This window comes from Paraburkholderia sp. J7 (assembly GCF_905220155.1).
Taxonomy (GTDB): Bacteria; Pseudomonadota; Gammaproteobacteria; order Burkholderiales; family Burkholderiaceae; genus Paraburkholderia.
The window spans coordinates 113,836-170,539 of record NZ_CAJMYZ010000012.1 but is presented as its reverse complement, the minus strand read 5'-3'; the positions used below and the strand labels follow the sequence as shown (position 1 = coordinate 170,539).

General features: G+C 64.7%; 52 protein-coding genes (2 of these 52 running past the window's edge). 34 read left to right on the top strand and 18 right to left on the bottom strand.

Annotated features, from left to right (window positions below; translation table 11 throughout):
* The 5 genes from U5A58_RS20755 to U5A58_RS20735 all read right to left on the bottom strand — a co-directional run.
* A protein-coding gene (locus U5A58_RS20755; RefSeq protein ID WP_321962841.1) for a sugar ABC transporter substrate-binding protein crosses the window boundary here: on the bottom strand, positions 1-1,025 show its 5' portion. 34 nt of this gene lie to the left of the window's left edge; the window shows 1,025 of its 1,059 coding nt (coding positions 1-1,025); the start codon lies at positions 1,023-1,025; its stop codon lies beyond the left edge, outside the window.
* Between the two features lie 131 nt (positions 1,026-1,156).
* Positions 1,157-2,125 (bottom strand): AraC family transcriptional regulator, encoded by a 969-nt coding sequence (locus U5A58_RS20750; protein WP_321948983.1) that lies wholly within the window; start codon positions 2,123-2,125, stop codon positions 1,157-1,159.
* Between the two features lie 528 nt (positions 2,126-2,653).
* Complete coding sequence (locus U5A58_RS20745; protein WP_321948982.1) at positions 2,654-3,082, bottom strand: YybH family protein; 429 nt, start codon at positions 3,080-3,082, stop codon at positions 2,654-2,656.
* 116 nt (positions 3,083-3,198) lie between these two features.
* Positions 3,199-3,744 (bottom strand): hypothetical protein, encoded by a 546-nt coding sequence (locus U5A58_RS20740; RefSeq protein WP_321962840.1) that lies wholly within the window; start codon positions 3,742-3,744, stop codon positions 3,199-3,201.
* A gap of 49 nt (positions 3,745-3,793) precedes the next feature.
* On the bottom strand, positions 3,794-4,630 hold the full coding sequence (locus U5A58_RS20735) for an MFS transporter (protein ID WP_321962839.1): 837 nt from the start codon (positions 4,628-4,630) through the stop codon (positions 3,794-3,796).
* Positions 4,631-4,717: 87 nt separating this feature from the next.
* On the opposite strand from U5A58_RS20735, the gene U5A58_RS20730 reads away from it, so the two are divergent.
* On the top strand, positions 4,718-5,653 hold the full coding sequence (locus U5A58_RS20730; RefSeq protein ID WP_321962838.1) for a LysR family transcriptional regulator: 936 nt from the start codon (positions 4,718-4,720) through the stop codon (positions 5,651-5,653).
* 22 nt (positions 5,654-5,675) lie between these two features.
* Here the strand turns inward: U5A58_RS20730 and U5A58_RS20725 are convergent, their stop codons facing one another.
* On the bottom strand, positions 5,676-6,671 hold the full coding sequence (locus U5A58_RS20725) for a Gfo/Idh/MocA family oxidoreductase (protein WP_321962837.1): 996 nt from the start codon (positions 6,669-6,671) through the stop codon (positions 5,676-5,678).
* A 285-nt stretch (positions 6,672-6,956) separates the two neighbouring features.
* On the opposite strand from U5A58_RS20725, the gene U5A58_RS20720 reads away from it, so the two are divergent.
* Positions 6,957-8,606, top strand: coding sequence for an alkaline phosphatase family protein (locus U5A58_RS20720; protein ID WP_321962836.1), 1,650 nt, complete (start codon positions 6,957-6,959; stop codon positions 8,604-8,606).
* A gap of 71 nt (positions 8,607-8,677) precedes the next feature.
* Here the strand turns inward: U5A58_RS20720 and U5A58_RS20715 are convergent, their stop codons facing one another.
* Together U5A58_RS20715 and U5A58_RS20710 are read right to left on the bottom strand one after the other, a co-directional pair.
* Positions 8,678-9,433 (bottom strand): helix-turn-helix domain-containing protein, encoded by a 756-nt coding sequence (locus tag U5A58_RS20715; protein WP_415766074.1) that lies wholly within the window; start codon positions 9,431-9,433, stop codon positions 8,678-8,680.
* A gap of 184 nt (positions 9,434-9,617) precedes the next feature.
* On the bottom strand, positions 9,618-11,147 hold the full coding sequence (locus tag U5A58_RS20710; RefSeq protein ID WP_321962835.1) for a methyl-accepting chemotaxis protein: 1,530 nt from the start codon (positions 11,145-11,147) through the stop codon (positions 9,618-9,620).
* 515 nt (positions 11,148-11,662) lie between these two features.
* Between U5A58_RS20710 and U5A58_RS20705 the strand changes: the two genes are divergently transcribed.
* Entirely contained in the window at positions 11,663-14,599 is a 2,937-nt protein-coding gene (locus U5A58_RS20705; RefSeq protein ID WP_321962834.1) for a PAS domain S-box protein, read from the top strand.
* 17 nt (positions 14,600-14,616) lie between these two features.
* On the opposite strand, the gene U5A58_RS20700 is transcribed toward U5A58_RS20705, so the two are convergent.
* From U5A58_RS20700 to U5A58_RS20690, 3 genes are all read right to left on the bottom strand, one after another.
* A complete protein-coding gene (locus U5A58_RS20700; RefSeq protein ID WP_321914939.1) occupies positions 14,617-15,768 on the bottom strand; it encodes a branched-chain amino acid ABC transporter substrate-binding protein in 1,152 nt (383 codons plus the stop codon).
* 74 nt (positions 15,769-15,842) lie between these two features.
* Positions 15,843-17,075 (bottom strand): FAD-binding oxidoreductase, encoded by a 1,233-nt coding sequence (locus U5A58_RS20695; protein WP_321962833.1) that lies wholly within the window; start codon positions 17,073-17,075, stop codon positions 15,843-15,845.
* A complete protein-coding gene (locus tag U5A58_RS20690; RefSeq protein WP_321962917.1) occupies positions 17,075-18,406 on the bottom strand; it encodes an amino acid permease in 1,332 nt (443 codons plus the stop codon). Before U5A58_RS20690 ends, U5A58_RS20695 begins: the two co-directional genes overlap by 1 nt.
* Before the next feature lie 366 nt (positions 18,407-18,772).
* Between U5A58_RS20690 and U5A58_RS20685 the strand changes: the two genes are divergently transcribed.
* The 9 genes from U5A58_RS20685 (at position 18,773) to U5A58_RS20645 (ending at position 28,581) form a co-directional block, all read left to right on the top strand.
* Positions 18,773-20,200 (top strand): PLP-dependent aminotransferase family protein, encoded by a 1,428-nt coding sequence (locus tag U5A58_RS20685; RefSeq protein WP_321939117.1) that lies wholly within the window; start codon positions 18,773-18,775, stop codon positions 20,198-20,200.
* A gap of 337 nt (positions 20,201-20,537) precedes the next feature.
* Positions 20,538-21,071: a hypothetical protein gene (locus U5A58_RS20680; RefSeq protein WP_321962832.1), complete on the top strand. Its 534-nt coding sequence runs from the start codon at positions 20,538-20,540 to the stop codon at positions 21,069-21,071.
* Between the two features lie 164 nt (positions 21,072-21,235).
* The gene (locus U5A58_RS20675) at positions 21,236-22,702 is read left to right on the top strand and encodes an MFS transporter (RefSeq protein WP_321962916.1); all 1,467 of its coding nucleotides are present in this window, start codon (positions 21,236-21,238) and stop codon (positions 22,700-22,702) included.
* 86 nt (positions 22,703-22,788) lie between these two features.
* Positions 22,789-23,838 (top strand): LysR family transcriptional regulator, encoded by a 1,050-nt coding sequence (locus U5A58_RS20670; RefSeq protein ID WP_321962831.1) that lies wholly within the window; start codon positions 22,789-22,791, stop codon positions 23,836-23,838.
* 100 nt (positions 23,839-23,938) lie between these two features.
* Complete coding sequence (locus U5A58_RS20665; protein WP_321962830.1) at positions 23,939-24,595, top strand: DUF4286 family protein; 657 nt, start codon at positions 23,939-23,941, stop codon at positions 24,593-24,595.
* 49 nt (positions 24,596-24,644) lie between these two features.
* Positions 24,645-25,952 (top strand): MFS transporter, encoded by a 1,308-nt coding sequence (locus U5A58_RS20660; RefSeq protein WP_321962829.1) that lies wholly within the window; start codon positions 24,645-24,647, stop codon positions 25,950-25,952.
* A gap of 70 nt (positions 25,953-26,022) precedes the next feature.
* Entirely contained in the window at positions 26,023-26,724 is a 702-nt protein-coding gene (locus U5A58_RS20655; protein ID WP_321962828.1) for a DUF2848 domain-containing protein, read from the top strand.
* Positions 26,725-26,786: 62 nt separating this feature from the next.
* A complete protein-coding gene (locus tag U5A58_RS20650) occupies positions 26,787-28,169 on the top strand; it encodes an amidase (protein WP_321962827.1) in 1,383 nt (460 codons plus the stop codon).
* A 73-nt stretch (positions 28,170-28,242) separates the two neighbouring features.
* Positions 28,243-28,581, top strand: a complete 339-nt coding sequence (locus U5A58_RS20645; protein WP_321962915.1) for a DUF2322 family protein — start codon at positions 28,243-28,245, stop codon at positions 28,579-28,581.
* Between the two features lie 49 nt (positions 28,582-28,630).
* Here the strand turns inward: U5A58_RS20645 and U5A58_RS20640 are convergent, their stop codons facing one another.
* Genes U5A58_RS20640 through U5A58_RS20630 form a run of 3 tightly spaced genes read right to left on the bottom strand, consistent with a single transcriptional unit; the run spans position 28,631 to position 32,237 of the window.
* The gene (locus U5A58_RS20640) at positions 28,631-30,070 is read right to left on the bottom strand and encodes an MFS transporter (RefSeq protein WP_321962826.1); all 1,440 of its coding nucleotides are present in this window, start codon (positions 30,068-30,070) and stop codon (positions 28,631-28,633) included.
* Positions 30,071-30,130: 60 nt separating this feature from the next.
* Entirely contained in the window at positions 30,131-31,282 is a 1,152-nt protein-coding gene (locus tag U5A58_RS20635) for a CaiB/BaiF CoA-transferase family protein (protein WP_321962825.1), read from the bottom strand.
* Positions 31,283-31,298: 16 nt separating this feature from the next.
* Positions 31,299-32,237 (bottom strand): hydroxymethylglutaryl-CoA lyase, encoded by a 939-nt coding sequence (locus U5A58_RS20630; RefSeq protein WP_321962824.1) that lies wholly within the window; start codon positions 32,235-32,237, stop codon positions 31,299-31,301.
* A gap of 127 nt (positions 32,238-32,364) precedes the next feature.
* Between U5A58_RS20630 and U5A58_RS20625 the strand changes: the two genes are divergently transcribed.
* Positions 32,365-33,294 carry a LysR family transcriptional regulator gene (locus U5A58_RS20625; protein WP_321962823.1) on the top strand — a complete coding sequence of 310 codons (930 nt, stop codon included), beginning with the start codon at positions 32,365-32,367 and terminating at the stop codon, positions 33,292-33,294.
* A 9-nt stretch (positions 33,295-33,303) separates the two neighbouring features.
* Here U5A58_RS20625 and U5A58_RS20620 read toward each other — a convergent pair whose 3' ends face one another.
* Positions 33,304-34,251, bottom strand: coding sequence for a LysR substrate-binding domain-containing protein (locus U5A58_RS20620; protein WP_321962822.1), 948 nt, complete (start codon positions 34,249-34,251; stop codon positions 33,304-33,306).
* 179 nt (positions 34,252-34,430) lie between these two features.
* Between U5A58_RS20620 and U5A58_RS20615 the strand changes: the two genes are divergently transcribed.
* From U5A58_RS20615 to U5A58_RS20570, 10 genes are all read left to right on the top strand, one after another.
* Complete coding sequence (locus U5A58_RS20615; protein WP_321962821.1) at positions 34,431-35,486, top strand: ABC transporter substrate-binding protein; 1,056 nt, start codon at positions 34,431-34,433, stop codon at positions 35,484-35,486.
* 55 nt (positions 35,487-35,541) lie between these two features.
* Positions 35,542-36,612 (top strand): ABC transporter ATP-binding protein, encoded by a 1,071-nt coding sequence (locus U5A58_RS20610; RefSeq protein WP_321914957.1) that lies wholly within the window; start codon positions 35,542-35,544, stop codon positions 36,610-36,612.
* The gene (locus U5A58_RS20605) at positions 36,599-37,471 is read left to right on the top strand and encodes an ABC transporter permease (RefSeq protein ID WP_321914959.1); all 873 of its coding nucleotides are present in this window, start codon (positions 36,599-36,601) and stop codon (positions 37,469-37,471) included. The genes U5A58_RS20610 and U5A58_RS20605 overlap by 14 nt, the downstream gene beginning before the upstream one ends.
* Before the next feature lie 12 nt (positions 37,472-37,483).
* Complete coding sequence (locus U5A58_RS20600) at positions 37,484-38,281, top strand: ABC transporter permease (RefSeq protein ID WP_321914960.1); 798 nt, start codon at positions 37,484-37,486, stop codon at positions 38,279-38,281.
* On the top strand, positions 38,278-39,420 hold the full coding sequence (locus U5A58_RS20595) for an FAD-dependent oxidoreductase (RefSeq protein WP_321962820.1): 1,143 nt from the start codon (positions 38,278-38,280) through the stop codon (positions 39,418-39,420). Before U5A58_RS20600 ends, U5A58_RS20595 begins: the two co-directional genes overlap by 4 nt.
* A 7-nt stretch (positions 39,421-39,427) precedes the next feature.
* A complete protein-coding gene (locus U5A58_RS20590) occupies positions 39,428-39,802 on the top strand; it encodes a (2Fe-2S)-binding protein (protein ID WP_321962819.1) in 375 nt (124 codons plus the stop codon).
* On the top strand, positions 39,792-41,222 hold the full coding sequence (locus U5A58_RS20585) for an NAD(P)/FAD-dependent oxidoreductase (RefSeq protein ID WP_321962818.1): 1,431 nt from the start codon (positions 39,792-39,794) through the stop codon (positions 41,220-41,222). Before U5A58_RS20590 ends, U5A58_RS20585 begins: the two co-directional genes overlap by 11 nt.
* Positions 41,215-42,396 carry an FAD-binding oxidoreductase gene (locus tag U5A58_RS20580; protein WP_321962817.1) on the top strand — a complete coding sequence of 394 codons (1,182 nt, stop codon included), beginning with the start codon at positions 41,215-41,217 and terminating at the stop codon, positions 42,394-42,396. Before U5A58_RS20585 ends, U5A58_RS20580 begins: the two co-directional genes overlap by 8 nt.
* Positions 42,397-42,442: 46 nt before the next feature.
* Positions 42,443-42,796 carry a RidA family protein gene (locus tag U5A58_RS20575; RefSeq protein WP_321962816.1) on the top strand — a complete coding sequence of 118 codons (354 nt, stop codon included), beginning with the start codon at positions 42,443-42,445 and terminating at the stop codon, positions 42,794-42,796.
* A gap of 156 nt (positions 42,797-42,952) precedes the next feature.
* Positions 42,953-43,618: a DUF2278 family protein gene (locus U5A58_RS20570; RefSeq protein ID WP_321962815.1), complete on the top strand. Its 666-nt coding sequence runs from the start codon at positions 42,953-42,955 to the stop codon at positions 43,616-43,618.
* Between the two features lie 67 nt (positions 43,619-43,685).
* Here the strand turns inward: U5A58_RS20570 and U5A58_RS20565 are convergent, their stop codons facing one another.
* Positions 43,686-45,878, bottom strand: a complete 2,193-nt coding sequence (locus U5A58_RS20565; RefSeq protein ID WP_321939141.1) for a TonB-dependent receptor — start codon at positions 45,876-45,878, stop codon at positions 43,686-43,688.
* A 341-nt stretch (positions 45,879-46,219) separates the two neighbouring features.
* Here U5A58_RS20565 and U5A58_RS20560 point away from each other — a divergent pair, with 341 nt between their 5' ends.
* Positions 46,220-46,525, top strand: coding sequence for a hypothetical protein (locus U5A58_RS20560; RefSeq protein ID WP_321962814.1), 306 nt, complete (start codon positions 46,220-46,222; stop codon positions 46,523-46,525).
* A 209-nt stretch (positions 46,526-46,734) separates the two neighbouring features.
* On the top strand, positions 46,735-47,850 hold the full coding sequence (locus U5A58_RS20555) for a linear amide C-N hydrolase (protein ID WP_321962813.1): 1,116 nt from the start codon (positions 46,735-46,737) through the stop codon (positions 47,848-47,850).
* 21 nt (positions 47,851-47,871) lie between these two features.
* Here U5A58_RS20555 and U5A58_RS20550 read toward each other — a convergent pair whose 3' ends face one another.
* A complete protein-coding gene (locus tag U5A58_RS20550; RefSeq protein WP_233888430.1) occupies positions 47,872-48,297 on the bottom strand; it encodes a VOC family protein in 426 nt (141 codons plus the stop codon).
* 102 nt (positions 48,298-48,399) lie between these two features.
* Between U5A58_RS20550 and U5A58_RS20545 the strand changes: the two genes are divergently transcribed.
* From U5A58_RS20545 to U5A58_RS20505, 9 genes are all read left to right on the top strand, one after another.
* Complete coding sequence (locus tag U5A58_RS20545; protein ID WP_321914970.1) at positions 48,400-49,290, top strand: LysR family transcriptional regulator; 891 nt, start codon at positions 48,400-48,402, stop codon at positions 49,288-49,290.
* A 111-nt stretch (positions 49,291-49,401) separates the two neighbouring features.
* Positions 49,402-50,529: an alanine racemase gene (alr, locus tag U5A58_RS20540; RefSeq protein ID WP_321962812.1), complete on the top strand. Its 1,128-nt coding sequence runs from the start codon at positions 49,402-49,404 to the stop codon at positions 50,527-50,529.
* A 143-nt stretch (positions 50,530-50,672) separates the two neighbouring features.
* The gene (locus tag U5A58_RS20535; protein WP_321962811.1) at positions 50,673-51,743 is read left to right on the top strand and encodes a fatty acid desaturase family protein; all 1,071 of its coding nucleotides are present in this window, start codon (positions 50,673-50,675) and stop codon (positions 51,741-51,743) included.
* A 45-nt stretch (positions 51,744-51,788) separates the two neighbouring features.
* Positions 51,789-52,097, top strand: a complete 309-nt coding sequence (locus U5A58_RS20530; RefSeq protein ID WP_321914973.1) for a non-heme iron oxygenase ferredoxin subunit — start codon at positions 51,789-51,791, stop codon at positions 52,095-52,097.
* Positions 52,098-52,394: 297 nt separating this feature from the next.
* Complete coding sequence (locus tag U5A58_RS20525; protein WP_415774268.1) at positions 52,395-53,510, top strand: SpoIIE family protein phosphatase; 1,116 nt, start codon at positions 52,395-52,397, stop codon at positions 53,508-53,510.
* Between the two features lie 14 nt (positions 53,511-53,524).
* On the top strand, positions 53,525-54,088 hold the full coding sequence (locus U5A58_RS20520) for a SiaB family protein kinase (protein WP_321962809.1): 564 nt from the start codon (positions 53,525-53,527) through the stop codon (positions 54,086-54,088).
* An 18-nt stretch (positions 54,089-54,106) separates the two neighbouring features.
* Entirely contained in the window at positions 54,107-54,493 is a 387-nt protein-coding gene (locus tag U5A58_RS20515; protein ID WP_321914977.1) for a DUF1987 domain-containing protein, read from the top strand.
* Positions 54,494-54,515: 22 nt separating this feature from the next.
* Positions 54,516-55,256, top strand: a complete 741-nt coding sequence (locus U5A58_RS20510; protein ID WP_321962808.1) for a GGDEF domain-containing protein — start codon at positions 54,516-54,518, stop codon at positions 55,254-55,256.
* A 163-nt stretch (positions 55,257-55,419) separates the two neighbouring features.
* Positions 55,420-56,547: a patatin-like phospholipase family protein gene (locus tag U5A58_RS20505; protein ID WP_321962807.1), complete on the top strand. Its 1,128-nt coding sequence runs from the start codon at positions 55,420-55,422 to the stop codon at positions 56,545-56,547.
* Positions 56,548-56,638: 91 nt separating this feature from the next.
* Here U5A58_RS20505 and U5A58_RS20500 read toward each other — a convergent pair whose 3' ends face one another.
* Positions 56,639-56,704, bottom strand: the 3' portion of a protein-coding gene (locus U5A58_RS20500) for an NAD(P)/FAD-dependent oxidoreductase (protein WP_321962806.1). It continues 1,191 nt past the right edge of the window; 66 of the gene's 1,257 nt are visible here — the last part of the coding sequence; its start codon lies beyond the right edge, outside the window; its stop codon occupies positions 56,639-56,641.

Below are 56,704 nucleotides of genomic sequence, written 5' to 3'. Positions count from 1 at the left end.
GCGTATCGGCCCGTGCACAGGTCCTTCGCGTTCGCGAAGCCCTTGTCCACCACTTCGGCCTTGATGTTCTGCTGCGTGATGACGGCCGGCTTGAAGAGTTGCGAGGGCGTCTTGAAGAGCGTCGTCTCGCCCTTCACGGGCTTGCCGTCGAGGAAGCCCACGGCCACCTTCGCCGCCGCGCCCGCCACAATCTCGCTCGGCTTGAGGATCGTGTTGTACTGGTCGCCCGCGATGATGAGCTGCAGGCCCGCGGTCGTCGCGTCGTTACCCGTCACCGGCGGAACCGGGTTCACGCCCGCCGCCTTGAAGGCCGCAATGGTGCCGCCGGCCGTGCCGTCGTTGGCGGCCACGACGCCGACGATCTGCGGCCCGAAGCGCGTGATCTGCCCGCTCACCCACTGCTGCGCCTTCGGCGGCGCCCACTCGGGCGTGTCGAACTCGGAGAGCGTCTTGTAGCCGCTGCCCTGCAGCCCTTCGTGAATGCCCTTCTTGATGAGCCCGGCGGCGGCGTCGGTCGGCGAGCCGTTCACTTCGAGCACGCCGCCCTTGCCCCCGGCCACGCCCGACGCCTTCAGGTGCTCGACGAGCGACAGTGCGATGGACTTGCCGATTTCCTCGTTGTCGAACGAGACGTAGTAGTCGGCGGGCGTGGAAGGCACGGGCCGGTCATACGCAATGACCTTGATGCCCTGGCTCTGCGCCATATGCACGAGCGAAGCCGCCGCCGTGGAATCGACCGGGTCGAGCACGATGACCTTCGCGCCCTGCGCGATCACCGAATTGAACTGTTGCTGCTGCTGTGAGGCATCGGCGTTCGCATTCTGGTAGAGCACCTTGCAGTCGGGGCAGAGCTTGCCCATTTCGGCCTTGAAGCCGGGGAAGTCGTGCTGCTCGTAGCGCGTGGAGGCCTGGTCGGGCATCAGGAACGCGACCGTGCCGCTCGGCGCGGCATGCGCCGACGTGATGCCCGCGAGGGCGAGACTGAGTGCGGCGGCGCCGATCAGTTGGGTGTGAATTCGGGTCATTGCGTGTCTCCGCTTTTTGGTTGAATGCCTGGTGGTTGCCGGTGCTGCGGTGCTGCCTTGTGAAAGTGCGAGTTCTTCCTCCGCAATACCCGCTACGAGCACTGCGTTTGAATCCGTTCGGGAACGATCCGCTAGCCGATCGCCGGCACGCCGTACACGGCTTCGCTCTTGCTGGCCGCGCTCGCGGCATTGAGCCGTTGATACGACCGCCAGCGCGAAGGCGACATTTCCTTGAGCAGCAGGAACTGGCGGTTGAAATTCGAGAGGTTGTTGAAGCCCACCTGATAGCAGATGTCCGTGATATTCAGTTCACCTGACATCAGCAACTGGCACGCCAGATTAATGCGCAGCTGGTTCACGTAGCGCACGAACGACACGCCCGTATGACGGCGGAAGTAGCGCGAGAACGCGCTCACGCTCTGCCCGGCCAGTTCCGCCAGCTCCGTTTCGCGCAGTTCCTGCGAGAGATTCTTGCCGATGAAGGCCAGCACGTGGTTGATCCGCGTGCCTGCATAGCGGGCGGGATCGGCGCGGTACGCCTCGCTCGCGAGCGCCGCAGGTTCGTCGCTTTGTACGAGCAGGTCGAGCAAGTCGATAAAGAGCGTGACGCGGCGCATGCCTTGCGCACCCAGCATCTCGCGCAGGATCGGCTCGGCCGCCGCGCCCGTTTCCGGCGTGAACAGGAGCCCCCAGCGCGACGCATCGAGCAGCGGCTCCACGCGCCTGAATTCGGGAAACGCCTCGATCGCGCGCGCGATGAAATCCGCATCGAACTGGAGAACGAGGCAGCGTTCGTCCACCGGTTCGTCGTGCGGCACACTGCTCACCCAGTTGTGCGGCAGGTTCGGGCCGATCATCACGAGATTGCCGGGCGCGAAGCTGCCAATGAAATCGCCCACGAAATACTTGCCCGTGGTCGCGGTGATGAGGTGGATTTCGTACTCGGGATGGAAGTGCCAGCGCACCGTCCGATAGGGATAGCCGTGCGACCAGACCTTGAACGACTCGTCGCGCGGTACGGCGACCAGTTCGAGGTCAGGCTGGGAATGTGTGGCGCGTGGCGCACCTGCGCGCGCCGTGGCTGCCCCAAGGGTTTGCATCTCGACTCCTCCTGCACGGATCTTTTCTTGTTCTGCGACGGCTGCTCGCGCCTACGCTGCACCTGACTCAACTGCCGCGCCGCCATGACTGAAAAGTACCAGGTGCGGCACGTATCCACCACTGAAAATCAGACCGCAGACTGATACTTTCTTGCATTCGGGTTAGTCCTGGGCGCATTCCTGCGTGCCAGAAGTCAACTTTTGTGCATAGCAACAGTTTTCGTGAGCGAGCCCCGAGACACCTGGATCGCCGGGGAAACGGCAAATGTTGCCGACGACCGCTCAGCCACGCAGCCAAATAACGGTCAAAGCGGCCGCTGCCGGCCACCGACACGGCCAGCCGCGAAGCGTAGGCAGGGAAAGTCCCGATGCGAAATCGTTCTATGACATCGGAAACGGAAATTGACGGAACTAGCTCGATCGCTCGAGCGCGATGAGATGTTCGTTGCGCGGGCAACAGGTGCCATGGAAAGCGCAACGGTAACAGCATGAAGGGCCTGGATGGCCCTTCATGTTTCGTTGCAGCGACTAACGTTTGAAAATGACCTTCGTCGTGGCAGGATCGATCGGCGACGAAGAATGCTGGTGGAAGATCTTCCACCCCTCGCCCGTTTGTTTGAGCGTTGCGGTAATACGATTGTCCATCGAGCGTAATTCCTCGCCGTCCACCGTCACCGCTTTGTACGTCACGAAGGCGTGCAGCACAGCAAGGTCCTGTGACATGGCAGTCTGCGCTTCGCTGAATTCGACCACCACGCGCTCGGCGCCCAGCGATCCGAACCAGCCCTCCACCATGTTGCGCCAGGACGCAATGCCCTCGTACGTCCAGGCGCCCCACATGTCGAAAGCCAATATGTCCGGGGCGTATAGCGCAACGAATGCATCGACGTCTTTCGCATATACCGCGGCTTGATAGTCGTGCAAGACCTGCAGGATCGGATCGGCGGCTTTGTCCACTGTGTTGTCTCCCGAATCAGGTTGCGTTGGCGGATGAACGGCTGCTTATTAAAGCAACGTCTCTCGGCCCCTGTCCAGTGAAATTGCCTCGAATTTCCTTTCAGGTGAACGAAGGTTTAGCGGGCGCTCCTCCGAAACAATGCGTCGCTCGCGGCACGATCGCTATGCGCGGCAACCTTGCGCTGCGCACGCAGCAACAGATAGAAAGCGGCGCCGTGCGTAATCGCCAATAGCGGCACATAGATCACGGGAATCGCGTACGTCGCGCCCAGTTCTCCCGCATGCACGGGAACGCCGGCCTGGATAGCGTGGTAGTAGGCGAGAACCAGGTCCACCGCGCCCACGAGATTGAACGCCACGACGAAGAACCAGAAAACCGGACGTTTTCTTGCTGTGAGCAGCGCCAGCATGGCCAGCACGCCGGTGGCGAGGTCGCCATAGGCCGTAGGCACGGCGAAACTTGCGGGCAAGTCGGGACTCACGACGCCCGGCAGCACGAAAACCAGCCCGAAGAAGCGGAAGCTGTGCAGCGTGGCGATGGCGCGTTGCGCGTCGAAGGGGTCCATCGCCTTGAGCCTGGGCCAGATGTACACGGTGAAACAAAGAAGCCACGCGACATACCCGAGAACGAGATGCACACGGAAGATCGATTCCGGCGACATGTTGCCTCCTGCAAGGTGTTTTCCAACGTGTGGATGGAATGAAATGAGTTCACCCGGCGCGACGCCGGAACAACTGGCGCAGCGACAACGCGTGCAGCAAGATCGAACTGGGCACGACGAACGCGGGCGTCAGCACATAGGGATAGACGCCTGCGTTGAGGCTCGGCATATCCGGAGCGATCAACTGGAATCGGCCTGGCGCCGTGATCATCCCCAACGTCACCGCGACGGCGAAATCGGCGAGCCCGAAAACGTTCCAGGCGATGGCGGCCTTGCGCCCCTGCGCCGTGCCGCTCGCCACTGCGATGGCCGCGGGAACGGCGAACAGGCCGGTCAGCAAATCGCCCGTTCCCGCGGGCAACGCGTCGACGCCGGCCATCGCGCCGTGCAGCCACGCCGCGATCGCCCAGCTGCCGAACACGCGGTAGAACTGCAGCGCGATGAGCCAGGCGGCGGGCATCGCGTCGAGCACAAGCCCCACCCGCCTCGACAGCAGCAATAGCGGCGCGCCAGCGATCACCGGAAGGAAAATCGCCAACGGCAGCCACGGCAACGGCGGCGGTGAGGCGCTCAACCGAAATACGCCATGGATCGCCGCGCTCCAGACGACTGCAAACCAAAGCGCATGCGTACCGAGCATCGCCAGCCAGGTCGCGCGGCGCTGACGAAGCGTCAGGTCCGTACGTTCAAGGCCGAGCCACAAGCCGACCGCCATGAACAGCTGCGCGACAAGCTGGTGCGCCGTGGTTTGAAAGCCGCTACCGGGGATCACGGGCAACCAGTAAATCACCGCAATCCACAGGAGCGTGAACGGTGCGATCCAGCGCAGGCTGCGCCAGGCCGGGCGCGGTGGAGTCATGCCAACGGGAAAGGCGGGTGTGCTCATCAACGGTTCTCCAGATGAAGAGGGAGCTTCACGTTAGGTGTACCATCGTTTCCCGCGAGCGACTATTCATCACAATGTTGATGCGCCATGAAGCAGAACTTCACAGTCAGGCAGGGCGCGCTCGATGGCGTGGAGGCGTTCCTGAGCGTTGCCCGGCATCGCAGTTTTCGCAAGGCGGCGGCAGACCTCGGGGTGACGCCTTCGGCCATCAGCCAGGCGGTGCGTGTACTCGAAGAGCGCATTGGCGCGGCGCTTTTCGTGCGCACCACCCGCAGCGTCGGCCTGACCGAAGCCGGTGAACGGTTTCTTTCGCGCGCCAAGCCCGCCTTCGAGGAACTGGTCGCCGCAAGCGAAGTGGCGCGCGAACTCGGCCAGCGCCCCACGGGTTTATTGCGGCTTTCCGTGCCGCGCGCGGTCGTCCCGCTTCTGCTGGAACCCCTGCTCGCTTCGTTCTGCCAGGCTTATCCCGAGGTCGAGGTGGAAATCGCCGTGAGCAAGGAAGTGGTGGATCTCGCGGCGGAGGGCTTCGACGCCGGCATCCGGCTAGGCCAGCTCGTTGCCGCCGACATGGTGGCCGTGCCGCTCACGCCGCCGTTTCGCCTCGTTGTCGTCGGCAGCCCTACCTATTTTTCCGGAAGAAAAAGGCCTCGCCACACGGACGATCTGCGTCAGCACGCCTGCTTGCGCTGGCGCCGCTCCACCGGCGCGCTGGCCTCATGGTCGTTCGACGACAACGGCCACTCCCTGGAAATCGCTGTCTCCGGACCGCTGATCGCCAGCGATTTTCCGACCATGATGGGCGCGGCGCTGGAAGGCATAGGCCTCGCCCAGCTACCCGAGCCGATGGTTTCCGATGCAGTGAAAGCGGGAAAACTCGTGCGCGTGCTCGACGCCTACGCGCCAATGCTGCCGGGCGTGTTCCTCTGTTATCCCAGCCGCAGGCAGATCATGCCGAAGCTGCGCGCATTCATCGACCATGTAAAGAGCCGCAAGACGGGCGCGGGTCAAACCAAGGGCCGTTGAACCCGCCCGCGGCGCTTCAACATCAAGCCATGTTCTCCCATGCGCCCGACCGGGCCGAGCGGAACACCGCGTCGATCACGCGCATGTTCGCGCGCGCGTCTTCCAGTGGAATGGCCTGGGGCGTTCCACTCAAAATCGCCTCGGCGAAAACCGCCGCTGCCACGCCGTATTGATCGCACACCGGTAGCTCCAGCCAGCGATCCGCTTCCCCTTGCTTGCTCAGCAGCAGACGCGTGGGACGGTCATTCGGCGCATTGAACGGAATCTCGACTTCTATTCGCCCCGTGGTGCCATGAAACTGCATGCGCTGGTACGGGTAAACCTGAGTGGAGTAAAAGAAACTCGCTTGCACGCCGTCGAAATCCATCAGCACGGAGCCAAGGCGGTCCACCTCGAACGACGGGTCGCGCTCCATGAGCGCGACCACGCGTTTGGGCTCACGCCCGAGAATGAGGCGCGACGTCGTGATGGGATAACAACCGATATCCAGCAAGCCGCCGCCGCCCAGTTCGCTCTGGTTGCGAATGTCATGTGCGTTGGTGTTGTAGTAAGTAAAGCCGCCGGTCACCGCGCGCAATTCGCCAATTGCGCCTTCTTCGATCAACGCGCGCACCTTGAGCCACTGCGGATGCGTGCGCACCATGAAGGCTTCCTGGATATACCGGCCGCTCTTGTCGCGTGCGGCGATCAAACGTTCGGCTTGCTGCGCATCGAGTCCGATCGGCTTTTCGCATAACACGTGTTTGCCCGCCTCGACCGCCTTGATCGTCCACTCCACATGAAGGTGATTGGGCAACGGGATATACACCGCATCGATTTCAGGATCTGCCAGCAGCGCCTCGTAACTGTCGTATGCATGCGCGAGACCGTATTTCGCGGCGGCGGCCTGAGCCTTCTGAATTGAACGCGAAGCAATCGCTTTTACACGGCACTTCGGCGCGTGGTGGATGGGCACGACAACCTTGTCGTTGATCTTCGACGTACCCATGATGCCCCAGACGATTTCATCCTTTGCCATGACGTTCCCTTTGAATATGATTGTGTGATGCCTGCAATGGACTGAATACAACTCACTATCAAGAAAACCGCAAACCCGAACTGCAGCGTGCTCGACTGCGTGAGTTTACACCCGCGATAACCCTCTCCATTGCGCTCACCATCGGCGCGCGTAACAACTGACTACAACTGACGGCAAGTTGAAAGCGCAACGTCACGAGAGATTCGCCTTGCACCTCCACATTGCTCGGGCTGTGCACAGGTCCCTCGCAGTTCCCCACAACGCAATAGAAAAACGAGGTGAAATATGGAGAATACGACCCGGTGGTCGCGCTTAGGCGCAGTCGTTGGAGCGGGCGCCGTGGCGCTCGCAGGCATGCAATCAACGGCTTATGCAGGCGACATGAAGGACGTGAAACACGTCCTCCTCATCAGTTTCGACGGCCTGCACGAACAGGACGTGGCGCGTTGCATCGGCAGCAATGCCTGCCCCAACCTCGCGCTGCTCGCGAAGTCGGGCGTGACCTACACGAATGCGCACACGCCGCATCTGTCCGACTCGTTCCCGGGTCTCACGGCGCTGGTGACGGGCGGCTCGCCGAAGAGCGCGGGCCTCTTCTATGACGTGTCATATGACCGTACGCTCTACGCCCCGCTCGACTCGCAATGCAAGGGCGCGCAAGGCTGGAATGTCGTGTTCGACGAAACGACCGGCATCGACGGGGAAAACGGCGGCGCGCTGGTCCACCTCGACGGCGGCGGCGCGTTCAATCCGCAAGCCATTCCGTACGCGAAGGTCAACGGTGTTTGCACGCCCGTGTACCCGCACAACTACATCAAGACGAACACGGTTTTCGAAGTCATCAAGCAGAATATCCACGGCTCGCGCACCGCGTGGGCCGACAAGCATGCGTGGGGCTACGATTGGGTGAACGGTCCTTCGGGCAAGGGCGTGGACGATCTGGCGCGCACCGAGATCAATTCGATCGACCCGAAAACGGGCACGAATTATCTGGACACCTACACACATACCGAAGTCTTCGACAACTTCCACGTGCAGGCGCTGATCAACGAAATCGACGGCCTCGATTCGACGGGCAAGACGAGCGCGCCGGTGCCCACGATGTTCGGCACGAACTTCCAGACGCTCAGCGTCGCGCAGAAGTCGACTGTCGCAAACCACGGCGGGTATCTCGACGCCGACTTCACGCCAGGCCCGCAGGTCGCGGCCGCCATCACGTATCTGGACAACTCGCTTGGCCGCGTCGTGCAGGAGTTGAAGCAGCGCAACCTCTACGCGACTACGCTCATCATCGTGACGGCCAAGCACGGGCAGTCGCCGACCGATCACTCGAAGCTCGTGAAGAACGGCGACACGCTCACGAAGCTGCTCGAGGCCAACAACTATCTGGACTCGACCGGCAACTTCGGCCAGAACAATACGAAGTCGGGCAACCTGAACGACGGCACGGGCCTTTCGGGCACCGGCATGGTGCAGACCGACGACGTGGGCCTGATCTGGCTGCGCGATCAGAGCCAGAAGGACGCCGTGGTGAAGACACTGCAGGCCAACCTGAGCTGTAACGCGCCGGGCATTTGCGCCGACGGCCCGCAAGCGTACATCCTCACGGGCGACCGCCTTGCCGACTGGTTCGGCAATCCGTCGAACGGCCGCACGCCGGACATCATCGTGCAGCCGAATCCGGGCGTGATCTACACGTCGAGCACGGCGAAGGATGAGGAGCACGGCGGCAACGCGCCCGACGACAGCCATCTGGGTCTCGTGGTGTCGTTCCCCGGCATTCATCACGCCGGTCGCACGGACGACCACTACGTCTTCACGACCCAGGTCGCGCCGACGATCCTGAGCGCGCTCGACGTGGACCCGCATCTGCTGCACGCGGTTCAACTCGAGGGCACGCACCGCCTGCCGGGGCTGGGGCTTGACGAGAAGTAAGAAGAAGCAGTAAGGAGCGGCTGACTGCGGCGGTCATCGGAGTCTCGATGGCTGCCGCGTCAGCGGCCCGCTCAAACCGTTTGCAGCCCTTCGATATCGCAGATGCGGATCAGCTTGCCTTGCGCGTCGATGAGGCCACGCTTCTGGAAGCGCGACAAAATCCGGCTCACGGTTTCGAGCGTGATGCCGAGGTAGCTGCCCATGTCTTCGCGCGACATGCGCAGGCGGAACTCCGCCTGCGAATACCCGCGCTGCCAGTTGCGCGACGAGACGTCGAGCAGGAAAGCGGCCACGCGTTCTTCGGCGGTGAGCGAGCCCAGCACCATCATCTGCGAGGCTTCCTGATTGAACTGGTCGCCCATGAGCCGATGCAGCCGGTCCTGCATCGTGCCGCTTTCGCGGCACAAGGTCTTGAGCGCGGCGTAAGGAAGCGTGCAAATCGAACTGTCTTCGAGCGCGACCGCGCTGAAGGCATGCACGTCGGTGGCGATGCCGTCCAGACCCAGCGCGTCGCCCGCGAGACGCAGCCCCGTGATCTGCTCGCGACCGTCGCGGTTGACAATGAGCGTTTTGAGGGAGCCGGAACGCACGGCGTACAGGCTGTCGAAGCGATCGCCCGAGCGATAGAGCGCCTCACCGCGGCGCACCTTGCGCGCTCCGCAGATCAGGGCTTCGAGCCTCGGCAGGTCTTCGGCCGGCAGGCCTTGCGGCATGCAAAGATGGCGCATGGCGCACCCCGAGCAGCGCGCACTGGGCTGCGTTCCAGCTTGAGGAGCACGACTGCTTTGGCGCACGACGATAGCGGATCCTGCGACGGGTGACAGCATCGAACCACTCCTTCTTTAACATTTTTTAAGAGTTCGACGCATTGTCACACCATGCATGTGCGTCAATGTGGTGGCAAAATGCCGCGCACCAGAACCGCGGGCCTTTGAGCCTTGTCAGGCAACGGTTTCACGCGATATTGAGCAAGCGCAAGCGACCGAAAAGCAACACCTGCGGAACCCCGAATCACGTCCGGAAAATCGACACCGCCTGCGAAAGCCGGTGGGCTTGTCCTGAGAGCGAATCGGCGGCAGCAGCGGCTTCTTCCACGAGCGCGGCGTTCTGCTGCGTCACCTCGTCCATCTGCGTCACGGCGCGGCTGATCTGTTCGATGCCAAGGCGCTGCTCGGACGAGGCCTCGGAAATGCCCGCGATGATCCCGGTGACGTTCTCCACCGAGCGCACGATGCTGTCCATCGTCGCGCCAGCCGCGCGCACGCGCTCCGCCCCCTCGCGAACCTGCCCGACCGATGCGTCGATCAACACCTTGATTTCGCGCGCCGCGCTCGCGCTGCGCTGCGCAAGCGATCGTACTTCAGAGGCGACCACGGCGAAGCCGCGTCCCTCCTCGCCGGCGCGCGCCGCTTCCACGGCGGCGTTGAGCGCGAGAATGTTCGTCTGGAATGCAATGCCCTCGATCACGCCCGTGATCTCGACCATCTTCTCCGAAGAGGTCTGAATGGCCGACATCGTATTCACCACCGCCGCCACCGCTGCGCCGCCATCGGCCGCCGCCGTGCTGGCCGTGGAAACGAGCTGCCGGGCCTGGTTGGCGTTGGCCTCGTTGTTCTGCACCGTCGAGGTGAGCTGCTCCATGCTGGCCGCGGTTTGCTGCAGCGAGGCGGCCTGCTCTTCGGTGCGCGAAGAGAGGTCCGTATTGCCCGCGGCAATCTCGCCCGCGCCCGTGGTCACGGACTCCGCGCCCGCGCGGATCTCGCTGATCATCGTGACGAGGCTCGTTTGCATGCGCGCAATCGACGCCAGCAGGCTGCGTTCGTCGCCAGGCCGCAACGCGACGTTGCCGGTCAGGTCGCCCGTCGCGATACGGTGCGTGACAGCCACCGCGTAGTGTGGCTCGCCCCCGAGCGTGCCCACGAGATTGCGGATGATCTGCCACGACAGCACGCCGATACCCGCCACGGCCGCGATGATGAGCGCAATCAGCACGCGCCCGGTGCGCCAGAACGTGGCGTCGATATCGTCGAGAAAGAAGCCCGTTCCGATCCACCAGCCCCACGGCGCGAACTCGACGATGCCGTTCATCTTCGCCGTGAGCTGTCCCGTCGTGGGGTGTTTGGCCATCGTCATCATCACGGGAATGTGCTCGCGCGCGAGCATTTCGCGGTAGAGATCCGTGTCGGGGCGTCCGTCCGGCGCCTTGCCCACGTTGACCTTGCCGATCGAAGCCAGATTGCGGTGAACCAGCGTGGTGCCGTCGGGCAAACGCGCCCAGAAGTAGCTTCGGTCGGAATAGTTGAGCTGGTTGAGCGCCTGCCGCGTGGCCGCCTGCGCTTCTTCGCGGGTCAGTTTCCCGGCGACTTCCTGGTCGTGATAGAAGGTGGCGAGATGCTCCGCCATTTGCAGCAGATTCGTGATCTTGCCGCGCGTTTCGTCGAGCATTTCCCGCTTGAGGCTGACGAGCCCATAGCCGCCAATGGCGATCAACCCGATCAGCGCCGTGATGACCAGAAGAAGGAGTCGTGTGGAAATTCGCATGAAACGTTCGTACGCCTTATCAGTTTTATGTGCTGCGCGCGTCGTCGCTCGCGGCCAGCCCTGTCTCCGGGGCTAACGTGAACGTGCCATGACGCGTCGCCGATGCATCGCTGGCGCGATGCGAGCGCCAGTCTGTCTCTCTCCCCACCGATAACGGCGCAATGCGCGCCGTCTTGAGGGATGGAGCGCAATTTTTGTGTGACAAGCTTGCGCTGTCAAGCCTTGTTGCCTGACAAATTTCGCCAATCCGACAATTAGCTTTCACTTGACGCCGACTGGCTTGCGCATCGTGCCGTTTTCAGGCAAACGCAATGCCCGCCGCGCTTTGCGGCAAGCCATGGCTTGCGCGGCACTCAAAGGGCCACAACAAAACTCGCATGCATTCAGCGGATTTCCTGTACGGGAATACGCGATGCTCACTTGTGAACACAACGGCTCTGCCTGTGCTCGCACCTTGCACCAATGATGCGAATGCAGGCGCGGCAAACGAAGCGGACGACTACGGTGGAGGCAGCATGCAAGACAACGGCGCACCCGCGCTCAAGGTCGAGGAAGCGCTGATCACCGAGGCGCTGGTGAACCGCCCGAACCGCCTGCCCGACTTCCAGGGCGAGAGCCGCGCACTGGCTGCGCTCGCGCAGGAAATGGCGAGCAATCCATCAGGTGTACTGCAGATGCTTGCGGGACTCGCCCTCGCGCTTTGCCGCGCCGGGTCGGCTGGCGTGAGCGTGCCCGAGCGCGACGGCACCACCGCGCGGTTTCGCTGGCGCGCGCTGGCCGGCGAGTTGGCCGCGGACATGGACCGGATGCTCCCCGGCGACGACTGCCCCTGCGGCGTGACGCAGGGGCGCAACACCATGCTCCTGTTCGACCAGCCCGCGCGCTGCTTTGCCTCCTACCGCGCGATCGATCCGCCCATACGCGAAGCGCTGCACGTGCCGTGGCGCGTCAACGGCGCGGTGGTCGGCACGGTCTGGGCCGTCACACATAGTCAGGACAGACATTTCGACGCCGAGGACGCGCGCCTTCTGCAAAGCCTCGCCTCCTGCGCGAGCGCGGCGCACCAGTTGACCTGCGCGCTGACCGACGCGCAGGACGCGGGCCACAATCTCGCGCAGCAGGTCGCCGAACGTACCCGCACGCTGCAGAACATCAACACGAAGCTCCACCACGAAGCCGCGCAGCGCAAGCAGGTCGAAGACGCGCTGCGCGAGAGCGAAACACGCCTGCAGGCCGCCATTTCCATCGAAACCGTGGGGGTGCTGTTCTTCGACCTCGACGGCACCATGGCCGATGCCAACGGCGCATTCGAGCAAATGAGCGGCTACAGCCGCGAGGACTTGCGCGCCGCGACGCACTGGGACCGGCTCGTGCCGCTCGAATTTCTCGGTGTGACGACGCGTGCGATCACCGACCTCGCCACCACGGGACGCACACAGCCCTACGAGCGGCAGTTGATCCGCAAGGACGGCACGCGCTGGTGGGGCCTTTTCGCGCCCACCCGGCTTTCAGGCACGGGCATGGCCTCGAAGTGCGCCGAATTCGCGCTGGACATTACGGAACGCAAGCGCGTGGAAACCGAATGCGTGGACAGCGAGGAGCGCTTTCGCGCATTGGTGGAAGGCTATGCGCAGGCCGTTTGGGAAGCCGATGCGCACGGCCAGGCCGCTTCGGTTTCGCCGGGCTGGTCGGACTATACCGGCCAGTCCGGCAAAGAATGGCTCGGCGAAGGCTGGGCGAACGCCGTACATCCCGACGACCGCGCCTACGCGCTGCGCCAATGGAAGGACGCAATTGCGGCGCAACGCGTGGTGAACGCCGAATTCCGCCTGCACGTCGCCACGGGCGGCTGGAGATGGACGAACGTGCGCGCCGCGCCCATCTGGAATGCGGACGGCACCGTGCGCAAATGGGTGGGGATGAATATCGACGTGGACGATCGCCGCGTCGCCCAGGAAGCGCTGCGTGAAAGCGAGGCGCGCTTTCGCGCGCTAGCGGATGCGTCACCCGCGTTGATCTGGCAAATCGACCCGCAAGGCAACACGGTTTATGTGAACCAGCGCTATCTCGTGGCGATCGGCCTCACGCCTCTCCAGTTGCTTGAAACCGGCTGGCACACCACCATCCATCCGCGCGACCTGCCCGGCTTCCTGACGCGTGTACAGACCGCGCAGCATGATCATCGCGCGTTCCAGAGCCGCTTGCGCGTGAAGCTCAAGGACGCTGGCTGGCACTGGTTCGAAACCTGCTGTGCGCCATGGTTTTCCGCGAGCGGCGAGTTTCGCGGTCACGTCTGTGTTTCCATCGACGTGACCGAAGCGGTGAACGCCGAAGACGCGCTCAAGGAAGCCGACCGCCGCAAGGACGAATTCCTCGCGACACTCGCGCACGAGCTGCGCAATCCGCTCGCGCCCATTGCCAATGCGCTGCATCTTGTCCGGGGCAACCGGTTTCCGGCGGAGTCCGCCCCGGTACTCGACATGCTCGATCGACAGGTGCATCACATGGTGCGGCTGATCGACGATCTGATGGAAGTATCGCGCATCACGCGCGGCAAGATCGGCCTCGTGAAGGCGCCGGTCGCGCTCGCGGAAATCATCGACAACGCCATTGAAACAAGCCGTCCCGCCATCGATCAGGCACGCCACGCACTGAGCGTCACGCTGCCCGACACGCCGCTCGTTCTCGACGCCGATCGCGTGCGTCTCACGCAGGTCTTCGCGAACATGCTCAACAACGCGGCGCGCTACACGGACACGGGCGGCCAGATCCGGCTCTTTGCTGCGCGCGAAGGCGACAACGCAGTCGTCAAGCTAAGCGATACGGGCATTGGCATGTCTGCTGGGCAGATTGATCAGGTATTCGAAATGTTTGCGCAGGGCAGCCGCCCGGCGGAGCGCAACCAGGGCGGGCTGGGCATTGGTCTCACCATGGTGCGGCATCTGGTGCGCATGCACGGCGGCACGGTCGAGGCTGCGAGCGCGGGCCCCGGCAAAGGCAGCACGTTCACAGTGCGCCTGCCGCTCTCGCAGCAAACGAGCGCCGAGGCACAAGAAGCCCCCGCAGCCGTGCCGCGCGCCGCGAAGCCGCTCGCGGGCAAGCGCATTCTCGTGGTCGACGACAATCGCGACGCCGCCGATTCGCTCGCCATGGTGATTTCGGGCGAAGGCGCGCAGGTGCGCGTCGTGTACGACGGCGCCGCTGCACTTGGCGCGCTGGAGCAGTCGGTGCCGCATGCAATCGTGCTCGACATCGGCATGCCCGGCATGGACGGCTATGAAATCGCGCGGCAGATTCGTCAAAGCCCGCGCTATGCGGGCCTGCAGATCATCGCGCTAACGGGCTGGGGCCAGCACGCCGACCGGCTGCGCTCGCGCATGAGCGGCATCGACTCGCATCTCACGAAGCCTGTCGATTTCCACACGCTGATCGAGCTGCTGGTGGCGCGCTGAAGACCCCACCGCGCACGTTACACCCCGTTATTCCCCCCAAGCGTCCTCAAGCTCTTCCACTGCCCCTGCTGCACCTCGAAAAGCGTATAAGGCGGCTTGATGAGGTCGCCGTGCGGATCGAACGCAATATTGCCCGTCACGCCCACCACCGTTACCTTCGGGAAGCTCGCGACGATCTTCGCGCGGTCGAGCGAGTCGGCATCGCGAATCGCCTTGATCATGGCGAGCGCGGCGTCGTAGGCGAACGGCGCATACAGTTCGACGTCCTGATTGAATCGCGCCTTGTAGCGCTTCGCAAAAGCCTGTGCGGAAGGCAGCTTGTCGAGCGCCGGCCCCGGTTCGAGGTCCTGTGTGCCCTCGCCCGCCGGGCCCGCGATCTGCAGGAAGGCATTGCTCTTCAATGCGCCCGCACCGAACAGCCGCGCCGGCATGCCGAGCGTGCGCATCTGCTTGGCAAGCATCGCGCCTTGTTCATCGAGGCCGCCAAAGAAGATCACGTCGACGTTCTTCTGCTTGAGCGACGTGAGAATGGCGCGGAAGTCCACGGCTTTGTCGTTGGTGAACTCGCGGTCGACGATATTGCCGTTCGCCTCCTTCGCGCCCTTCTCGAACGCGTCGGCGAGCCCCTGGCCGAAGGCCGTGCGGTCGTCGATGATGCCGATACGCTTCGCCTTCAACTGCTCCACCGCGAACTTGCCCGCGATCACGCCGCCTATGCCGTCGTTGCCCATGGTGCGAAACACGTTCGCGTAGCCCTGCTGGGTCAGCGCCGGGTTGGTGGAGCCCGGCGTGATCATGGCGACGTTCGCGTTGTGATAAACGGCTGAAGCGGGAATGCTGCAGCCCGAGTTGTAGTGGCCGATCACGCCGACCACGCCGTCGTCCACGAGCTTTTGCGCCACCTGCACGGCCACGTGCGGGTCGGCCTGGTCGTCCTGCACGTCGAGCACGTACTTCACCGGTTTGCCCGCAATCACGGGGTGTTTGGCGTTCTCCTCGTCGATAGCGAGCTGCGCGCCGTACTGCAAGTCCTTGCCAACGCGCGCGACCGGGCCCGTGAGCGGACCCGCGAAACCGATCTTCACCACCTCGGGGTCGGCCGCCTGCGCGGGGCCGTGCAAGCCCATCAGCCCGAGGGCCATCGTTAGTACGAGAGTGCGGCGGTTCATGATGCTCATCCTCACAGGGAGATTGTTGCGGTGGGTGCTACCTGGTTATGGCTGGAAAGTACCTGTAAACACGGTTAAAAGCGGCGCGGACTATAAGGCGTGAGATCGAGGGGAGGCGCGCGTTGCGCAACGAGATCGGCAACCACGCTGCCCGTCACGCCGCCGAGCGTCACGCCCAGATGCTGATGCCCGAACGCGTAGATCACGCGCGGCGAGCGGCTCGACGCGCCCACCACGGGCAGCGCGTCGGGCAGGCTCGGCCTGAAGCCAAGCCAGTCGCTGTCCGGCTCCGGCAATCCGGGCAGCGCCTCCTGCGCGGAGCGCGTCAAAAGCCGCAGCAGGTCCGCGTTCTTGCCCGCGCCGTTGGCCGCCAGCTCGACCGTGCCCGCTGCGCGAATGCCGCCGTCCATCGGCGTCATGTAGAAGCCGCGTTCGGCCCAGCCGCACGGCCGCGAAATTCGGTTAGCAGTGCCAGGAAAGCGCACGTGATAGCCGCGCTCCACACCTAGCGGCAGCGCGTCGCCGCATTGGCGCGCGAGACGCCCTGAAAACGCGCCGGCGCACACAATGGCGTGTTCGGCGTCATGCGTCTCGCCCGCCGAATCGATCAGCTTCACCGCGTTTGCCGCAGGCGCCAGCGTCTCGACCGCCACGCGCCGATGCACGAGCCCGCGCAGCGACAACATCGCATGCAAGGCCTGAAGAAAGCCGCGCGGATCGCTCAAGAACCAGCTGCCCTTGAAGAGCGTGCCTTGAGCGAAGAGCGGCGCGAGGCCCGGCTCCAGTTGCGCGATTTCGCTGCGCGCGAGCGTGTCGAACGCCACGCCTAGCGAGCGCCGCAGTTCTAGCGCCGGCTGCGCCGCCTCGAACGACGCCGCGCTCGAATACAGGTAGAGGCATTCGCGTTCGCGCACGAAGGCCGCGAGCGTGTCGACGGCAAGCATTTCGCGGTAGCCGTCGAAAGCGCGCGAGAGCAGTTGCGCGAGCGCGCTCACGCTGCCTGCATAGCGGCGCGGCGTGGCGCTCAGCAGAAAGCGTGCGAGCCACGGCGTGAGCGTTGGCACGTCGCCCCAGCGAATGCGCAGCGGGCTCGTAGACGAAAACAGAAAGCGCGGGATGTTGCGGAACACGTCAGGGTTATTCACGGGAATGCACGCATAGTTCGCGAACGTGCCCGCGTTGCCATATGAGGCGCCCTCGCCCGGCCCCTGCGCGTCGTACAGCGTCACGCTGTGCCCGTCGCGCATGAGCCAGTAAGCGCACGACAGCCCCACGAACCCCGCGCCGATGACAGCCACTTGCGCCATTACTTCTTCCAGTTGGTTGCGGGCTCACGGAAATCTTCCACGTGAGTCCTCTTGCGCGTCAGCATGTAAGCCGCCGAGACCACCGCCACGCTCGCGAGGCTCGCCATGAGCTGGCCCGAGAGCGCGTGGTCGAAGCCCATCGCGCAGAGCACGCCGGCAATGGCCGCCACCACGGCCCACGAAAGCCACGGAAAGAGCCACATCTTGAACGTGAGCCGTTCGGGCTCGGTTGCCTCGAGGCGCCGGCGAATCACGATCTGCGAGACGGCGATGGAGAGATACACGAACAGCATCACCGCGCCCGATGCGCTGACGAGGTACAGGAACACGCCCTGCGGCGAAACGATCGCCGCCACGATGGCCACGTAGCCGACAACGCTGCTCGCGAGCACGGCCAGACGCGGCACGCGGCTCTTCGAGAGCGTGAGCAGCGCGCGCGGCGCGTCGCGGCGTTCGGCAAGCCGGAACACGATGCGTGAGGACACATAGAGCCCGGAGTTCAGCGCCGAGAGCACCGCCACCAGAACGATTGCATTCATGATGTCCGCAGCGCCCGGAATATGCATGGTTTCGAGCGCGGCCACGAACGGCGAGTAACCCACCTTGATGCTCGCCCACGGCACGATGCACGCAATCACGAAAAGCGAGCCGACATAGAAGGTGATCACGCGCAGGATGACCGAGCGGGTCATCGAGGCGACGTTGCGGCCCGGGTCGTCGGATTCGGCCGCGGCAATGGTCGCGATCTCCGCGCCGCCCACAGCGAAGATCACGGTCGGCACGCCCGCGAAGATCGACATCGCGCCGAACGGCATGAAGCCGTGGTCGCCGCTCAGGTTGTTCACGGTCTGGTGCCACGAACTGAACCCGAACAGATAGCTCGCGCCCACCACGATGAATACGATGATGGCCGCGACCTTGATCGACGCGAACCAGTACTCGAATTCTCCATACGATTTCACCGAGAGCAGGTTCACGACCGTCATGAACGAGAGCAGCACGAGCCCGATCACCCAGACCGGGGCGGGAATCCAGCGCTGCAGGATGCCCGCGCCCGCCACTGCCTCCACGGCCACCACGATCACCCAGAAATACCAGTAGAGCCAGCCGTTCGTGAAACCGGCCCAGTCGCCAAGACCAATGCGCGTGAACTCCGTGAACGAGCCCACGCCCGGATGCGCGAGCGCCATTTCGCCGAGCATGCGCATGACGAACAGCACGACGATGCCCGCCAGCAGGTAGCTCAGGCAGGCAGCGGGCCCCATCGCGTTGATGGTGGCGCTGCTGCCGACGAACAGCCCCGCGCCGATGATGCCGCCGAGCGAAATCATCGTGACGTGCCGCTTGCGCAGCGAATGGCCGAGGGGTGTGGATGTTGCGCCTGAAGCGGGTGTGGATTGCCGGGATGCCACGAGACTGTTCTCCTGTAATACAGTGCGTGTTGCGCCGAGCTGCTGGCCGAACAAAACCTTGGATCCATACTCACACAATAATTTTTTGTGTGCAATTAAAAAGACTTTGTGTGGAGACCAGGAATTTCCCTGGCGAATGGCCTCACGCCTCAGGGAACTCGCAGCTAAACGCTTGCCATATCTTGTGTTTTTGGGTTAAAGATGCAGCAGGGGCGCGGGTGATGTGCCTCAGTGCAGCGCGGTGATGTGGCAGACGATCGAGTTTTGTATGGAGCTACTACTTGCATGAAAGCCGACGATTACCAGACAAAAACGGATGAGAATATCCAGACAAAAGGTCGTCAAGCCACGTATCTGGAGGTCTCCCGCAATCTCGAGGAGCAGGTGCGCAGCGGTCAGTACCCGCCTGGCAGCCGCTTGCCGCCGCAGCGCGATCTGGCCGTGGAACTGGGCATCAACGTTTCCACTGTTTCGCGCGCCTACAAGGAGTTGCAGGCGCGCGGGCTGATCGTCGCGAGCAAGCGGCGCGGCTCGATCGTCACCGGCGGCGCCATGCCGGCCGTTGGCGCCGCGGCGCAGCGAAGCGCGGAGGCGAACGGCGCCGAAGCGAGCGGCGTGGTCGATCTCACCGTCAACCGCCCGGCGACCGGCGAATTCCTCACGCAACTCGCCCGCACGATGGCGCAGATCTCGCGCGACCCGCGCTTTGCGGAAACTCAGGAATATCAGCCGCCCCAGGGCGCGGAATGGGCGCGCGCGGCGGGCGCGCAATGGATCGCCGCGCCGGGCTTCACGCCCTCTCCCGATAATCTCGTCGTCACGAGCGGCGCGCAGCACGGCCTCTACGCGGTCTTGAGCAGCCTGATGGGACACGAAGGCGTGATCCTCTCCGACAAGCTGACCTATTACGGCCTGAAAGCGCTCGCACCCGTATTCCAGTTCGAACTGGTCGGTATCCCAAGCGATGCCGAAGGCCTCCTGCCCGATCAGCTCGAAGACGCCTGCCGCCGCATGCCCGTGAAGGCGATCTTCACCGTGCCTAACCTGCAGAACCCGAGCGTGGTGACGATGAGCCTCGAGCGTCGCCTCGCGCTCGTGGAGATCGCGCGCCGGCACCATGTGGCGATCATCGAGGACGATGTGTACGGGCCGTTGCTGCGCAAGCGCCTGCCGACCATCGCGAGCCTGTGCCCGGAACTGACCTTCCATGTGGCCTCTACGTCGAAGGTGCTCGCACCCGGGCTGCGCATCGGCTATCTGCACACGCCGCCGCATGGCGCGGCGCTCGCTGCCGAGGCCGTGCGCACGACCGCCTGGATGCCCGCGCCGCTCACCACGCTCATCACGACGCGCTGGATCGAGGACGGTACCGCGCACCTCATACTCGAAGCGCAGCGTGCGGAGCTGCAGGCACGGCAGGCGCTCGCGCTCGAAATCTTGCCGCGCGACCTGCTCAATAGCGACCCGGCGTGCATGTTCGTCTGGTTGCGCGTGCCGGCCCCGTGGCGCTCCGACGACTTCGCCGCCAACGCGCTGGCGCGCGGCGTGAACACCATGCCCGCCTCGGCGTTCGCCGTCGACCGCTCGACGCTCGAGCACGGCGTACGTATCAACCTCGCGTGTGCAACCTCGCGGGAGCAACTCGCGCGCGCGCTGAAGGTCCTCGCGCGCACGCTGCAGGACCGGCCGCGCGCGCTCTTCGGCACGATCTAACCCGCACTCGTAGTTCCCCCAATGCGCTAGCGCCGGTGGGCTCGCCTCTGGCGTGAGCCCGTCGACTATCCGCACGACCATCCGCAATTTCTGCCGCTGCGGGTGGTCTTGCTGCCGCCTGAATCGGTCGTATCGTCTGCGATGTTAGGCAACGACATTGCACGCCATCTGCCAGCTGGTGGACTTCACATCCATCTGCGGGGCGTTCGCGCACATTCGGCTGGCATGAAGCCAATCAGGTACTAGAATGCATGGGTGCAGTCGATGCAATGGCGGTCTGCTGAGCAGGAACGTTCGGCAGTTTTGATGTTTCGAGTTCGTCATTGGAGGCATGCTCATGACGTGCCTGAACGAAAAGATTGTCGGTGCAGCCTTTTTTATGCTGAGCGGTTATGCGTTCGCTCAGAGCACTGGCTTGAACGCTCCCGAAACCATGACGGTCGCCAATATCCCGTCCATGCCTATGGAAGTGATTCCAGCGCTGCCACCGGAACCCCAGGCGTACCTGCACCGGTACGAAATGGAATATCAGGCGAATCAGCCAAAGCCGTTTTACGCACAAGTCGAAAGTTTTTATAGCGCGCCGCTGGTACCGGAAAAATACCATTACGATTTCGTGAAGTCCGCGCCCGGAAGCAGTGACGGTGTGCAGCAAGCTGCGCGGCGTTCCGATTATCTGCAGATGGGCCCTTCTACGGCGCCCCAGATCTCGATTCTTCAGGTGCCGGACGGCACGCTGAACATCGGTGCGCAACCTCAACGCAGGCTCTCGCTGACCATGGACGAGTGGGTATTTTCCGCCACCGCGCGTGTCGCCATTCTTCATTCGCATAGCACGGGCGCAACGGTTACGGTTCGCCGCGGTTTCTGAACGCGCGTATTGAAATGATCCGGCGAATTGGGAAAGTCGCTTAAAACGGCGTAATCATCCCAACGCCGGATGAATCGTTAATCGCATCAATAATAGGCTCAACGTGCACATTTCAGGAACGGCGCATGCTGCAAGGCATCGCGTGCCGAACCTCGCCTTGCCCGATGAATCCTCCAGATACAACCGGGACGACCGATAAACCCGCCATCATCGAAACCACGTTGCCCGCACGCCTCGACCGCTTGCCGTGGGGGCGCTTTCACGTGCTCATCGTCGTGGCGCTGGGCGTCACCTGGCTGCTCGACGGTCTCGAAGTCACGCTGGCCGGAGCCGTAGCGAGTGCGCTAAAAACGAGCCCGGTGCTGCATCTGGACAACGCGCAGGTGGGACTCGCGGGCAGCGCGTATATCGCGGGCGCGGTGTGCGGCGCGCTCGGCTTCGGCTGGCTCACGGACCGGCTGGGGCGCCGCAAACTCTTCTTCATCACGCTCGCGGTGTATCTGCTCGCCACCGCCGCGACTGCGTTCTCGTGGAGCTTCGCGAGCTTCGTGGCTTTTCGCGCGATCACGGGCGCGGGCATCGGCGGCGAGTATGCGGCCATCAATTCTACGATTCAGGAATTCACGCCCGCGCGCGTACGCGGCTGGACCGACCTCAGCATCAATGGCACGTTCTGGGTCGGCGCGGGCATTGGCGCGGCGGGCTCGCTCGTGCTGCTCGACCCGCACCTGCTGCCCGCCGACTGGGGCTGGCGCGTGTGCTTCTTCATTGGCGCGGTGCTCGCGCTCATCATCTTGCCCATGCGCCGCTGGATTCCCGAAAGCCCGCGCTGGCTCCTCACGCATGGCGAGCACGACGAAGCAAAGCGGATCGTGAAGAACATCGAAACGCGCTTTCGCGACGCGGGCCATACGCTGAAAGATCCACCCAACGCCCCGCTGCGTTTGCATGCGCGCAGTCACACGCCGCTACGCGCGGTGTTCCACGCCATCTTCGTGCGGCACCGCCGTCGCGCGCTGGTGGCTCTTTCGCTCATGACGGCCCAGGCCTTCTTCTACAACGCCATTTTCTTTACTTACGCGCTCGTGCTCACGGAGTTCTATCACGTGCCGGGCGGCGACGTGGGCCTCTATCTGCTGCCGTTCGCGCTCGGCAACTTCCTTGGGCCGCTCGTGCTGGGGCGTTTGTTCGACGTGATCGGACGGCGCACGATGATCGCCGCGACCTATGCGCTCTCGGGCGTGCTGCTCACAGTGAGCGGGTGGCTCTTCGAGCAGGGCATGCTCACGGCGACGATGCAAACCGTCGCGTGGATGGTGATTTTCTTTTTCGCCTCGGCCGCCGCCAGTTCCGCCTATCTCACCGTGAGCGAATCGTTTCCGCTGGAGATTCGGGCGCTTGCGATCGCCGTGTTCTATGCGTTCGGCACGGCGCTGGGCGGCATCATCGGCCCGGCATTCTTCGGACGACTGATCGATACGCATCAGCGCAGCGAAGTGTTCACGGGCTATGTGGTGGGATCGGCACTCATGCTAGGCGCGGCGCTCGTCGCTGCGATCTGGGGCGTGGACGCGGAGCGCAAATCGCTCGAGCATGTGGCCGCGCCGCTTTCGGCGGTGGGAGAGGAGTGAGTCGATCAACCGTTGGCACCGATTCGGTCGGCAACGGAAATACGGCGCGCTATCATGCGTCCTCGCCGTCCGCCCTCCTTCGAATCATGAACATCCGGTTTCTCGAAACATTCATCTGGCTAGCGCGCCTGCAGAATTTCCGCCTCACCGCGGAGAAGCTTCACACCACGCAGGCCGCCGTGTCGAGCCGTATCGCGGCACTCGAGGAGAGCTTCGAGGTGCGCCTGTTCGACCGCAATTCGCGCTCTGCCACGCTCACGCCCGCGGGCCGCAAGATGCTCGCGTACGCCGAGCGCATCGTGAATCTCGGCGAGGAGATGCGCCGCGAAGTCGAGGACGCGAGCGGCGGCGGCGGCCTCATTCGCATCGGCGTGGTCGAGTCGATCGTGCATAGCTGGTTTCCCGCGGTGATGGCGCGCGTGCGCGAGCGCTTCCCGCATCTGGAGATCGAGGTCACGAGCGACACCACGATTCACCTCACACAATTGCTGCGCGCCGACGCCGTCGATCTGATCCTGCAAACGCACGCGCTGGGCGACCGCGAATTCGCCGACGTGCCGCTGTGCGAATTCCCCATGCGCTGGGTGGCCAGCCCCACACTCGGGCTTTCGGGCCAACGCGTCGATCTTGCGCGGCTCGCCGAATTTCCCATCCTCAGCTTCTCGCGCAATTCGGGACCGCATATCGCGCTCGAACGCGAGTTTGCGCGCGCGGTGGAGCGCCCGGTGCGCATCAACTGCATCAGTTCGGTGGCGGCCATGATCCGGCTCGTGGCCGACGGGTTCGGCGTGGCGGTGCTGCCGCCCGCCATCATCCAGCGCGAGCTGCGCGAAGGCGCGCTCGAAGTGCTCGACGTGGAAAGCGGCTTCGTGCCGCTGCCGCTCGTGGCGAGCTACCGTCTGCAAAGCCAGCCGCTGCCCGCGCGTATCGCCGAACTCGCGGCCGAACAGGCGCAAGCGTTCGTGCTCGCTTTGGGGCCGGAGCTGGACGGCGCAACGCCGGCTGTATCCGCCAGCACCGCGCTCCGCCCGAAAGCCCCGCCCCGCGCGGCAGGGGTTGCGAAACTCGCGGCGAAAACCGCGCGCCAGCGCCCGGCAAAACCGGCCCGCGCCGCCAGCGACAAAAACAAGCGATAAAAAAACCTGTTCACTGCGTATTTTTTTTCTTGTTGGACCGAAGCGGCCCGTGCTCGCCAAACTGCGTCTATCCGATACAACGTATGCGCAGGAAGAACCGATGAGCACGACACAGAACGCCCAGCCCGGCCAGCTTTGCATCTGGACCGACACCGACCCGCACGCCGAAGCCGACTTCAACGCCTGGTACGACCGCGAGCACATGCAAGAACGCGTGGGCATTCGCGGCTTTCGCCATGCGCGCCGCTTCCTCGCCAACGACGGCCACGCGCGCCGCTATCTCGCGCTCTACGTGACGGAATCGCTCGATGTGTTCCGCAGCGACGCCTACCGTCAGGCCTTCACCGTGCAAACCGACTGGTCGCTACGCAACTTCGCGCGCATGAACGATACGCAGCGCCGCGTGGGCGAGCTTGCATTCGAAGCGGGTGAAGGCGAAGGCGCGCACGTCGCGATCTTCGTGGCCGCGCCGCAAGCGCTCGCTGCCGCAACCTGGCGCGATGCGGCCGACGCCGCCACGCACGCGCCCGGCGTTCACGCGGTGCGCGTGTTCCGCACCGAGGGCACGCTTTCCTCGCCGCTTGCGACCGGCGGCGCTGCGGGCACGGCGCGCGCCGTGCAAGAAGACGCGGTCGTGTTCGTGGAAGGCAGCTCGAACGCTGCAGCGCGCGCCGCCGCCGAACAACTCGCACAAGCCGCAGGCGTAGCACATGAGACGGTGCGCAGCTTCGACATGCTCTGGCGCCTCGCGGCGTAACACAGCAGTGCCCCCAAGCGCTTCACGCCCAACGACTATGGAGCCCCCGATGAACTCTCTCGCTCAAGCCCCGGCGATCGGCCGCACCCGCACCGGACGCGGCCGTCTTGCGAGCGCCAGCATGATCGGCACGTCGCTCGAATGGTATGACTTCACCGTCTACAACACGCTTGCCGCGCTGGTCTTCAATCATCTGTTCTTCCCTTCGGTCGACCCGCTCGCGGGCACGCTGCTCGCGTTCTCGACCTATGCCGTGGGCTACGTGTCGCGGCCGCTCGGCGGCTTCATCTTCGGCAATCTCGGCGACCGCATGGGCCGGCGCGCCGTGCTCATGCTCACGCTCGTGCTCATGGGCATCACCACGGCGCTGATGGGCGTGCTGCCCACCTACGCCACGGCCGGCATCCTGAGCCCCATGCTGCTCGTCGCGCTGCGCTTCGTGCAGGGCATCGCGCTAGGCGGCGAATGGGCGGGCGCGGTGCTGCTCGCGGTTGAGCACGGCGACCAGAAAAAGCGCGGCCTGAACGCTTCGTGGGCACAAGTCGGGCCCTCGTTCGGCACGCTGCTCGGCACGGGCTTCATCGCCGTCATGACGATTTCCGTGTCGTCCGATGCGTTCCTCTCGTGGGGCTGGCGCGTGCCGTTCCTCGCGAGCCTGCTGCTCGTGCTGTTCGGCATCTGGGTGCGCAGCAGCGTCGGCGAAACGCCGCAATTCGAAAAGCTGAACGAAGCGCACGCCACCGCAGAAGTGCCCGTGCTCGAAGTGTTCTCGCAGCACTGGCGGCGCCTTATCGTGGCGGGCGGCGCGCGTATCGGCTCCGACGTGCTGTACGCGCTGCTCGTCGTGTTCACGCTCACCTATGTGACCACGGTGCTCAACCTCTCGCGCTCCCTCGCACTCACCGCTGTGCTCGCGGGCACCGCCTGCAACGCCCTTGCCGTGCCGTTCTTCGGCGCGCTCTCCGACCGTTTCGGGCGGCGTCCCGTGTACCTCGGCGGCGTGATCGCGGCCATGGTCTGGGCATTCGGCTTCTTCATGCTGATGAACACCTCGCAGCCCGCGCTGATCGTGCTCGCCGTGATGATCGGCCTCGTGATTCACGCGGTGATGTACGGCCCGCAAGCCGCCTTCGTCACCGAGCAGTTCCCGACCCGCGTGCGTTATGCCGGCTCTTCGCTCGCCTATACGCTCGCCGGGATTCTCGGCGGCGGCTTCGCACCGCTCATCATCGTCGCGCTGTTTCGCACCTGGCACAGCACGGCAGCCGTCTCGCTCTATGTGAGCGGCGCGCTTATCGTCACCGGCATCGCACTGATTGCCGCACGCGAAACCGCGCATCGCCCGCTGCAGGACTGACCTCCGCTTTTCCTCCCGGCGCGCGCAGCCAGTGCGCCGGGTGCGCCCTCCCCCTTTTCGACCTGCCATCATGACCACGCTTTCCTTCACCGTCCTTCCGGCCGGCGGCGCAGCCACGCCGCTTTCACTCGATATCGACACGCTCGTGATCGCCGGCTGGGCCGGCCGCGACGCTCATGCGATCCAGCATCACATCGACGAACTCGCCGCGCTCGGCGTCGCGCCGCCTTCGAGCACGCCGCTCTTCTACCGCGTGGGTGCGGAGCAACTGAACCAGGCCGCAACCGTGGACGTGCTCGGCACCCACACGAGCGGCGAGATCGAGTGCGTGCTCGTGGCGAGCCCGCTCGGCACGCTCGTGACGATCGGCTCCGATCACACCGACCGCAAAGCGGAGGCCTACAGCGTTGCGGTGTCGAAGCAGGTGTGCCCGAAGCCGCTGGGCCGCGAGGCGTGGCGCTACGAAGACGTGGCAGGCCACTGGGATCGCCTGACGATGCGCGCCACACTCGTTGCCGCGACCGGCGAAACGCGCGCCTATCAGAGCGGCGCCGTGGACGGCCTGCTGCCGCCCGCCGACCTGTGGCGCCGTTACACGGAAACGGGTGCATTGCCGCCCGGCAGCGCGATGTATAGCGGCACGCTCGCCGTGAACGGCGAGATGGCGGCGATGGAGTCGGGCGACGCGTTCGAGCTGGAACTGCACGACCCGGTGCTCGAACGCAGCCTGCGCGCGCGTTACGCGGTTCGCGCGCTGCCGGTTGTGGCATAAGCGGTCGCCTGAGCGTTGGTCTGAGCACTCATCCTTTTCCTCGTACACGCGCAACGAAACCCATGTCATTCATTCCTGCCACGCCCCTCTCCCAACTCGCCGCCGATCTCGATGCGGCACGCACGACGAGCCGCGCGCTCGTGGAAACCGCGCTGGAGCGTATCGCTGTTGAAGGCGGCAACGGCGGCCACGCGTTCATCGCCCTCGACGCCGAACGCACGCGGCGCGAGGCCGACGCCCAGGACGCGCTGCGTCGCGCGGGCGTGCGGCTCTCGCCGCTCGCGGGCCTGCCGGTCTCCATCAAGGACCTGTTCGACGTGGCCGGCGAGCCCACGCGCGCGGGTTCGCGCGTGCTCGACGACGCCCCGCCCGCCGCCTTCGACGCACCCGCCGTGGCGCGCCTGCGCCGCGCCGGGGCCGTGCCGCTCGGTCGCACCAACATGAGCGAATTCGCGTTCTCGGGGCTCGGCCTCAACCCGTGGCGCGGCACGCCGCGCTCGCCGTGGCGTGACGGCGACGGGGCACGCGTGGCGGGCGGCTCGTCGTCGGGCGCGGCGGCCTCGGTGGCGGGTGGCATGGCCGCGGCCGGACTTGGCAGCGACACGGGCGGCTCGTTGCGCATTCCCGCCGCGTTCTGCGGCCTCACCGGCTTCAAGCCCACGGCCCGGCGCGTGCCGACGGCCGGCGTGTTCCCGCTTTCGACCACGCTCGACTCGATCGGCGCCATCGCCCCGAGCGTGGCGTGCTGCGCGCTGGTGGACCGTGTGCTCGCGGGCCTGGCAACGGACGCAAACGCCGCGGACGTACGCACCGCCGAGTCCAAGGGCCTGCGCCTTGCGGTCCTTGCGAACTACGTGACCGAAGGCATGGACGCCCATGTGGCGCGCACGTGGGAAGCCACGCTCACGCGCCTCTCGCGTGCGGGCATGCAGATCACGCCGCTGACCCTGCCGCTGCTGGAGACGCTGCCCGCCATCAACCGCTTCGGCTTCTCGCCGATCGAGGCCTTTGCCACGCACCGCAGCCGTCTGCCTGCACACGCGCAGCGCTACGACCCGCGCGTGCTCGCGCGCATCCGTCTGGGTGAAACGGCGAGCGCCGCCGACTACCTCGACCTGCTTGCCGCGCGCGCCGCCGCAATCGCACAGGCGCGCGCCGCGCTCGCGGGTTTCGACGCCTTCCTCATGCCGACCGTGCCCATCGTGCCGCCGACAATCGCGGCGCTCGAAGCCGACCCGGCGCACTTCGCGGCCACGAACGCGCTCGTGCTGCGCAATCCTTCGTTGGTGAACTTCCTCGATGGCTGCGCCGTGTCGCTGCCGTGCGCGCCGCGCGGCGAGGCGCCCGTGGGCTTGAGCGTGGCGGGACTCGCCGAAAGCGACGCGCACGTGCTGAGCGTGGCCGCCGCGATCGAAAGCGTGCTGCGGAGCGTGAACGGGGCCTGATGCGTCTCACTCCGATCGGCTAAGATACGGCTCCGCATACGCCATCTATCGAACCAACGGAGTGTTTTCAGTGATTCAGGCAATTCAACCGGGCGCCGTCTTCAAGGACAATCTCGCACTGCTGCCGGGCATCGACGGCATCGAGCGCATCGATCTCGTGGACGCTCAGGGCGTTGTCGCCGCGAGCATCGAGAACAAGCCCGGCAAGCAGGGCTCGCTCGCGGTCTACCACTACCTGCGCGAAGCCTTCGGCTCGCTCGACGCCAACGCCGCCGAGCATGGCCTCGCCGTGTTCGCAGAGCACACCGCCGACGCGCGCAACCGTCCGGGCGCGCACCCGAACGTCGATCGTCTGCTGGAAATCGCAGCGGGCGGCCCGGCGCTGCGCATCGACGTGATCGCCGCAGCCTGAGCGTTGCCTTAAGAGGCGTGCCGGCCGGCACGCCTCGTCCCCTTCTGCCTCACGCCGAAAGCTCTTCGAGCCGCACGCCATTCGTGCGCGGCCCAAATCCGCCGATGGAAATCATCACCGCGACCATGCACACGGTGATGCCGGCGAACACACCGCTCACGCCAAAATCGCGCAACAACGCGGCGATGATGAAACCCGACATCATGGCGCCCACGCGGCTTGCGGAATAAACGATGCCATTGGCGCTGCAACGCACGGCAGTGGGAAAAAGCTCGGCCTGATAGGCGTGATAGCACACGGAAATGGTTTGCCCTGCGAGACTGATCAGGACACCGAGCGAAATGAGCGCAAGCGGCCCGCGTGCCTGCGCGAACAGCAACCCGAACACGACCACCGCGAAAGCCGAGCCGACGATGAGCCACTTGCGCTCGATGCGATCGGCCACGAGCATCGCGAGCAACGGCCCGCACGGCAGCGCAATGGCGATCACGACCGCATACAGCAGGCTCTTCGTGACGGTCACGCCTTGCCCGATCAGGAGCGTGGGCACCCAGTTGGCGAATCCGTAGTAGCCCACCGCCTGGCACAGATTGAACGCGATCAGCATGATGAGGCGCGCGCGGTACGGCGGTTTCCACAGCTCCGCAAGCGAAGTGCGCCGATGCGCGGGCAGCACGAGCGTGGGAGAAGGCTCGGGCAACGCTTGGCCGCTCTCGCGCACGGCGCGCTGCTCCATCTGCGCGATCACGCGTTCGGCCGCCTCCGTTTGACCGTGCGTGACGAGCCAGCGCGGGCTTTCCGGCACGGCGCGGCGCACGAACCACACAATCGCCGCACCGAGCGAACCGGCAAGCACGACCCAGCGCCAGCCATCCAGACCGAACGGCGCCAGCGGCACGAGCCACCACGAAAGCAGCGCTGAAATGGGCGCGGCTGAGAACATGATCGCCTGATTCAAGGCCATCGCACGCCCGCGCATTTGCTGCGGGACCATCTCCGTGACGTAGCTGTCGATGGTGACGATCTCGATGCCCACGCCGATACCCGTGATGAAGCGCCACAGGATCAGCCCCTGCGACGTATGCTGGAATGCCATCGCCACCGAGCCCGCCGAATACCACAGCAGCGAGAACGTGAAGACGCTTCGTCGTCCGAATTTATCGGGCAGCCAGCCAAAGCAGAACGTGCCGATGAAAAGACCCGCAAACGTCGCGGCCACGAACGCGCCTATGCCGTTGAAGCCGAAAAACGCGTGCGTGGTGGTTTGCAGCATGCCGCTTTTGGCCATGCCCGGTGCGATATAGCCCGTGAAGATAAGATCGTAGACCTCGAAGAAGCCTCCCAGCGATATCAGCATCACCAGCATCCAGAGCTGGCGCGTGGCGGGCAGGCGGTCAAGCCTGGCGGAAAGCGCGGCCGCCGCGCGGTTGCCCACGGGTGGGGCCGTGACGGCGTCGAGCGGATCGTCCGCCCCGAGGGTTCGTTGCATGCTTGTCTCCGTGACGACGCCTCGCTGGGCGTCTTTCTTGTGAATGCCGGGCCTGCTTGCTCAGGTCGCCGCGCGTGACTTCAGTCCTGCCAGCACCTCCTCGGTATGCTCGCCCACCTTCGCGAGCGGTTGACGCACGCCGGGACGGCGGCCGCCCATCATGAGCGGCAGCAGTACGACTTCGGTCGTGCCGCCGTCGTCGGTCTGCATTGGCACGAGTCCGCCGCTCGCCTTGAGGTGCGGATCGTCGAGCAACTGGTCGGGGCGCACGATCGGCGCGTAGGGAATGCCTGCCGCTTCGAGGCGCGGCATGAGTTCGGCGACCTGCTGCGTGGCCAACACGGCGCCCAGGCGTTCGAGCAGTTCAGGCCGCACGGCTACGCGCAGTGCGTTGTTCGCGAAGCGAGGTTCTTCAGCAAGCTGCGGGCAGCCGATCACGTCGCACAGCGTCACGAACTGCTTGTCGCTCACCGCGCCGATGAAAAGCTGTTCGCCCTCAGCGAGCGTGAACACGTCGTACACGCTCCAGGCCGACACGCGCGACGGCATGGGCGGCGGCGCTTCGTGCGTCATGGCGTATTGCTGCATGTGCTGCGCGCTCAGGAACACACAGTTCTCGAACAGCGCGCTTTGCACCTCCTGGCCACGCCCGGTGGCGTCGCGCTCGCGCAGCGCGGCCAGCACGCCAATCGCGCCGAACATGCCGCCCATGATGTCGTTAACCGACGTGCCCGCGCGCAGCGGCCGCCCCGCAGGGCCGGTCATATAGGAGAGGCCGCCCATCATCTGCACGACTTCGTCCAGCGCGAGACGCTTTTCATAGGGGCCCGGCAAAAAGCCCTTGTGCGAGACATAGATGAGGCGCGGGTAGCGCTGCGAGAGCGTTGCGTAATCCAGGCCGAGCTTTTCCATAAGGCCGGGCCGGAAGTTTTCGAGCATCACGTCGCACTCGCCGATCAACTCCACGGCCGCCGAGCGCCCCGCTTCGGTGTTGATGTCGAGCACCACGCTCTTCTTGTTGCGGTTGAACGAGCGGAAAAAGCCGATGCCGAGGCCCGGCAGGTTGCGCGTCTTGTCGCCGCCTGGCGGTTCGATCTTGATGACTTCGGCGCCGAGGTCCGCGAGGATCATCCCGCAAGTCGGGCCCATGACCATGTGCGTGAATTCGACCACACGCACGCCTTCGAGCGGCAACCGGGTTTGCGTATTCATAAGGATGTCAAACTAATCAGATGTGATGCGCGATTGCGCCAAAGGTCTTCGGCAGACCGGCGCGCCAGAGCGTGCCGTGCAGCGTTTCGCCCTCCAGCCAGGCGGCCACGCGTGCGCGCAGCGCGAGCAGCCGTTCGATGTCGATGCCCGTTTCGATGCCCATGTCCGCGAGCATGAACGCGAGGTCTTCGCTCGACGCGTTGCCGCTTGCCCCCGGCGCATGCGGGCAGCCGCCGATGCCGCCAAGCGTGGCGTCGAATCGCGTCACGCCCGCCTGCAGCGCGGCATAGACGTTGGCGAGCGCGAGGCCGCGCGTATCGTGAAAATGCGCGCAGCACAAGCGCTCGCCCGCGATTTCGCGCGCGGCCTCGAAGAGTGCTCGCACAGCGGCGGGGTTGGCGTAGCCCACGGTGTCAGCAAGGCTCACGCGGTCCGCGCCCGCGTCGAGCAGCGCCTGCATGCAGCGCAGCACCTCGGCGGGCTCGACGCGCCCTTGCAGCGTGCAGCCGAAGGCCGTGCCGATGCCGCCTTCGATCAGCGTCTTCGCGCCGCTGGCGTCGCGCGCGGCGCGCATGCGCGCCACCTCGGCCACCACTTCATCGGGTGTCTTGCGCAGGTTCGCGAGGCTATGCGCTTCACTCGCCGAAAGCGGCACGAGCATGAGGTCCGCTTGCGCTTCCAGCGCGCGCTCGGCGCCCTTCAAGTTCGGCACGAGCACCGAGACGAAGAGGTCCGGCAGCGTTTTCGCGTAAGCGACGAGTTCCGCCGTATCGGCGAGTTGCGGCAAGAGCCGCGCGGGCACGAACGAGCCCACTTCGATCTCGCGCTGACCGGCTTCGTATGCCGCGCGTATCCACGCGATCTTGTGCTCGGTAGGCAGCACGGTCTGGATGCTCTGCAGGCCGTCGCGCAGGCCGACCTCGCGTATTACGCCGCGCCGTGGTAATGGGGGCATGAAGGTGTCTCCGTTTTTGTCTCCAGCGATGTGCTAACTTTAGGCATTCCGCAAAATACATAAAGCGGTATTTTGGAAGCTTCAAGATTCCAATCTGGAAACACACAAAATGCCGTAAGGAGACACCGTGCACGACATCGACCTCAAGACCCTGCGCCTTCTCGTGAGCGTGTGCGAGCACGGCAACATGGGACGTGCGGCGCGCGAGGAGCATATCGAGCCTTCCGCCATCAGCAAGCGCATCGCCCAGCTCGAAAGCGAATTCGGCGTGCCGCTGCTCACGCGCTCGCGCCGCGGCGTGCAACCCACCGCGGCGGGTCTCGCGCTGCTCGAACACGCGCGCAGCGTGATCTTCACGCTCGAGCGCGCGGCCAGCGACGTTGCGGCGCTCGGCAGCGGGCTCTCGGGCAGCGTGAGCGTGTGCGCCTCGGCCTCCGCGATCGCCGAAGCGCTGCTCGACGATCTCGCGTCGTTCATGCGCCTGCCCGCGTACAAGAACATTCGCGTGAACGTGGAGGAGCGCACGTCGCACGAACTCGTGCAACGTGTGCGCGACGGCGCGGCCTCGCTAGGCGTGTGCTGGGACAACGTCGAACTCGGGGGCCTTCAATCGCGCCCCTGGCGCGAAGACCGCCTCGTGCTCGCCGTGCATCCCGAGCACCCGCTTGCGAAACGCCGCACCATCGCCTTCGACGAGACGCTCGACTACGAGCACGTGGGCCTGCCGCCCTCCACCGCCGTGCATACGATGCTGCGGCAGTCGGCGGCGCGCAGCGGGCGCACGGTCGCCTATCGCGCGGTGGTGTCGACGCTCGACGCCGCGTTTCGCGTAGTGGCCGCCAATCTCGGCATCAGCGTCGTGCCCGAGGAAGTGAGCCACACCTACAGGCGCATCATGGACGTGCACACCATTGCCTTGACCGATGCCTGGGCGCGGCGGCGTTTCATCGTCTGCTTTCGTGCGTTCGACACGCTGCAGCCCGCGGCGCAGCGCATGGTCGAGCATCTCGTGGAGCGGGCAGCTCAGAAGAAACGCGGTGCGAAGCGCACGGCCTGAGCGCCCGCCTCAAGCTGCCGCTTTCTTCGTGCGCTTGCGCGCGTTCGCGCGCTCGGGCGCTTTCATCTGCGCAATCAACCCATCGTGATGCGCGCGCAGCACTTCGACGAACTCGGCTACCAGACGCTCGCGCGGCCGGTTCGGCGGAAATAGCAGGTACGTGGGGAACATCACCGCCGGCGAGAACGGCCGGATGGCAATGTCCGGCCCTGCGAAATCGCGCGCGACGATGGGATGCGCGAGCGTCACGCCCATGCCGCAGCGGACCATCTCGCAGCAAATTGCCGTGTACTGCGCCTCGATGGCAAGGACGCGCTCGACCCCGGCACGCTGGAATATTTCGTCCATTTGCGTGCGCGTGCCGTCGCCGTGACACAGCGAGACGAACGACTCGCCCTCCAGATCGGCGGGCCGGATCATGGCCTTTTTCGCGAGCGAATGTGAAGCCGGCATCACGCAAACGGCCGCGACCTTCGAGAGCAATTCCACCTCGCAATTCGACGCCTCGCTGATGTACACGGCCACACCCAGATCGCAAAACTGCGAACCGGTCCAGTGGTTCACCGTGCCCGAGGTGTTCACGTGCAGCGAGACCGTCACGCCCGGAAACAGGCGGCGAAACTTGTCGATGGCGTGCGGCACGAGCGTGAGCCCCGCAGAAGGCATCGCGGCGATACGCAGGCGTCCGCTGCCGAGATTGCGGATTTGCGCGGCGGCATTGCTGAGTCCTTGCAGGCCCACATACGCCCGCTCGACTTCGCGAAAAAACGCGTTGCCCTCGCTCGTGGGAATGAGGCGGATGCCCACGCGCTGAAACAGCGTGAGCCCGGTCTCGCGCTCCAGTTGCCCGATCAGGCGGCTCACGTTGGGCTGCGAGGTGTAAAGCGCTTTCGCGGCGGCCGTCATCGAGCCCGACACCATCACCGCGCGAAACGCCTCGACGTGCTTCAGATTCAAGGCTGATCTCCTGGGCTTAACCCTGATTCACACGCCAGGGCCTAACCCTGGTCCATATCATTACCGTATAGGTTGGCATTTTATTCGTATTGGACGATATGGCCAGCCCGGCACAGACTGCGATGCATCGGCGCACTGTCCGGTTCGCCGCTCCCCACAATCGAATGGAGATCGTCGTCATGAAAGCCGCGATGCGCCGTCGTTCAACCTTCCTGCCTAAAACCGCGCTCGCCGCCCTCGCGCTCGCGGCGGCCTCGCTAGCCCAGGCCGAAACCACGCTGTACGTCGCCAACGTCGGCGGCTCCAACGAGCAGCTTTATCGTCAGAAGATCATCCCGGCGTTCGAAAAGGCGCATGACGTCAAGATCGTCTATGTGGCGGGCAATTCGAGCGACACGCTCGCGAAACTCCAGGCGCAAAAGGGCCACGAGCAGATCAACGTCGCCGTGATGGACGACGGCCCGATGTACCAGGCGATGCAACTCGGCCTGTGCGGCAAGCTCGACGACGCGCCCGTCATGAAGGACCTCTACCCGCTCGCACACATTGGCCCGACCGCCGTGGGCGTGGGGATGGTGGCGACCGGCATCGGCTATAACGAACAGGCGTTCAAAAAGCTCGGCCTGCCCGCGCCGGACTCGTGGAAGTCGCTCGAAGACGCGCGCGTGAAAGGCAAGCTCGGCGTGCCGCCGATCACCAACACCTATGGCCTGCACACGCTCGTCATGCTCGCGCGCCTGAACGGCGGCGGCGAAAAGGACATCGACCCCGGCTTCAAGGCGATGACGAAACAGGTCGCGCCCAATGTGCTTTCGTGGGCGCCCACGCCCGGCGAAATGGACGGCCTCATGCAGTCGGGCGACGTAATCATCGCCCCCTACGGCAGCGGCCGCGCGGTGGCGCTGCAAAACACGGGTTTCCCGCTCAAGTTCATCTACCCGAAGGAAGGCGGCGTGGCGCTGCAGGTGGCCGCGTGCTCCATTGCGCAGAACGCGCAGCCGCAGCTCTCGCAACAGTTCATCCAGTTCCTGCTGAGCCCGGAAGTGCAGGCGCAGCAGGCAGCGGACATCGGCCTTGGCCCCGTCAACAAGACCGTCAAGCTCTCGTCGGAAGTGGCCGCGCGCGTGCCCTATGGTCCTGACCAGATCTCGAAGCTCACGGCCATGGACTGGAGCACGATCAACGAGCATCGCACCGAGTGGACCGAGCGCTGGAACCGTTCGGTCGAGCGCTGATGCACGCGCTCCCTGCCCCGCCCCCACCGCACGTGATCAGCGAGGACCCACGCTCATGAGCTTCCTCACCCTGCAAGGCATCTCGAAGCGCTATGGCGACTTCACGGCGATCGAGCAGCTCGACCTCACGGTCGCGCGCGGCGAGTTTCTCTCGCTGCTCGGTCCCTCGGGCTGCGGCAAGACGACGACACTGCAGATGATCGCGGGCTTCGTCACGCCGAGCACGGGCCGCATCACGCTAGACGGCCGCGACATCACGCACGAGCGGCCCGAGAAACGCGGCATCGGCGTGGTGTTTCAAAGCTATGCGCTCTTTCCGCACATGACCGTGGCTGGCAACGTGGGCTTCGGTCTGGAGATGCAGAAGATGAAGCGCGCGCAACGCGCCGAGCGCATTGCCGAGGCGCTGGACCTCGTGCGCCTGCGCGGGCTCGACGCGCGCTACCCGAAAGAGCTTTCGGGCGGCCAGCGGCAGCGCGTGGCGATTGCTCGCGCACTGGCCATGCAGCCCGAACTGCTGCTGCTCGACGAGCCGATGTCGAATCTCGACGCCAAGCTGCGAGAAGAGATGCATATCGAGTTGCGCGCGATCCAGAAGCGCCTTGGCATCACGACCATTCTCGTGACCCACGACCAGGTGGAAGCGATGACGATGAGCGACCGCATTGCGGTCATGCATCGCGGCACGATCGCGCAGTTGAGCACGCCGTTCGACGCGTACGAGCGCCCGGCCACGCCGTTCGCTTCGACCTTCCTTGGCCGCACCAATACGCTGGAAGGCGAAGTCTTGCGCCGCAACCTGCGCTGCGCCGAGGTCGAGGTTGGCGGCACGATGCTGCACGTGCCCCACGAAGGCCGCGAGGTCGCGGGCGCCGTGAACGTCTATATCCGCCCCGAAAAAGTGCGTCTCGCCAATGGCGACGCGCGCCTCACAGGCCGCGTGAGCACGCGCGTGTTCGTCGGCAATCAGTGGCTGCTCGCCGTCGAGACCGAGCTCGGCAAGCTGCATATCGCGCAACCCAATCACGGTGCGCCGCCGCCCGATGAGGGCCACGAAGTCGGACTCGCGTGGACCGACGACGATCTGCGCGTGCTCACGCGGGAGGGCGCCCATGGCAACGCTTGACGACTCGCGCGCGGGCGCCGCGCCTTGGCTGCTCTCCGCGCCCGCGCTGCTGCTGTTTCTCGCGCTGCTGCTGGTGCCGCTGCTGCTCACCTTCGTGCTCTCGTTTCATGTGTTCAGCGATCTTGCGGGCGTGCAACGCGGCTGGACCGTTACGAATTACCTGGAGGTCCTGAGCGATCCGTACTACGGTGAAATCTTCCTGCGCACGGCGGGCCTGGCGTTCGCCGTCACACTGCTTTCCATCGTGCTCGGCGTGCCGGAAACGCTGGTGCTCGCGCGCATGCGGCGTCCATGGCAATCCGTTTGTCTGTTGATCGTGCTCGGCCCGCTGTTGATTTCCGTGGTCGTGCGCACGCTCGGCTGGCAAATCCTGCTGGGCAATAACGGCGTGCTCAACAACGCACTCCAGGCGCTGCACATCACCGACGAGCCCATTCGCCTCGTCTTCACCATGACCGGCACGATCATCGCGCTCACGCACGTGCTCGTGCCGTTCATGGTGATGTCGGTCTGGGCGACGCTGCAAAAGCTCGATCCGCAGGTGGAATGGGCCGGCCGCTCGCTAGGCGCCTCGCCGCTGCGCGTGTTCCGCCGCGTGATCCTGCCGCAGATCATGCCGGGTGTGCTCTCGGGTTCGATCATCGTGTTCGCGCTCTCGGCCTCCGCGTTCGCCACGCCTGCGCTGATCGGCGGGCGGCGGCTGAAGGTCGTCGCCACGGCCGCCTACGACGAGTTCCTCGGTACGCTGAATTGGCCACTGGGCGCAAGCATTGCCGTGCTGCTGCTGATCGCCAACGTGGCGATCGTAATGGGCTGCAGCCGTCTCGCCGAGCGCCGCTTCAAGCACATCTTCGACTGACGGGGGCTCGACATGAAACGCAACGGATTCCTCGGGCTCGCGTTCAACGCGCTCTTTCTCGCCTTCATGCTCGCGCCGATCGTCGTGGTGCTGCTCGTGGCCTTCACGGACAAGGGCTATATCTCGATGCCGTTCGACGGTGCCTCGCTGCGCTGGTTTCGCGCGATCCTGCAGAACGGCGACATCGTCGCCGCGTTCTGGCTTTCGGTGCGCCTCGCGTTCGCGGCGGCCACCATCGGCGTGGCGCTCGCGGTGCCCGCCGCGCTCGCCATCGCGCGTTACCGTTTTGCAGGCCGCGGCGCGCTGGTGAGCTTCTTCCTCTCGCCGATGATGATCCCCGCCGTGGTGCTCGGCATTGCGTTCCTGCGCTTTCTTTCGCTGCTCAACCTGAACGGCTCGTTCTGGGCGCTCGTCGCCGCGCACGTGGTGATCGTGCTGCCTTATGCGCTGCGCCTCGCGCTTTCTTCGGCGGTCGGCCTCGATCGCGACGCCGAACGTGCCGCCCTTTCGTGCGGAGCGAGCCGCTTCACGGCGTTCCGCCGCGTCGTGCTGCCGATGATTCGCACGGGCGTAGCGGGCGGCTGGGTGCTGTCGTTCATCCAGAGCTTCGATGAACTGACCATGACGATTTTCGTCGCGACGCCCGGCACCACCACACTGCCCGTCGCCATGTACAACCAGATCGCGCAAACGATCGATCCGCTCGTCACTTCGGTGTCGGCGGTGCTGATCGTCGGCACGATCCTGCTGATGCTGCTGCTCGACCGCATGGTTGGGCTGGACCGCATCCTGATCGGAGAAGCCCGATGACACAACACTCCTCCACGAGCCCCGACGTGCTCGTGATCGGCGGCGGCCTCGTCGGCTCCGCCGTGGCCTACGGCCTCGCTCGTGAAGGCGCGCGCGTGACCGTGCTCGACGAGGACGACGGCGGCTTTCGCGCCTCGCGCGGCAATTTCGGCCTCGTCTGGATTCAGGGCAAAGGTTACGGCCTTTCTGCGTACGCGCGCTGGTCGCGCAGTTCGGCGCAGCGCTGGCCACTGCTCGCGCAAAGCCTCGCCGACGAAGCGCGCGTGGACGTCGCGCTGCGACAGGCAGGCGGCTTTCATATCTGCTTCTCGGACGAAGAACTCGCCGAACGCCATAAACGGCTCTCCACCTTGCAGGCCGAGATCGGCGATTATCCATTCGAACTGCTAAATAATCGAGAGCTGCGCGAGCGGCTTCCGGGCATCGGCCCCGAGGTCGCGGGCGCTAGCTATACGCCGATGGATGGCCACGTCAACCCGCTCAAGCTGCTGCGTGCATTGCATGTCGCGATGCAACGGCGCGGCGTGCGGCTCGTCTCCGGCGAGCGCGCCGAGCGCGTTGTAGCCGGAACCACCGGCTTCAGCGTGCAGGGCCGGCGCGGCGTGTACCACGCGGCGCGCGTCGTGCTCGCAGCGGGGCTCGGCAATCGCACGCTCGCGCCGCACGTGGGCCTGAATGCGCCCGTTGCGCCCAATCGCGGCCAGGTGCTCGTGAGCGAGCGCGTCGAACCGTTTCTGCGCTACCCGACCATCAACGTGCGGCAGACCGACGAAGGCACGGTGCAGTTCGGCGACTCGATGGAAGAGGCCGGCTTCAACGACTTCACCACTACGCCGATCCTGCGCCAGATTGCGGCGCGCGGCGTGCGCGCGTTTCCCATGCTGGCCCATGTGCGGCTCGTGCGCATGTGGGCCGCCCTGCGCGTGTACAGCCCCGATGGCTTTCCGATCTACGACCAGTCGGAGGCGCATCCGGGGGCCTTCGTCGTCACTTGCCATAGCGGCGTGACGCTCGCTGCGGCCCACGCGCTGCGTATCGCCCCGTGGATTCTGGGCGCGCCAATGCCCGCCGAACTCCCCGCCTTCTCCGCAAACCGCTTCGCAACCGATGCGGCTGCCGAACCGATCTTCGCTCACTGACCCTGCCATGACAGCCCACTCTACCCAAGCGCCCGCGCCGCTGTTCAAGACGCTCTCTAGTACCGAAACACACGTCGAAATTTGGTTCAACGGCCAACCGCTCTCCGTGCCTGGCGATCGCTCCGTCGCCGCTGCGTTGCTCGCCGGGGGCATATCGCGGTTTCGCGCGACGCCCGTTTCGGGAGCGCCACGCGCACCGTTCTGCATGATGGGCGCGTGCTTCGAATGTCTCGTAGAGATAGACGGCGTGCCGAGCCGCCAGAGCTGCATGGTGCCCGTGCGCGCGGGCATGCATATCCGCTCGCAGGAAGGCGCGCGCGACCTGCCGCTTGACGCGGCCACGAATGCCGACACGCTCGAGGAGAACGCTCATGCCCGGTGATTATCAAGGCGACGCCAAAGCCGACTTCCACGCAGAAGCTGTCGATGTCGTCGTGGTCGGCGCCGGTCCCGCGGGCATGAGCGCGGCGACGCGTTCGGCGCGCGCCGGACTCTCAGTGGTCCTGATCGACGAGCAGGACGCCGTAGGCGGCCAGATCTATCGCGCGATAGGCCGCGCCGACGCGCGCCGCAAGGAGATACTCGGCCCCGACTACGCGGCAGGCGACGCCATCGTCCAGGCGTTCGCACGCTCAGGCGCGCGCCACGTAGCGCATGCGTCCGTGTGGCAGGTCACGCGCGAACACGCGGTTCACTACCTCAAAGACGGCAAAGTGGGCAGCTTGCAGGCCAAGCGCGTGATTCTCGCGAGCGGCGCTTTGGAGCGGCCGTTCCCCATTCCAGGCTGGACCCTGCCCGGCGTGCTCACGGCGGGCGCGGCGCAAATCCTGCTGAAAAGCGCGGGCGAAGTGCCCGCCTCGCCACCCGTGCTCGCGGGCTGCGGGCCGCTGCTCTATCTGCTCGGCTGGCAATACGTGCGGGCGGGCGTGCCGATTCGCGCGCTCGTCGACACCACGCGCCACGAAGACCGCTGGCGTGCGAAACGCCACCTGCTGGCCGCGCTGCGCTCGTGGCCGTTCTTGAGCAAAGGCCTGCACTTGATCCGCACGCTGCGCGAGGCCAAGGTGCCCATTTTCGAAGCCGCCGACGACCTCGCCGTCGAAGGCCGCCAGGGTAGCGACGGCGTGCAGCGCGCAGCCGCGCTCACGTTCACGTCGCAGGGCCGCGCGCAACGAATCGAGGCCGATGTGATCCTGCTGCACCAGGGCGTGGTGCCCAATACGCAGTTCACGCAGGCGCTGCGCGCCACACATCGCTGGGACAACGGACAGCTTTGCTTCAAACCGCAAACGGACGCATGGGGCGAACTCGACGTGCCCGGCATCTTCGTGTCCGGCGACGGCGCGGGCATCGGCGGCGCGCAGGCCGCCGCGCAACAAGGCACGCTGGCGGCCCTCGCCGCTGCGGCGCAACTGGGCGCCATCGACCAGGCCGCGCGCGACCGCGAGGCCGCCCCGCATCGCGCGGAACTGGAGCGCGTGATGCGCATCCGTCCTTTCCTCGACAGCCTTTACCGCCCCCGCGACGCGAACCGTATTCCCGCCGACAGCACCATCGTCTGCCGCTGCGAGGAAGTGACCGCGGGCGAGCTGCGCGGCTTCGTCGGCCTCGGCTGCGTCGGCCCGAACCAGGCGAAGTCGTTCGGCCGCTGCGGCATGGGGCCGTGCCAGGGCCGCATGTGCGGACTCACCGTGACCGAAGTGATCGCCGATGCGCGCAACGTGCCGCCAGCCGAGGTCGGCTACTACCGCATCCGCCCGCCCATCAAGCCGCTCACACTCGGAGAACTCGCCGGTGAATGACGCCCGAACTCTCTCTGCGAGCGCCGTACAGGAAGCGGACGTGCTCGTGATCGGCGGCGGCCTGCACGGTTCGAGCAGCGCCTTCCACATGGCGCGGCGCGGCGTGAGCGTGATCGTGCTCGAAGCCGACTACGTGGGCCGCCATTCGTCGGGCGTCAACGCCGGTGGCGTGCGCACGCTCGGACGCCCGCTTCCCGAGATTCCGCTCGCGCTCATGTCGCGCGAAATCTGGCACGCGCTGCCCGAAACCATCGGCGACGACGGCGGCTTCGTTCCCTCCGGACAACTGAAGATTGCCGAAACCGAGGCCGAACTGGACGAATGCCGCGAACGCGTCGCCTTGCTCGAATCGCACGGCTTCACGCACGAAAAGCTGATCGACCGCGAGACGGTGCTCGAACTCGAACCGGCGTTGGCCAGGCACGTGACGGGCGGCATCTGGGTCGAGCGTGACGGCTACGCACTGCCCTTTCGCACCACCACGGCGTTTCGCCTCGCCGCGCAAAAGCATGGCGCGCGCTTTTTTGAAGGCACGCCGGTCACGCGCATCGAGCCGCGCGGCGAGCGCTGGATCGCCCAAACGCCGCGCGGCACCTTTGCCGCGCGTAAGCTGCTCGTCACGGCGGGCGCGTGGTCGGGCGAACTGGCGCGCCAGGCTGGCGAGAGCGTGCCTGTTCACCCCGAAGGGCTCATGCTGATGGTCACGCATCGCGTGGCGCCGTTCTGCCGCGCGACGCTCGGCGCGACGGGCCGCCCGCTTTCGTTCAAGCAGTTCGACAACGGCACGGTGGTGATTGGCGGCAAGCTGATCGGCATCGCGGATTTGCCTGGGCGCCACGGCGAAGTCGATTTCATGCGGCTCGTGAAAAGCGCGCAGACTGTAGTCGATCTGTTTCCGCATCTTCGTCATCTCGGCGTGAACCGCGCATGGGCCGGTGTGGAAGCGTTCACGGCCGACTCGCTGCCCGTCATATCGGCAAGCCGGCGCGCCTCGAACCTCTACTACTCGTTCGGCTATTGCGGCAGCGGCTTTCAGCTCGGGCCCGCTTGCGGGCGGCTCGTTTCAGAACTCGTGCTCGATGGTGCGCCTTCGCTTTCGCTCGATGCGTTCGCGATCGACCGCTTCGAGCGTGCTGCGGCGCACGCGCCAGTGGCCGGCGTTGCCGCGCATTGATTCTCTCACCCTGTCTCGCCAAGATGGCGAAGGAGCTTGCAGACACATGAACGATATCGTTCGTATCGAAACCAATCAGCGCATGAGCCGCGTCGTGAAGGCCGCCGGGCTCGTGTTCGTGGGTGGGCAGACGTCAGCCGATCCGTCGCCCGACGTGAAGATTCAGACCGCCGCGGTGCTCGCGAAAATCGACGGCTTTCTCGCCAAAGCCGGCATCGACAAGACGCGGCTCGTCTCCGCGCAAGTGTGGCTTGCGGATATCGCGCGCGACTTCGCGGGCATGAACGAAGTGTGGGACGCATGGGTGCCCGAAGGTTGCGCGCCCACGCGCGCAACGGTGCAGTCGCAGTTGGCGTCGCAGCAATTGCTCGTGGAGATCGCGGTCGTGGCGCTGGGTTAAGCGTGGGAACGGGCTGCCGGCGCTGGCATGAAAGCGCGCCGACAGCCACGGTTGCCAATCCGTAAAGCGAAGGCGCTTTTCACGCGGACGCTGTCAGCGCAAGTTCACGTTCGCGCGGGACAATGGCGAACCCACCCGAACTCAGAGGAGCGCGTGATGGCCCTTCCTTACGGCTACGTCAAGGCAAAGATCGTTTCCGCGCCGCAGTTGAAGCCCACGCGGCGGCCTCACGAAGTTCAATACCACCTGCACTTCGGTGTGACGGTCGACGGCGCACGCTGGGACATCGCCGTCAACGTGGGCACCACCGATGCCGACGACCTGCTCAAGTACAAACTCGTATTCGACTTCAATCACAACGTGCTCACCACGCTCGAAGGCGCGGCCGAAGGCAAGACCGATCTCACGGGCACCGAAGCGCTGCCCGCCATCGACTTCGAGCGCAGCGACTTTCTCGCCAATACGGGCGCGTGGCGCGACAGCGACGTGATGGACGGCTCCGACCAGGTCGAACCGGTCGCCTCGCTAAAGCGTCTTCTGTTGCGAGCGCAACAATCTTCGCTCGACGTGTACGTGTTCGGCCGCTTCTACAGCGAAGGCGACGGCATTCACGACGTCCACATGAACCAGGGCTCGAAGGGCGAGTTCATCCACACGGCGGGCAACGACGCGAACGACCACAATGACATCTGGCAGGACGGCGCGCTGCTCGTGAATCTCGGCGACCCCGAATGGGCCTTGTACGTCGCGGCGTTCGATCAGCAATACGTGCCGACCGACGATCTCGGCAACCCGATGCCGAATTCAGAGCCGATTTCGTAGGCGCTCAACGGCAAACGGGCGCATCCCGGCTCCCCGGCATGCGCCCGCTCGTTAGACGATCGACCGCCTAGAAGTCGATCTTCGCGTTGAGGCTGACCGTGCGCGGGTCGCCCGGCGCGATGTAATCGGAGTACTGGAACATCCAGTAGCGGCGATTCGTGATGTTGTCGATCGCGGCTCGCAGCGTCACGTCGTGGCCGCCAATGCGGGTGAAGTAGTTCGCGCCCACGTTCACGAGCATGTAGCCGCCGGTTTCCAGATTGTTTGCCGGACGCACCTGCGTGCTGCCCGTGAACTTCGCATCCGCCGCCAGTTGCAGGCCTTGCACATAAGGCACGTCGTAAGTCACGCGGCCCGCGGCCACGAACGTCGGCGCACCGGCTACGCGATTGCCGTTGTACGACTGGCCCTTCGCGTACCACGTATCGAGCAGCGTGACGCTGCCGGCCACCTGCCAGCTGCGGCCAAGCCGCACGCTGCCCGCCGCCTCGATCCCTTCGAAGATCGAATTGCCGTCCTGCACATAGACGTTGTCGCTGTTCGCGTACGCCGCGCCGCGCTCGATGCGGAACAGCGCCGCCGTCGCGCTCCAGCGCTCGTGCTCGCTCTTGACGCCGATCTCATACTGACGCGAGCGCAGCGGACGCAGCATCGCGCCGCCATTCGCATAGATGCTGTCGACGATCGCGCCCTGCTCCAGCGCCTCGACGTAGCTCGCGTACAGCGTCGTATTCGGCTCGAGCTTGTACATGAGCGCGAAAGTCGGCGTGAGTACGCCGTTCTGGCTGTACTGCGACGTCTTTTCGCCCGTAGTTGCGTAGTTGTTCTGACTATAGTTCGTGTAACGCAGGCCCGCGAGCACGGACCAGCGGCTCGTGATCTGCATGGTGTCGCTCACGAACGCCGAAGCCTGCGTGATATCGCTCGCGCGATACGTTTCGAGCCCGGAGCCCGAATAGTAGCGCCACGGATTGGGCTGATACAGATTACCGTCGCCGAGCACCGTGTAGATCGAGTTCGACGCGTAGTTGTTGGTCTGATGCTGGTACGAACCGCCAATCACGAGTTGATGCGTGAACGGCCCGGTCTTCACCTTGCCCTCGAACATGCCCTGCCAGTAGATGTCCTGATGGCCTTCGTCGCCGTTCCAGCGCGCGTCGGTGTAGTCGCCTTCCTGGTTGAGCAGCGTGAGCGTGCTCTCGTTGCGATCGCGCGCCGACTTGCTGTAGCTGCCCGAGGTGGTGAACGACCAGTCGGGCGTGATCTGGTAGCGCACGCCCGCCGTGTAGAGCTGCAGGTTCGTGTTGATGTGCTGGTCGGTGCCGCCAAGCAGATTCGTGCCGCCGCTGATCACCGCCGGCAGGCTCGACGCCGTATAGCTGCCCGTGTAGATCGCGGGCGTCTGGCCGCTCGAGCGAACGGTCTGGTAAAGCGCGTTGAACCAGACCTGCAGGTCGCGCGTGAGCTGGCCGTCGAGCGCGAGCGAAACCGAGTTGCGGTTGATATCGCCCGCGTTATAGGTCTTGCCCGCTTCCTTCGTGTAGTTCAGGCGCGCGCCGAACATGTCGTCCGGGCCGAAGCGGCGGCTCAGGTCCACGTGCGTGCTCAGCACGCCGTCCATGCGATAGCCCACGTCGAGGCTCGTGACCGGGTCCTTGTCCGGCCGCTTCGTCACGTAGTTGACGAGACCGCCCGGCTGCGCAAACCCGTACATGAAGCCGCCCAGGCCCTTGAGCAACTCCACGCGCTCCAGTTGCTCGTAAGGCATGGTGATGCCGTACGAAATGAACGGATTGCCGTCGATGCGATAACCGTTTTGCCAGTCGATGGGCAGGCCGCGAACGGTGATGTAGGTGGCCCAAGCGTTATAGGCGTTGCTGTTGTTGCTGACCGAGGCGTCGCCGGCGAACACGTCGCCGAGCTTGTAGACCTGGCGCTCGGCGAGGTTCTCGCCCGTGACGACGGTGGTCGAGAACGGCGTGTCGAGCTGCGAGCGCGTGCCGAGCGCGCCGCTCGACACCGGCGTATTCAGGTGCAGCGGCGAGTCGGCAACCTGGCTCGCGCTCACCTTCACTGCGGGCAGCGCCTGGTCCGTGCTGGTGGTGGCCGCGGCGCCGTCCTGCGCAGTGGCGGCCGGAGTCGCTGTCTGGGCAACGGCGGCCTGAGCCGCCGCAAAAGTAAGCCAGGCCGCAAAATGCAACGGCCGCAGGGGCCGGGGCTGCGTGCGTCGAGCGCGCCGCGCGTGTTCTCGGTTGTTCATGTCGTTTTGGAAGGGTCGTCTCGCCAGTGCCTGTGGATACTTCAATGAGAAGCATTCTCATTTATCACTGGCCGGCGATATTAACAAACCCTTACGACTTTTCCTAGAACCCGTATGGCTTTTGTCAGTTTTGACGTATTCCCTCGAAAAACTGCTCGAAACGGACGATGACTAGTCCGATCACGTCTGTTTCGCGCAAGAATCGCCTTGGATTTTCTCGATTGGACAGCCACCCGCGGGCGCGCCCGCCTTGCTGCTCTGCGTGATGCCGGCGCCTGGAAATACGCTAAGTCGCGACATAAAATACAGGCCCAGTCAGTCCATTCACGTGGTGGCCGCGTATGAAACACGCTACGTTCCCCGTGCTGATCGTTCTGGCTTCGGTCCCGGCCGCATGGGCCATGGGCCTCGCCTCGGCGAACGAAAACACGGTTCTCCCCTCTCCCCAGAGCGCGGCGCCCGCCACGCTGCATTGGCCGCCCGCCTCGCCCTCGTCTATTCCGCCAGGCATTTCGCGCGCCGCGCTGCACACGGGGCCGCAGAAAGAAGGCACGTCGTATTTCGAAGCGCTGCCGGCCGACGACGAAAAGCTCGACGATCAAGGCGCACCCCTGCGCGGCGATCGTTTCCACTGGCAGCAGCCCTAGCGTTCACCCGATGCGCGGCGGTCTACATGCAATAGTCAGCGATCCTGATTATTATTGGCAGCCGCTAAAATGAACTGGCGGCGCCACGCCCCGCATACGATGCGCGCCGCATAGCGGACCCGATGGCGTGCTTGCGCCCTGGCCACGTTCGAACCGCCCACCGCGAGTTCCGTGACATGATCGGCGCGTCCTGCAACTCGAACGCCATCATGTCCCGTCCGCTTCGTTCGCATCTGCGCCTGAAAGCCTGCGTGCTTGCCGCTTCGCTCGCCCTGCTGGCTGCCCCGTTCGTCGTCGATCCCGCGCAAGCCTGCACGCGTGCGCTCTACGTGGGCGATAGCGGTCTCGTCATCACCGGGCGTTCGATGGACTGGTCCGAGGACATGCGCTCTAACCTTTGGGTCTTTCCGGCCGGCATCGAACGCGACGGCAACGCGGGCCCGCGCTCGCCGCACTGGCGCTCGAAATACGGCAGCGTGGTGGTGTCCGGATACGACATCGGCAGTGTGGACGGCATGAATGAGCGCGGCCTCGTGGCCAATGCGCTCTATCTCGCGGAAACCGACTACGGCAAGCCCGACTCGGGACACCCGCCGCTTGCCATCAGCCTGTGGGCGCAATACGTGCTCGACAATTTCGCCACGGTTGGAGAGGCCGTGGACGCGTTAGGCCGCGAGCCGTTCCAGATCATTGCGCCACCGCTTCCCGACGGCAAGCCGATCTCGATCCACCTCTCGCTTTCCGATTCGCAAGGCGACTCGGCCATTCTCGAATATATCGACGGCAAGCTCGTGATCATGCACGACAAGGCGTACAAGGTCATGACGAACTCGCCGATCTACCCCGAACAACTCGCGCTCGACACGTACTGGAAAGGCGTGGGCGGCCTCGCCTTTCTGCCCGGCACGAATCGCGCGGCCGACCGCTTCGTACGCACCTCATTTCTGCTCGATGCGATTCCCAAGAAGCCCGACCCTGCCTATATGGCCGGTGTGCCGCAGCAAAACCCCGCTTATCAGGCCGTGGCGAGCGTGATGAGCCTCATGCGCTCCGTGAGCGTGCCGCTCGGCATCACCACGCCCAACATGCCGAATCTTTCGTCGACGATCTGGCGCACCGTGGCGGACCAGACGAACCGCGTTTATTACTTCGATTCCGCCACACGCCCCGACACCTTCTGGATCTCGCTGAGCAAGCTCGACCTCAAGCCCGGCGCGCCGGTGATGAAGCTCACCATCGATTCCGGCCAGGTGTACTCAGGCGAGGTGTCGGGCAAATTCGTCGCGACGCCGTCGTTCAAGTTCATGCCCGCGTCCGCGCAGTGATCGCAGCGCGGGCAGCCACGCTCATTTCGCGAAAAGCTGGCCGATATCCTTGAACGCCTTGAATTCGAGCGCATTGCCGCACGGGTCGAGCAAGAACATCGTGGCCTGCTCGCCCACCTGCCCCTTGAAGCGCACGTAAGGTTCGATCACGAACTTCACGCCGAACGTCTTGAGGCGCTCGGCCAGCGCCTCCCAGTCGCCCCAGCTCAGCACCACGCCGAAATGCGGCACGGGCACGTCGTGGCCGTCCACGGGGTTCGTGTGCGCATGATCCTGCGAGGCCGTTTTCGGATGCTCGTGAATCACGAGTTGATGGCCGAAGAAGTCGAAGTCGACCCATTGCGCGCTGGAGCGCCCCTCCGCAAGCCCGAATACGCGGCCGTAGAAGTCGCGCGCGGCTGCAAGGTCATAAACGGGAATGGCGAGGTGAAAGGGGGAAAGGGACATGCGTGTCTCCACTGTCTTGGAAGGCAATCCCGTCATGGTAGACAGACCAAAGCAAAAACAAAATCAATATATAATTTTCTGATTCACAAATATTATTGATGAATGATACGCGAACTCAGAACCCTCGTTGCCGTGGCGAGAGAAGGCACGTTCGCCGCCGCGGGACAAAAGATCGGCTTGACGCAGGCCGCCGTGAGCGCGCAAATCCAGCGCCTCGAGGCGGAGCTGGGCTTCGCGCTGTTCGACCGCGAGGGGCGCGCGGCGCGCCTGAACGCAATGGGCCAGCATATTCTTGCCCAGGCGCAGGAGGTCATCCGGCTCTATGAAAGCCTGAGTTCGAGCGCGGCCGGCCCCGCGGCGACGGGGCGCGTCACGCTCGGCGCAATCGCTTCCGTGCAGCGTGCGCTCGTGCCCGAGGCGCTGGCCGAATTCCATCGCCGTTGTGCCGGCTGCCGCACGCGTGTGATTCCGGGCGTTTCGATGGAGCTGCACAATCTCGTGGATGCAGGCGAAATCGACATGGCGGCCATCATCCGGCCACCCTTCGCACTGCAAAGCGATTTGCGCTGGACCACGCTCGCGCGCGAGCCGTTCCGGCTCATCGTGCCGCGCCATGTGAAAGGCCATGACTGGGCCGAACTGCTGGCTACGCAACCCTTTATCCGCTACGACCGCGCGTCTTTCGGCGGACGTCAGGTGGACCGCTTCCTGCGTCGCATGCACTACACCGTGCAGGACCTGAGCGAACTCGACGAACTCGAGGCCATCGTCGGGCTCGTTGCGAACGGCGTGGGCGTTGCGCTGGTGCCGCAGACATCGGCATGGCGGCGCTGGCCCGCCAAAGTGCGCGCGATCGATCTCGGGCAGCACACGTTCCACCGCGATGTCGGCCTCGTGCATCGCGCGCCGGGCACGCTCAGCGAGCCTGCGCGCCTGCTGATCCAGTTGCTCGAATCCCGTGCCCAGGAACAGCAGACGGACGCGGAGCCATGAACGCAGTCGATTAAACCAAATTAGGCGAAAAATACATTAAAAATAACTGGACGAAAATCAATACGATTGCACAAATCACTAGATCGTGCCGTCCAACCCACAGGAACGCCTATGCCGCGCCCCATCGCCGCCCGCATTCACCCCGACGCCATCCGCCACAACCTGCAGCTTGCGAAGCAGCTCGCTGCCGGCTCGCGCGCCTTCGCCGTCATCAAGGCCAATGCGTACGGGCACGGCATCGAGCGGATCTATCCGGCGCTCGCGGGCGCCGACGGCATCGCGCTGCTCGACCTCGATGAAGCGGTGCGCGTGCGCGAACTGGGCTGGACCAAACCGCTGCTGCTGCTCGAAGGCGTGTTCGAGCCCGCCGACGTGGAGCTTGCCGTCGCGCACCGGCTCACCGTGGCCGTGCATTGCGTCGAACAACTCGATCTGCTCGCGGCAGCGAAGCCGCAGCGCCCCATCGACATCCAGCTGAAGATGAACTCGGGCATGAACCGCCTGGGCTTTCGCCCGCATGCGTATCGGGCGGCATGGGAGCGCGCGCGCGCCATCCCGTCGATCGGTGCAATTAGCCTCATGACGCACTTCGCGAACGCCGACGACGGCCACGTCGACTGGCAGCTCGACACGTTCGACGCCGCTGTGCGCGACATTCCCGGCGAGCAGTCGGTGTCGAATTCGGCAGGCGTGCTCTGGCACCCGCGCGCGCACCGCGACTGGGTGCGCCCGGGCACGATCCTGTATGGCGCGTCGCCCACGGGCGTGGCGCGGCACGTGGAAGGCTTCGGCCTGCGCTCGGCCATGACGCTCACGAGCCGCATCATCGGCGTGCAAACGCTCGCGCCGCAGGAAACCATCGGCTATGGCCGCACCTTCGCGGTCGACCGGCCCATGCGCATTGGCGTGGTGGCGTGCGGCTATGCGGACGGCTATCCGCGCCACGCGCCCACCGGCACGCCGATCGCCGTGGACGGCGTGCGCACGCGCGTGGTGGGCCGCGTGTCGATGGACATGCTCACCGTCGATCTCACGCCGTGCCCGCAGGCAGGCATCGGTTCGAGCGTCGAGCTGTGGGGCGATCAGGTGCGCGTGGACGAAGTGGCCGAGGCGTCGGGCACGATCGGCTATGAGCTGATGTGCGCGATTGCGCGGCGCGTGCCGGTGATCGTGACCGATGGCGCGCAGACCCCCAGCACCGCACGAGCGCAAACACACGGCGAGCACGTAGCTGCCTGAGCGCGAGTCTGACCGCGCCGAAAGCCTCCTGACGAAATTTCGTCAAACTTCCGGTTGAGCCCCGGCCTTGCGTCACCTATTTTTGTGTTGACACGCGCGGCGCATCGCACGCCGCGCGTGGCCAACACATCAAGGAGACGCTCGTGGCCGACCAGGAGACTCAAGCCTACGCGCCGCATCACGCGGACTACCGCCTCATAGGCGGCGCAGGCGAACGCGCGCGCGCAGCGGGCCTCGTCAACGCGGACTGGTACCGGTGCGTCGTGCCGCGCCCGGTGATGAAGCAGTTGATGCAGCGCAGCGACGCGCGAGCCATCCGCGACACCGTGATCTGGTACGCGGCCATCGTCGCGAGCGGCGTGCTCGCCGGGTTCCTCTGGCACGCGCGTTCATGGTGGGCCCTGCCCGCGTTCCTGCTGTACGGCACGCTCTATTGCAGCCCCGCCGATTCGCGCTGGCACGAATCGGGGCACGGCACCGCATTCAAGACACGCTGGATGAACGACGTGCTCTATCAGATCGCGTCGTTCCAGGTGTTTCGCTGCGCGACGATCTGGCGATGGAGCCACGCGCGCCATCACACCGACACGCTCGTGGTGGGCCGCGATCCCGAGATCGCCGCGCCACGCCCCACCGACTGGCTTTCGCTCGCGCTCAACATCTTCGCGCTCAAGCACGCATCGCGTGAACTGCCGCGCATGATCCGCGCGGCGAGCGGACACCTGGGCGCCGAAGAACAAAGCTTCGTGCCCGCCTCCGAATGGCCCAAGGCTATTCGCGAAGCGCGCCTGAGCCTGTTCGTCTACGCGATCGTGATTGGCGCGTGCATCGGCTTTCGCACGATCCTGCCGCTGCTGTATATCGGCCTGCCGAGCCTTTACGGCGCGTGGCTCTATCTCTACTTCGGCCTCACGCAGCATGCGGGCATGCCCGAGAACGTGCTCGACCACCGGCGCAACTGCCGCACGGTGATGATGAATCCCGTGTTCCGCTTTCTCTACTGGAACATGAACTATCACGTCGAGCACCACATGTTTCCGATGATTCCTTTTCACGCGCTGCCGCGCCTGCACGAAGTCGTGAAAATGGATATGCCGCCGCCCTACCGCAGCAGCCTGGCCGCCTACGCGGAAATCATTCCCGCGCTCGTGCGGCAAACACGCGATCCCTCGTATCACGTGGCGCGCCCGGTGCCGGGCCACGCCGAAGCTTGACAACCGGTTGCCAGCGCAACCATTCATAAAGACCGGAGACAACCCATGACCCAATGGATCGACGCAGCCGCACTCGACGATATCGAAGACGAAGACGTCATGCGCTTCGACCACGGCGGACGCACCTTTGCCATCTATCGTGTGGAAGACGAGGTCTACGCGAGCGACGGCCTCTGCACGCACGAACATGTCCACCTGAGCGACGGCCTCGTCATGGGCCATGTAATCGAATGTCCGAAGCACAATGGCCGCTTCGACGTGCGCGACGGCAAGCCGCTTTGCGCACCGGTATGCGAAAAGCTCGCTACGTATCCTGCGAAAGTAGAAGGCGGACGGATTTATATTGAAGTGTGATGCAGAGAAACTTTCCGCGCAGCAAGCTAAAAAAATCCACGCAAACGTTAGCGCGCCACTCGCCGATCATTATGGTGTATTAAACAAGCCAACTTGAGCGCTTACTCGGTCCCATGTAACGAGAATGACATAAATAGCCATTAGCGTGCTGATTCTCCATATTAATCGGAATGGATAGTCATGCACCCCGCGCTCGCGCAATTTCGTCGTCCGGGACTTCCCGTAGGCCCGCGCAGCGCGGGAGAACTGGCTCTGGAAGTGCCGGCCATCGACGCTTCGGATTCGAACTCTCTCGTCATGGAGATTTTCTATTCGAGGCGCGATATGGCCAGTCTCGCGGTGATCGAAAACGATCGCCCTGTCGGCCTCATCAACCGCGATATCTTCCTGTCGCAAATGAGCAAGCCGTTTCATCGCGAGCTATACGACAAGAAGAGCTGCATCGCGTTCATGGACAAGGAGCCCTTGATCGTCGATGTGGGCATGAGCATCGAAGCGCTCACGTTCAAAACCGTTGAAGTCGGCGAAAAGGCGCTCGTGGACGGTTTCATCGTGACGCGCGAAGGCCGCTTCGTTGGCGTGGGCAATGGCTTGCGCCTGCTCTCCGTCGTGGCGGAAATGCAGGCCGAAAAGAATCGTCAGATCATGCAGAGCATCGAGTATGCGAGCGTGATCCAGCAAGCCATGCTGCGCGCCTCGCGCGAAACGCTCGCAACCATGCTGCCCGATGCCGCGCTCCTCTGGGAGCCGCGCGATGTCGTGGGCGGCGACTTCTACCATTTCGCGGCGTTCGCCGACGGCTGGTTCGGCGCAGTGGCCGATTGCACGGGCCACGGCGTGCCCGGCGCATTCATGACCTTGCTCGCTTCGGCTTCGCTTTCGCAGGCGCTCGAACAGATCGGACCGCGCAACCCTTGCGCGTTGCTGGCCGCGGTCAATCGCAACGTGAAGGGACTGCTCGGGCAAATCAACGGCGCAGGCGACGCTCCGCAGTCCAACGACGGCCTGGACGCCGCCTTCTTCTGGTTCGACGCCGCCAGCCAGCTGCTGCACTTTGCCGGTGCGCGCGTCGCGCTGCATGTGCTGCGACCGGACGCCGCCGAATTCGAAAGCGTAGCAGGCGACCGCATGGGCGTGGGCTATGTGGACAGCCTCGCCGACTACACCTGGACACAGCACACCGTTGCCGCCCCGCGCGGTAGCCTGCTGTTCGTTTCCACGGATGGCCTGACCGACCAGATTGGCGGCCCGCGTAACATCGCCTTCGGAAAACGCCGGACGCTCGACCGGGTTCTCGCCGAGCGCGAGCACGCTTCTTCTTTCATCTGCGCGCGCCTGCTCGAGACCTTCGCCGAGTGGCAAGGCTCACAGGCGCGCCGCGACGACGTCACGCTTTTCTTCGCACGAGTCTGAGGTAGTTCACCAATATGTCTGCAATTCTGGATCAAAACTGCTGCTTCTTCGAAATCGCACAGAAGCGCAATTTGCTCTTCTATCACAAAGGGTATTTTTCGCACAGCATCGTCGCGGCGATGAGCGAAGTCGTGAAGCTGCAACTGGAAGTGGCAGGACTGAGCACGTCCACGCGCAGAAGAATCTTTTCGTCGTTCATCGAGCTCTCGCACAATATCGTGCACTACTCGTGCGACGCGCTTTCCGAAGATCAAGGCCAGGGCGCTGCGATTCGCGAAGGCGCGATGTGCATTTCCGCTGAAGGCGAGCGCCACCTCATGGTGTGCGTGAACCCCATCGCCACGGCAGCCGTGGACGATTTGCGCGAGAAGCTGGAGCCGCTGCGCAACATGTCGATCGAAGAGATCAAGCAGGCCTACAAGATGTCGCTGCGCGCCGAAACGCCTGCCGACAGCAAAGGCGCGGGTCTGGGTTTTCTGACGATGGCGCGCGACGCCAGTGCGCCGCTCGAATTCGCGTTTCATCCACGCGAAGACGATACGGATACCACACTGTTTTGCCTCAAGACCATCATCTGACCAGGGCACGCGTACAAAATGGATAACCTTTTTATCGCCGCCACGGCAACGTCGCCGGAAATCGATTTCCGCTTCGACGAAAACGTGCTGTCACTGCGGGGCGAGTCGTATCCCGAGCATGCGGCCGCGTTCTATACGCCGATCATCGAGCGGCTCAACCTGTGGCTCAAAGGTTGCGAAGGCGCCGCAATCACGGTCGAGGTCACGCTCACCTACTTCAACAGTTCGAGCACGAAAATGCTGTTCAGCGTGTTCGATGCACTGGATCGCGCGGCGGCGGCAGGCAACGCGGTGCAGGTGAACTGGTATCGCGACGAAGAAGACGAAACGATCCTCGAATTCGGCGAGGAACTGCAAACCGACTTCACGGCAATCAAGTTCAATGATTGCCCGGTTGCGACCTGAGAATGCTTTGAGGACGACGCGCGTGGAAACGACTGCCTTGCGGGACACATTGAAGGATCATTATCTCGACCTGTTCCGCAGCGAAAGCGAGGCACTGGAGCGGGCCCGGGCGATTGCCGAGGTTCCGGATTCGCCCGCGCAAAGTCATCGCGAAGCGCTAGTCGAACTCATCCAGCATTACGAACGCCTGATGCGCGAAACGCGCCGCCTGATCGGGCGCAGCGATCGAGCCGAGCGCGAAATGCAGGCACTCACGCAGCAACTTCAATATCGCGCGACGCACGACGCGCTGACAGGCGTATTGAACCGCAGCGCCGTGATCGAACGCACGGTGAAGGCGCTGCGCGCGAACCGGGCCGTGATGATCCTGCTCGATATCGACGACTTCAAGAAGGTCAACGACGACTTTGGCCATCCGGCCGGCGACAGCGTGATCTCGGGCATCGTGAACTGCCTGCGGCGCATTCTCGGCGAGACCGGCATTATCGGCCGCGTGGGCGGCGAGGAATTCACCGTCGTCCTGCCGGGCTTCGATATTGCTGATGCCCTGCAACTCGCGGAACGCATGCGCGCGGCCATTGCGAGTCACGCGTTCGCCGCGCCGGTGTGCCGCCCCATCACGGCAAGTTTCGGCGTGAGCGACAATCCGGCCGGCACCGATTTCGACACCGCTTACGGACTCGCGGATTCCGCGCTGTACACCGCCAAGCGCGGCGGCCGAAACTGCGTGACATTCGAAGGGCAAATCGCCTCGGCAGGTTGAAACGCGGCGGCCTGGTGCCTTTAGTGCCGTTGCCGCGCAGCGCGTGCCTTTTCCGAACGCCACACTACAATGGTGCGGAGAAACTCGCGACGCGTATGAAGAATGCTGGTCACGACATCGCGCGTCGGTAGAGCAGAACAGCGCCAAAACAGCGAGGCGATCGATGACAGCGAAGCAGCCGGCACGCCTGGCATTGCCCGGGCAAGTCGTACTCGTGTTGCAGGGTGGCGGCGCGTTGGGCGCCTATCAACTCGGCGTCTATGAGGCGATGCACAATGCCGGCATCCAGGTGGACTGGGTGATCGGCACGTCCATTGGCGCGATCAACGCGGCGTTGATCGCCGGAAACGCGCCGGAGCGCCGCTTCGAGCGTCTCGAGGAATTCTGGCAACGCGTCACCGACCGCACGCGCCTCGACGTGGCAGCGTGGCCCGGTTTGGGGCCTGGCTGGGACAGGACGTTTGCAAAACTGATGATCATCGGCGGCGGCATTGCCGGGTTCTTTCAACCCAACCCGGCGTCGTGGTTCGGGCCGCTCGCGCGCCTGGGCGTGGATCGCGCGTCCTACTACGAGATCGCACCGCTGCGCGACACGCTCGTTTCTCTCGTCGACTTCGAACGGCTCAACGCGGGGCACCCGCGCCTTACGGTGGGCGCGGTGAACGCACGCACGGGCGCGATGCACTATTTCGATTCGCGCGACCAGCACCTGAATGTCGAACACATCATGAGTTCGGGCGCGCTGCCGCCCGCGTTCCCGGCGGTGCGCATCGACGGCGAGCCGTACTGGGACGGCGGCATCTATTCGAACACGCCGGTCGAGGTCGTGCTCGACGACAAGCCGCGCAACAGTTCAGTCATTTTCTCGGTGCAAGTGTGGAATCCGGCGGGCCCGGAACCGGAAAGCATCTGGCAGATTGCGGAGCGGCAAAAAGACATTCAGTACGCAAGCCGCACCGAAAGCCATATCGCGCGCCAGCAGCAGATTCACCGCTTGCGTCACGTGATCCGCGAACTGGCGAAGCGCGTGCCCGAAGCCGAGCGCAACACCGCCGACGTTCAGCAACTGGCGGCCTGGGGCTGCGAAACGACCATGCGGCTCATCAAGCTTGCTGCACCTCGGCTCGATGGCGACGACCAGTTGAAGGACATCGACTTCACGCCAGCGGGCATTGCCGCGCGCCGGCGCGCTGGCTACGACGCCGCCATGCGAGCGATCGAAGCAAGACCGTGGGAGGCACCGATGGATCCCATAGAAGGCCTAAGCGTCTACAGCGCCGACGCAGAATAAAAGAAAGCGATAGGCCGTGAAGGCCCTATCGCCCCACTCGGACCGCAGTGGAAAAAAGCCGGCGGGTGGAGCCGCCGGCCGAGTAGATCGATTACGTCGTTCCGTGCACGACTGCGGCGAGCAGCGATTTGAGTTTGGTCGTGCTGTCGGCAAGACG

Excerpts from the sequence above, each read along its gene's own strand:
- U5A58_RS20630 (WP_321962824.1), bottom strand. The coding sequence starts at position 32,237 with ATGCCCCCATTACCACGGCGCGGCGTAATACGCGAGGTCGGCCTGCGC.
- U5A58_RS20695 (WP_321962833.1), bottom strand. The coding sequence starts at position 17,075 with ATGGCGCAAGTGGCTGTCATCGGCGCGGGGTTCGTGGGGCTGTCGTGC.
- U5A58_RS20725 (WP_321962837.1), bottom strand. The coding sequence starts at position 6,671 with ATGGCAAAGGATGAAATCGTCTGGGGCATCATGGGTACGTCGAAGATC.
- U5A58_RS20595 (WP_321962820.1), top strand. The coding sequence starts at position 38,278 with ATGACACAACACTCCTCCACGAGCCCCGACGTGCTCGTGATCGGCGGC.
- U5A58_RS20650 (WP_321962827.1), top strand. The coding sequence starts at position 26,787 with ATGTCATTCATTCCTGCCACGCCCCTCTCCCAACTCGCCGCCGATCTC.
- U5A58_RS20520 (WP_321962809.1), top strand. The coding sequence starts at position 53,525 with ATGTCTGCAATTCTGGATCAAAACTGCTGCTTCTTCGAAATCGCACAG.
- U5A58_RS20505 (WP_321962807.1), top strand. The coding sequence starts at position 55,420 with ATGACAGCGAAGCAGCCGGCACGCCTGGCATTGCCCGGGCAAGTCGTA.
- U5A58_RS20575 (WP_321962816.1), top strand. The coding sequence starts at position 42,443 with ATGAACGATATCGTTCGTATCGAAACCAATCAGCGCATGAGCCGCGTC.
- U5A58_RS20555 (WP_321962813.1), top strand. The coding sequence starts at position 46,735 with ATGTCCCGTCCGCTTCGTTCGCATCTGCGCCTGAAAGCCTGCGTGCTT.
- U5A58_RS20735 (WP_321962839.1), bottom strand. The coding sequence starts at position 4,630 with ATGAGCACACCCGCCTTTCCCGTTGGCATGACTCCACCGCGCCCGGCC.
- U5A58_RS20675 (WP_321962916.1), top strand. The coding sequence starts at position 21,236 with ATGAATCCTCCAGATACAACCGGGACGACCGATAAACCCGCCATCATC.
- U5A58_RS20710 (WP_321962835.1), bottom strand. The coding sequence starts at position 11,147 with ATGCGAATTTCCACACGACTCCTTCTTCTGGTCATCACGGCGCTGATC.
- U5A58_RS20635 (WP_321962825.1), bottom strand. The coding sequence starts at position 31,282 with ATGAATACGCAAACCCGGTTGCCGCTCGAAGGCGTGCGTGTGGTCGAA.
- U5A58_RS20680 (WP_321962832.1), top strand. The coding sequence starts at position 20,538 with ATGACGTGCCTGAACGAAAAGATTGTCGGTGCAGCCTTTTTTATGCTG.
- U5A58_RS20610 (WP_321914957.1), top strand. The coding sequence starts at position 35,542 with ATGAGCTTCCTCACCCTGCAAGGCATCTCGAAGCGCTATGGCGACTTC.
- U5A58_RS20705 (WP_321962834.1), top strand. The coding sequence starts at position 11,663 with ATGCAAGACAACGGCGCACCCGCGCTCAAGGTCGAGGAAGCGCTGATC.
- U5A58_RS20585 (WP_321962818.1), top strand. The coding sequence starts at position 39,792 with ATGCCCGGTGATTATCAAGGCGACGCCAAAGCCGACTTCCACGCAGAA.
- U5A58_RS20700 (WP_321914939.1), bottom strand. The coding sequence starts at position 15,768 with ATGAACCGCCGCACTCTCGTACTAACGATGGCCCTCGGGCTGATGGGC.
- U5A58_RS20530 (WP_321914973.1), top strand. The coding sequence starts at position 51,789 with ATGACCCAATGGATCGACGCAGCCGCACTCGACGATATCGAAGACGAA.
- U5A58_RS20615 (WP_321962821.1), top strand. The coding sequence starts at position 34,431 with ATGAAAGCCGCGATGCGCCGTCGTTCAACCTTCCTGCCTAAAACCGCG.
- U5A58_RS20690 (WP_321962917.1), bottom strand. The coding sequence starts at position 18,406 with ATGATTTCGCTCGGCGGCATCATCGGCGCGGGGCTGTTCGTCGGCAGC.
- U5A58_RS20590 (WP_321962819.1), top strand. The coding sequence starts at position 39,428 with ATGACAGCCCACTCTACCCAAGCGCCCGCGCCGCTGTTCAAGACGCTC.
- alr (WP_321962812.1), top strand. The coding sequence starts at position 49,402 with ATGCCGCGCCCCATCGCCGCCCGCATTCACCCCGACGCCATCCGCCAC.
- U5A58_RS20655 (WP_321962828.1), top strand. The coding sequence starts at position 26,023 with ATGACCACGCTTTCCTTCACCGTCCTTCCGGCCGGCGGCGCAGCCACG.
- U5A58_RS20665 (WP_321962830.1), top strand. The coding sequence starts at position 23,939 with ATGAGCACGACACAGAACGCCCAGCCCGGCCAGCTTTGCATCTGGACC.
- U5A58_RS20720 (WP_321962836.1), top strand. The coding sequence starts at position 6,957 with ATGGAGAATACGACCCGGTGGTCGCGCTTAGGCGCAGTCGTTGGAGCG.
- U5A58_RS20515 (WP_321914977.1), top strand. The coding sequence starts at position 54,107 with ATGGATAACCTTTTTATCGCCGCCACGGCAACGTCGCCGGAAATCGAT.
- U5A58_RS20560 (WP_321962814.1), top strand. The coding sequence starts at position 46,220 with ATGAAACACGCTACGTTCCCCGTGCTGATCGTTCTGGCTTCGGTCCCG.
- U5A58_RS20565 (WP_321939141.1), bottom strand. The coding sequence starts at position 45,878 with ATGAACAACCGAGAACACGCGCGGCGCGCTCGACGCACGCAGCCCCGG.
- U5A58_RS20740 (WP_321962840.1), bottom strand. The coding sequence starts at position 3,744 with ATGTCGCCGGAATCGATCTTCCGTGTGCATCTCGTTCTCGGGTATGTC.
- U5A58_RS20670 (WP_321962831.1), top strand. The coding sequence starts at position 22,789 with ATGAACATCCGGTTTCTCGAAACATTCATCTGGCTAGCGCGCCTGCAG.
- U5A58_RS20640 (WP_321962826.1), bottom strand. The coding sequence starts at position 30,070 with ATGCAACGAACCCTCGGGGCGGACGATCCGCTCGACGCCGTCACGGCC.
- U5A58_RS20750 (WP_321948983.1), bottom strand. The coding sequence starts at position 2,125 with ATGCAAACCCTTGGGGCAGCCACGGCGCGCGCAGGTGCGCCACGCGCC.
- U5A58_RS20545 (WP_321914970.1), top strand. The coding sequence starts at position 48,400 with ATGATACGCGAACTCAGAACCCTCGTTGCCGTGGCGAGAGAAGGCACG.
- U5A58_RS20605 (WP_321914959.1), top strand. The coding sequence starts at position 36,599 with ATGGCAACGCTTGACGACTCGCGCGCGGGCGCCGCGCCTTGGCTGCTC.
- U5A58_RS20550 (WP_233888430.1), bottom strand. The coding sequence starts at position 48,297 with ATGTCCCTTTCCCCCTTTCACCTCGCCATTCCCGTTTATGACCTTGCA.
- U5A58_RS20685 (WP_321939117.1), top strand. The coding sequence starts at position 18,773 with ATGAAAGCCGACGATTACCAGACAAAAACGGATGAGAATATCCAGACA.
- U5A58_RS20570 (WP_321962815.1), top strand. The coding sequence starts at position 42,953 with ATGGCCCTTCCTTACGGCTACGTCAAGGCAAAGATCGTTTCCGCGCCG.
- U5A58_RS20730 (WP_321962838.1), top strand. The coding sequence starts at position 4,718 with ATGAAGCAGAACTTCACAGTCAGGCAGGGCGCGCTCGATGGCGTGGAG.
- U5A58_RS20660 (WP_321962829.1), top strand. The coding sequence starts at position 24,645 with ATGAACTCTCTCGCTCAAGCCCCGGCGATCGGCCGCACCCGCACCGGA.
- U5A58_RS20715 (WP_415766074.1), bottom strand. The coding sequence starts at position 9,433 with ATGCTGTCACCCGTCGCAGGATCCGCTATCGTCGTGCGCCAAAGCAGT.
- U5A58_RS20525 (WP_415774268.1), top strand. The coding sequence starts at position 52,395 with ATGGAGATTTTCTATTCGAGGCGCGATATGGCCAGTCTCGCGGTGATC.
- U5A58_RS20600 (WP_321914960.1), top strand. The coding sequence starts at position 37,484 with ATGAAACGCAACGGATTCCTCGGGCTCGCGTTCAACGCGCTCTTTCTC.